The organism is Halomonas sp. SSL-5 (genome assembly GCF_030708455.1).
Classification (GTDB): domain Bacteria; phylum Pseudomonadota; class Gammaproteobacteria; order Pseudomonadales; family Halomonadaceae; genus Halomonas.
On sequence record NZ_JAUYWF010000005.1, the window covers coordinates 224697 to 266268 of the forward strand.

At 67.9% G+C, this 41572-nt stretch carries 39 protein-coding genes and 2 tRNA genes (1 of these 41 running past the window's edge); 22 read left to right on the top strand and 19 right to left on the bottom strand.

The genetic code is table 11. The features are described from left to right. Nucleotides 1-189, top strand: partial view of a carbamoyl-phosphate synthase large subunit gene (gene carB, locus RAN53_RS07950; RefSeq protein ID WP_305796280.1) — the 3' end only. 3042 nt of this gene lie to the left of the window's left edge; only the last 189 of its 3231 coding nucleotides appear in the window; its start codon lies beyond the left edge, outside the window; the stop codon is at nucleotides 187-189. After that, nucleotides 186-662 carry a transcription elongation factor GreA gene (gene greA, locus RAN53_RS07955; protein ID WP_305796281.1) on the top strand — a complete coding sequence of 159 codons (477 nt, stop codon included), beginning with the start codon at nucleotides 186-188 and terminating at the stop codon, nucleotides 660-662. Before carB ends, greA begins: the two co-directional genes overlap by 4 nt. 193 nt (nucleotides 663-855) lie before the next feature. On the opposite strand, the gene RAN53_RS07960 is transcribed toward greA, so the two are convergent. Further along, nucleotides 856-1182: a YhbY family RNA-binding protein gene (locus tag RAN53_RS07960; protein ID WP_305796282.1), complete on the bottom strand. Its 327-nt coding sequence runs from the start codon at nucleotides 1180-1182 to the stop codon at nucleotides 856-858. A 167-nt stretch (nucleotides 1183-1349) separates the two neighbouring features. Between RAN53_RS07960 and rlmE the strand changes: the two genes are divergently transcribed. The 15 genes from rlmE (at nucleotide 1350) to pnp (ending at nucleotide 17083) form a co-directional block, all read left to right on the top strand. Next, nucleotides 1350-2009, top strand: a complete 660-nt coding sequence (gene rlmE, locus RAN53_RS07965; protein WP_305796283.1) for a 23S rRNA (uridine(2552)-2'-O)-methyltransferase RlmE — start codon at nucleotides 1350-1352, stop codon at nucleotides 2007-2009. Nucleotides 2010-2221: 212 nt separating this feature from the next. Beyond that, nucleotides 2222-4207, top strand: a complete 1986-nt coding sequence (ftsH, locus tag RAN53_RS07970; protein WP_305796284.1) for an ATP-dependent zinc metalloprotease FtsH — start codon at nucleotides 2222-2224, stop codon at nucleotides 4205-4207. Nucleotides 4208-4308: 101 nt separating this feature from the next. Beyond that, a complete protein-coding gene (gene folP, locus RAN53_RS07975; RefSeq protein WP_414842966.1) occupies nucleotides 4309-5157 on the top strand; it encodes a dihydropteroate synthase in 849 nt (282 codons plus the stop codon). Next, entirely contained in the window at nucleotides 5157-6515 is a 1359-nt protein-coding gene (gene glmM, locus RAN53_RS07980; protein ID WP_305796285.1) for a phosphoglucosamine mutase, read from the top strand. The genes folP and glmM overlap by 1 nt, the downstream gene beginning before the upstream one ends. Nucleotides 6516-6589: 74 nt before the next feature. Further along, the gene (tpiA, locus tag RAN53_RS07985) at nucleotides 6590-7339 is read left to right on the top strand and encodes a triose-phosphate isomerase (protein WP_305796286.1); all 750 of its coding nucleotides are present in this window, start codon (nucleotides 6590-6592) and stop codon (nucleotides 7337-7339) included. Between the two features lie 4 nt (nucleotides 7340-7343). Beyond that, nucleotides 7344-7703 carry a preprotein translocase subunit SecG gene (gene secG, locus RAN53_RS07990; RefSeq protein WP_305796287.1) on the top strand — a complete coding sequence of 120 codons (360 nt, stop codon included), beginning with the start codon at nucleotides 7344-7346 and terminating at the stop codon, nucleotides 7701-7703. Nucleotides 7704-7733: 30 nt separating this feature from the next. Further along, nucleotides 7734-7820: transfer RNA gene (locus tag RAN53_RS07995), tRNA-Leu, on the top strand. Nucleotides 7821-7949: 129 nt separating this feature from the next. Further along, nucleotides 7950-8026 (top strand) — tRNA-Met (locus RAN53_RS08000). 241 nt (nucleotides 8027-8267) lie between these two features. Further along, nucleotides 8268-8729, top strand: coding sequence for a ribosome maturation factor RimP (gene rimP, locus RAN53_RS08005; protein WP_305796288.1), 462 nt, complete (start codon nucleotides 8268-8270; stop codon nucleotides 8727-8729). 82 nt (nucleotides 8730-8811) lie between these two features. Continuing rightward, entirely contained in the window at nucleotides 8812-10302 is a 1491-nt protein-coding gene (gene nusA, locus RAN53_RS08010) for a transcription termination factor NusA (RefSeq protein ID WP_305796289.1), read from the top strand. Nucleotides 10303-10419: 117 nt separating this feature from the next. After that, complete coding sequence (infB, locus tag RAN53_RS08015; RefSeq protein ID WP_305796290.1) at nucleotides 10420-12942, top strand: translation initiation factor IF-2; 2523 nt, start codon at nucleotides 10420-10422, stop codon at nucleotides 12940-12942. 18 nt (nucleotides 12943-12960) lie between these two features. Next, nucleotides 12961-13386 (top strand): 30S ribosome-binding factor RbfA, encoded by a 426-nt coding sequence (rbfA, locus tag RAN53_RS08020; RefSeq protein WP_305796291.1) that lies wholly within the window; start codon nucleotides 12961-12963, stop codon nucleotides 13384-13386. Then, on the top strand, nucleotides 13386-14303 hold the full coding sequence (gene truB / locus RAN53_RS08025; protein WP_305796292.1) for a tRNA pseudouridine(55) synthase TruB: 918 nt from the start codon (nucleotides 13386-13388) through the stop codon (nucleotides 14301-14303). Before rbfA ends, truB begins: the two co-directional genes overlap by 1 nt. Before the next feature lie 76 nt (nucleotides 14304-14379). After that, the gene (gene rpsO, locus RAN53_RS08030) at nucleotides 14380-14649 is read left to right on the top strand and encodes a 30S ribosomal protein S15 (protein WP_290905755.1); all 270 of its coding nucleotides are present in this window, start codon (nucleotides 14380-14382) and stop codon (nucleotides 14647-14649) included. 283 nt (nucleotides 14650-14932) lie between these two features. Continuing rightward, on the top strand, nucleotides 14933-17083 hold the full coding sequence (pnp, locus tag RAN53_RS08035) for a polyribonucleotide nucleotidyltransferase (RefSeq protein WP_414842967.1): 2151 nt from the start codon (nucleotides 14933-14935) through the stop codon (nucleotides 17081-17083). A 267-nt stretch (nucleotides 17084-17350) separates the two neighbouring features. Here pnp and RAN53_RS08040 read toward each other — a convergent pair whose 3' ends face one another. The 11 genes from RAN53_RS08040 to dksA form a co-directional block, all read right to left on the bottom strand. Beyond that, nucleotides 17351-18526: an acetyl-CoA C-acetyltransferase gene (locus RAN53_RS08040; protein WP_305796293.1), complete on the bottom strand. Its 1176-nt coding sequence runs from the start codon at nucleotides 18524-18526 to the stop codon at nucleotides 17351-17353. Nucleotides 18527-18684: 158 nt separating this feature from the next. After that, nucleotides 18685-19065: an aspartate 1-decarboxylase gene (gene panD / locus RAN53_RS08045; protein WP_305796294.1), complete on the bottom strand. Its 381-nt coding sequence runs from the start codon at nucleotides 19063-19065 to the stop codon at nucleotides 18685-18687. A gap of 27 nt (nucleotides 19066-19092) precedes the next feature. Next, a complete protein-coding gene (gene panC / locus RAN53_RS08050; protein ID WP_305796295.1) occupies nucleotides 19093-19941 on the bottom strand; it encodes a pantoate--beta-alanine ligase in 849 nt (282 codons plus the stop codon). Nucleotides 19942-20005: 64 nt separating this feature from the next. Then, complete coding sequence (gene panB / locus RAN53_RS08055; RefSeq protein ID WP_305796296.1) at nucleotides 20006-20797, bottom strand: 3-methyl-2-oxobutanoate hydroxymethyltransferase; 792 nt, start codon at nucleotides 20795-20797, stop codon at nucleotides 20006-20008. A 66-nt stretch (nucleotides 20798-20863) separates the two neighbouring features. Then, nucleotides 20864-21406 (bottom strand): 2-amino-4-hydroxy-6-hydroxymethyldihydropteridine diphosphokinase, encoded by a 543-nt coding sequence (folK, locus tag RAN53_RS08060; protein ID WP_305796297.1) that lies wholly within the window; start codon nucleotides 21404-21406, stop codon nucleotides 20864-20866. Next, nucleotides 21403-22812, bottom strand: a complete 1410-nt coding sequence (gene pcnB, locus RAN53_RS08065; RefSeq protein WP_305796298.1) for a polynucleotide adenylyltransferase PcnB — start codon at nucleotides 22810-22812, stop codon at nucleotides 21403-21405. Before pcnB ends, folK begins: the two co-directional genes overlap by 4 nt. 922 nt (nucleotides 22813-23734) lie before the next feature. After that, a complete protein-coding gene (locus RAN53_RS08070) occupies nucleotides 23735-25129 on the bottom strand; it encodes a sigma-54-dependent transcriptional regulator (RefSeq protein WP_305796299.1) in 1395 nt (464 codons plus the stop codon). Beyond that, nucleotides 25126-28059: an ATP-binding protein gene (locus tag RAN53_RS08075; protein ID WP_305796300.1), complete on the bottom strand. Its 2934-nt coding sequence runs from the start codon at nucleotides 28057-28059 to the stop codon at nucleotides 25126-25128. The genes RAN53_RS08070 and RAN53_RS08075 overlap by 4 nt, the downstream gene beginning before the upstream one ends. Then, nucleotides 28049-28225: a hypothetical protein gene (locus RAN53_RS08080; protein WP_305796301.1), complete on the bottom strand. Its 177-nt coding sequence runs from the start codon at nucleotides 28223-28225 to the stop codon at nucleotides 28049-28051. The genes RAN53_RS08075 and RAN53_RS08080 overlap by 11 nt, the downstream gene beginning before the upstream one ends. Nucleotides 28226-28249: 24 nt before the next feature. Further along, nucleotides 28250-29143 (bottom strand): tRNA glutamyl-Q(34) synthetase GluQRS, encoded by an 894-nt coding sequence (gluQRS, locus tag RAN53_RS08085; RefSeq protein WP_305796302.1) that lies wholly within the window; start codon nucleotides 29141-29143, stop codon nucleotides 28250-28252. Nucleotides 29144-29233: 90 nt separating this feature from the next. Beyond that, the gene (dksA, locus tag RAN53_RS08090) at nucleotides 29234-29671 is read right to left on the bottom strand and encodes an RNA polymerase-binding protein DksA (RefSeq protein ID WP_305796303.1); all 438 of its coding nucleotides are present in this window, start codon (nucleotides 29669-29671) and stop codon (nucleotides 29234-29236) included. 237 nt (nucleotides 29672-29908) lie between these two features. On the opposite strand from dksA, the gene RAN53_RS08095 reads away from it, so the two are divergent. Together RAN53_RS08095 and sfsA are read left to right on the top strand one after the other, a co-directional pair. Continuing rightward, nucleotides 29909-31069, top strand: coding sequence for a pyridoxal phosphate-dependent aminotransferase (locus RAN53_RS08095; protein WP_305796304.1), 1161 nt, complete (start codon nucleotides 29909-29911; stop codon nucleotides 31067-31069). A gap of 12 nt (nucleotides 31070-31081) precedes the next feature. After that, on the top strand, nucleotides 31082-31840 hold the full coding sequence (gene sfsA, locus RAN53_RS08100) for a DNA/RNA nuclease SfsA (RefSeq protein ID WP_305796305.1): 759 nt from the start codon (nucleotides 31082-31084) through the stop codon (nucleotides 31838-31840). A 24-nt stretch (nucleotides 31841-31864) separates the two neighbouring features. On the opposite strand, the gene RAN53_RS08105 is transcribed toward sfsA, so the two are convergent. The 6 genes from RAN53_RS08105 to RAN53_RS08130 are packed head-to-tail and all read right to left on the bottom strand — an operon-like array spanning nucleotide 31865 to nucleotide 36370. Continuing rightward, entirely contained in the window at nucleotides 31865-32320 is a 456-nt protein-coding gene (locus RAN53_RS08105) for a DUF4426 domain-containing protein (protein WP_305796306.1), read from the bottom strand. A gap of 15 nt (nucleotides 32321-32335) precedes the next feature. Beyond that, nucleotides 32336-32932, bottom strand: a complete 597-nt coding sequence (gene metW / locus RAN53_RS08110; protein WP_305796307.1) for a methionine biosynthesis protein MetW — start codon at nucleotides 32930-32932, stop codon at nucleotides 32336-32338. Beyond that, nucleotides 32929-34086, bottom strand: coding sequence for a homoserine O-succinyltransferase MetX (gene metX / locus RAN53_RS08115; RefSeq protein ID WP_305796308.1), 1158 nt, complete (start codon nucleotides 34084-34086; stop codon nucleotides 32929-32931). The genes metW and metX overlap by 4 nt, the downstream gene beginning before the upstream one ends. 45 nt (nucleotides 34087-34131) lie before the next feature. Continuing rightward, nucleotides 34132-34725 carry a YggT family protein gene (locus RAN53_RS08120; RefSeq protein ID WP_305796309.1) on the bottom strand — a complete coding sequence of 198 codons (594 nt, stop codon included), beginning with the start codon at nucleotides 34723-34725 and terminating at the stop codon, nucleotides 34132-34134. Between the two features lie 55 nt (nucleotides 34726-34780). Further along, the gene (gene proC / locus RAN53_RS08125; RefSeq protein WP_305796310.1) at nucleotides 34781-35605 is read right to left on the bottom strand and encodes a pyrroline-5-carboxylate reductase; all 825 of its coding nucleotides are present in this window, start codon (nucleotides 35603-35605) and stop codon (nucleotides 34781-34783) included. Between the two features lie 57 nt (nucleotides 35606-35662). After that, nucleotides 35663-36370: a YggS family pyridoxal phosphate-dependent enzyme gene (locus tag RAN53_RS08130; protein WP_305796311.1), complete on the bottom strand. Its 708-nt coding sequence runs from the start codon at nucleotides 36368-36370 to the stop codon at nucleotides 35663-35665. Nucleotides 36371-36432: 62 nt separating this feature from the next. Here RAN53_RS08130 and RAN53_RS08135 point away from each other — a divergent pair, with 62 nt between their 5' ends. Then, nucleotides 36433-37461 carry a type IV pilus twitching motility protein PilT gene (locus RAN53_RS08135; RefSeq protein ID WP_305796312.1) on the top strand — a complete coding sequence of 343 codons (1029 nt, stop codon included), beginning with the start codon at nucleotides 36433-36435 and terminating at the stop codon, nucleotides 37459-37461. Nucleotides 37462-37510: 49 nt separating this feature from the next. Next, nucleotides 37511-38656, top strand: coding sequence for a PilT/PilU family type 4a pilus ATPase (locus RAN53_RS08140; protein WP_305796313.1), 1146 nt, complete (start codon nucleotides 37511-37513; stop codon nucleotides 38654-38656). A 12-nt stretch (nucleotides 38657-38668) separates the two neighbouring features. Here RAN53_RS08140 and RAN53_RS08145 read toward each other — a convergent pair whose 3' ends face one another. Continuing rightward, on the bottom strand, nucleotides 38669-39823 hold the full coding sequence (locus tag RAN53_RS08145; protein ID WP_305796314.1) for an anhydro-N-acetylmuramic acid kinase: 1155 nt from the start codon (nucleotides 39821-39823) through the stop codon (nucleotides 38669-38671). A gap of 114 nt (nucleotides 39824-39937) precedes the next feature. Between RAN53_RS08145 and tyrS the strand changes: the two genes are divergently transcribed. After that, nucleotides 39938-41137, top strand: a complete 1200-nt coding sequence (gene tyrS, locus RAN53_RS08150) for a tyrosine--tRNA ligase (protein ID WP_305796315.1) — start codon at nucleotides 39938-39940, stop codon at nucleotides 41135-41137. The last annotated feature ends 435 nt before the right edge of the window (nucleotides 41138-41572 follow it).

Genomic DNA, 41572 nt, shown 5'->3' on the forward strand with positions numbered 1-41572 from the left:
ATCGTCAATACCACCGAGGGTCGCCAGGCGATCAACGACTCCTCGGTGATCCGTCGCACCGCGCTGGCTCGCAAGGTTCCCTACGCCACCACCCTGGCGGGGGCCAATGCCGTTTGTCTGGCGCTCGAGTACGGCAACGAGATCACGGTGCGGCGGCTACAGGAACTGCATGCAGGAGCTGCACAATGAACAAGGTCCCGATGACCGTCGCCGGAGAGTCGCGCCTGCGCAAGGAGCTCGAGCAGCTCAAGAGCGAGGCGCGTCCGAGGGTGATAGCCGCCATCGCCGAGGCCCGTGAGCACGGCGACCTCAAGGAGAACGCCGAGTACCATGCGGCCCGCGAGCAGCAGGGCTTCATCGAGGGGCGCATCCAGGAGATCGAGGGCAAGCTGGGTAGCGCCCAGGTAATCGACGTCACCCGACTGCCCCAGACCGGCAAGGTGATCTTCGGTGTCACCGTGGGGCTGCTCAACCTCGATACCGACGAGGAGGTGAGCTACCGCATCGTCGGCGAGGACGAGGCCGACATCAAGCAGGGCCTGATCTCCGTGACCTCGCCCATCGCTCGCGCCCTGATCGGCAAGGAGGAGGGCGACGTGGTGGTGGTCAAGACCCCCGGTGGCGACGTGGAATACGAGATCTCGAGCGTGGAGCACCTCTAAGCGCCAAGCGCCAAGCGCCTAGCCGCAAGCGCCAAGCCGCTCGATGACGGGCGGCGGGTGCAGAGGCAGACGCCAGGCAAGAAGAAACCCCGCAGACTCCGGTCGGCGGGGTTTCTCTTTGTCACTGTGCTCTATTATCGGCCGCTTGGCCGCTTGGCCGCTTGGCCGCTTGGCCGCTTGGCCGCTTGGCCGCTCAGTGCCGCCCGTGATGCCCCTCGTAACGCTGGACGTTGGAGAGCTTGGGGTTGGCCTGGGGATTGCGCCGATAGAGCAGCGCCATCTTGCCGATCTTCTGGATCAGTTCGGCGCCGCTTGCCGCGACAAGCTCGTCGAGCATGGCGCCGCGTTCGTCGCGTTCCGGCAGGGCGAACTTCACCTTGATCAGCTCGTGATCGTTGAGGGCCCGGTCGAGCTCCGCCAGCACTCCTTCGGAGATGCCGTTCTCGGAGATCATTACCACCGGGTTCAGGTGGTGACCGATGCTGCGAAATGCTTTCTTTTGTGCCTGTGACAAGCTCATGGTATCTTGCGTCTTCTCGGTTGCGCGCAGCCAGCCATGGTACGCGCAATTCGTCACGCCGAAAACGTCTTCGGCAAAAGTGCCGGGCTGACCGGCCATTCCTCGGCGCTACAGTACCGTATTCCGCCCCGCGCCAGTCACACCCCCGCAACGTTCCAGGTGATGCCGTGGCTCGTTCTCGCACCCCATCTCCCGCCTCCGGCAAGCACTCCGCCAGCAAGACCAGCAAGGGCTGGTTGAAGGAGCACTTCGACGACCAGTATGTGCAGCGTTCCTGGCAGGAGGGCTATCGCTCGCGGGCCAGCTACAAGCTGTTCGAGCTCGATGAGAAGGATCGGCTCCTCGCGCCGGGCATGACGGTGATCGACCTGGGGGCGGCACCCGGCGGCTGGAGCCAGGTGGCGGCCGAGAAGGTGGGCCCCGAGGGAGTGGTGATCGCCTCCGATATCCTCGAGATGGATGCCCTGGCCGGGGTCGACTTCATCCAGGGCGACTTCACCGAGGATGCCGTGCTCGAGGCGATCCTCGCCACCCTCGGCAGCCGCCCGGTGGACCTGGTGATGTCCGACATGGCCCCCAACATGAGTGGCATGGCCGCCATCGACCAGCCCCAGGCGATGTACCTGGTGGAGCTGGCGCTGGACCTGGCCGGCCAGACCCTGCGCCCCGGCGGCACCTTCCTGGCCAAGGTGTTCCAGGGCGAGGGCTTCGACGAATTCCTGAAGAGCCTGCGTGAGCGCTTCACCCGGGTGGTGACGCGCAAGCCGGGCGCCTCGCGGGCGCGCTCCCGTGAGGTCTACCTGCTGGCGCAGGGCTTTCGCGGGTAGGAGCCCGATTCATCGGGCGATGCGATGGGATCAAACGGTCTCGATAGCCCTGGTCTACCGGGGCGATTGCCGGACAGCCCAGAACAAAGTGTGTCACAGTGCCTGCTGCGGTGGACCGCCGGGCGAGCGGTGGCCGAACGCGGCCGGCTCCTGTAGTGTCCAAGGTGCCAGGCCCCTGCGGCCGACAGATTTCAGATATTGAGGGTAGTCCCTTGAACGATATGGCGAAGAACCTGATCCTGTGGTTGGTCATCGCGGCGGTGTTGCTGACGGTGTTCAACAACTTCAGTGTCGATAGTGCACCCCAGGCGATGAACTACTCACAGTTCGTCCAGCAGGTGCAGAACGAGCAGGTACGCAGCGTCACCATCGATGGCTATACCATCACCGGTGAGCGTACCGACGGCTCGCAGTTCCGGACCATCCGCCCGGCGGCGGAAGATCCCAAGCTGATGGACGACCTGCTCTCCAGCAATGTCACCGTGGTGGGCAAGGAGCCCGAGCAGCAGAGCCTGTGGATGCGGCTGCTGATCGCCAGTTTCCCGATCCTGCTGATCCTGGCCATCTTCATGTTCTTCATGCGCCAGATGCAGGGTGGTGGCGCTGGCAAGGGCGGGCCCATGAGCTTCGGCAAGTCCAAGGCCAAGCTGCTCTCCCAGGATCAGATCAAGACCACCTTCGCCGACGTCGCCGGCTGCGACGAGGCCAAGGAGGAGGTCGAGGAACTGGTCGACTTCCTGCGCGACCCCACCAAGTTCCAGCGCCTGGGTGGCACCATCCCCCGCGGGGTGCTGATGGTGGGCCCGCCGGGTACCGGCAAGACGCTGCTCGCCAAGTCCATCGCCGGCGAGGCCAAGGTACCGTTCTTCTCGATCTCCGGCTCCGACTTCGTCGAGATGTTCGTCGGCGTGGGCGCCTCCCGCGTGCGTGACATGTTCGAGCAGGCCAAGAAGCAGGCGCCTTGCATCATCTTCATCGACGAGATCGATGCCGTGGGTCGCTCCCGCGGGGTCGGCATGGGCGGCGGCAACGACGAGCGCGAGCAGACCCTCAACCAATTGCTGGTGGAGATGGATGGCTTCGAGGCCAACGAGGGCATCATCGTCATCGCCGCCACCAACCGTCCCGATGTGCTCGACCCCGCGCTGATGCGTCCGGGCCGCTTCGACCGCCAGGTGGTGGTGCCGCTGCCCGATATCCGCGGTCGCGAGCATATCCTCAACGTGCACCTGCGCAAGGTCCCGCTGGCCGACGACGTCAAGCCGTCGCTGATCGCCCGCGGCACACCGGGCTTCTCCGGCGCCGACCTGGCCAACCTGGTCAACGAGGGGGCGCTGTTCGCCGCGCGCCGCAACAAGCGCCTGGTGGGCATGGAAGAGCTGGAGATGGCCAAGGACAAGATCATGATGGGCGCCGAGCGTCGCTCCATGGTCATGACCGAGAAGGAGAAGCTCAACACCGCCTATCACGAGTCGGGCCACGCCATCATCGGCCTGGTGGTGCCGGAGCACGACCCGGTCTACAAGGTGACCATCATCCCGCGGGGCCGCGCCCTGGGCGTGACCATGTTCCTGCCCGAGCAGGACCGCTACAGCCTGTCGCGCCAGCAGATCATCAGTCAGATCTGCTCGCTGTTCGGCGGCCGCATCGCCGAGGAGATGACCCTGGGGCCCAACGGGGTGACCACGGGTGCCTCCAACGACATCAAGCGTGCCACCGAGCTGGCCCACAACATGGTCGCCAAGTGGGGTCTCTCCGAGGAGATGGGCCCGATCATGTACGACGAGGACGAGTCCCACCAGTTCATGGGCGGTCCCGGCCAGGGCGGCAAGCTCAAGTCCGGCGAGACCATCTCCAAGCTCGACAAGGAGGTGCGCAAGGTCATCGATGGCTGCTATGCCGAGGCCCAGCGCATCCTCGAGGAGAATCGCGACAAGCTCGACGCCATGGCCGACGCGCTGATGAAGTACGAGACCATCGATGCCGACCAGCTCAAGGACATCATGGCCGGGCGCACGCCGCGACCGCCCAAGGACTGGGAGGACGGCGACTCCTCCGGCCCCGGCGCCCCGGTGACCGAGACCCCCGAGGCCGAGGCCACCCCCGACGAGCCGGAACAGGTCGACGGCGACGAGGATGATGACGAAGAGCCGCGGCGGCGGCCCTCCGACCCGCTGGGCGGGCCCGCCGGCTCCTGAGCCCGCCGCGCCACTCTCAATCAGGCGCCCCCGCGGGGGCGCCTTTGCCTTTCTGGCCCATCCCCTTTCTCTACCCCCTTTCCCATACCAGCCGAGCGAAGATGAACCCTACAGCTTCCCTGATGTGCGGCCGACACCGGCTCGACCTCTCCTATCCCCGCGTCATGGGGATCCTCAATGTCACCCCCGACTCCTTCTCCGACGGCGGCCGCCATGTGGCCCTGGACGACGCCCTGCGCCATGCCGAGCGGATGCTGGCGGAAGGCGCGGCGCTGATCGATGTCGGCGGCGAGTCGACCCGCCCGGGGGCCGACTCGGTCTCGCCCCAGGAGGAGCTCGATCGCGTGGCGCCGGTGGTGGAGGCGCTGGTGCGCGAGCTCGACGCCCTGGTCTCGGTAGACACCAGCTGCCCCGAGGTGATGCGCGAGAGCGCCGCCCTGGGCGCGGGGTTGATCAACGATGTGCGCTCCCTGGAGCGCGAGGGTGCCCTGGCCGCGGCCATCGGCAGCGGGCTGCCGGTGTGTCTGATGCACCGCCAGGGCGAGCCCCAAGACATGCAGCAGGCGCCCCGCTATGATGTGCCCATCGAGGAGGCGGTGGCCGATTATCTCGCCGCCCGCGTCGCCGAGTGCGAGGCCGCCGGCCTGCGCCGCGAGCGCCTGCTGCTCGACCCGGGCTTCGGCTTCGGCAAGACGGTGGAGCACAACCTGCGTCTGCTCAATCGCATGGCGTGCCTCGACGAGCTCGAGCTGCCGCTGCTGGTGGGGATGTCGCGCAAGAGCATGATCGGCAAGGTGCTGGAGCGTCCGGTGGAGGAGCGCCTGCCCGGCGGCCTGGCGCTGACGTCGCTGGCGGTGGAGCGCGGCGCCCGCATCCTGCGCGTCCATGACGTGGCCCCCAGCGTGGATGCGGTGAACATGACCTGGGCCGTACTCAAGGAGGGTTGCTGATGGCTCGACGTTACTTCGGAACCGATGGCATTCGCGGCACGGTGGGCGAGCCGCCGATCACCGCCGATTTCATGCTCAAGCTGGGCTGGGCCACCGGTCGCGTGCTCGCCTCGCGCAATGCCAAGCGCCGCTGCCGGGTGCTGATCGGCAAGGACACCCGCATCTCCGGCTACATGTTCGAGTCGGCGCTGGAGTCCGGGCTCTCCGCCGCCGGCGTGGATGTGATGCTGCTGGGTCCGATGCCCACCCCCGCCATCGCCTACCTGACGCGCACCTTCCGCGCCGATGCGGGTATCGTCATCTCGGCCTCGCACAACCCCTTCCAGGATAACGGCATCAAGTTCTTCTCCGCCGCCGGTACCAAGCTGGCCGACGAGGTCGAGGCGCGCATCGAGGCCATGCTCGAGGAGCCGCTGACCACCGTGGCGCCGGACCGCCTGGGCAAGGCGATGCGGGTCGACGACGCCCCCGGCCGCTACATCGAGTTCTGCAAGTCCACCATTCCCGACCGGGTCAGCCTCGCCGGCCTCAAGGTGGTGCTGGACTGCGCCCACGGCGCCACCTACCACATCGCCCCCAGCGTGTTCCGCGAGCTGGGCGCCGAGGTCAGCCTGATCGGGGCCACCCCCGACGGCCTCAACATCAACCAGGAGGTGGGGTCGACTCACCCCGCCGCGCTGCGCGAGGCGGTTCTGGAGAAGGGCGCCGACCTCGGTGTGGCCTTCGACGGCGACGGCGATCGCGTGCTGCTGGTGGACAGCGACGGCCGCGAGATCGACGGCGACGACATCCTCTACCTGATTGCCCGGGACCGCCAGGTCCGCGGCGAGCTCGGCGGCGGCGTGGTCGGCACCCTGATGTCCAACTTCGGCCTCGCCGCGGCACTCGAGGCGATGGACGTGCCCTTCGAGCGCGCCAAGGTAGGCGACCGCTACGTGATGGAGCGGCTGGCCGCCAACGGCTGGCAGCTGGGCGGCGAGTCCTCCGGGCATATCGTCTGCGGCCATGTGCAGACCACCGGCGACGGCATCGTCTCGGCGCTGCAGGTACTGGCGATCATGGTCCGCGAGCAGCAGTCGCTGAGCCGCCTGCTGGCGGGGCTGGAGAAGGCGCCCCAGGCGCTGGTCAATGTGCGCCTCACCCCGGGCAGCGACGCCCGGGCGGTGATGGCGATGCCGGCGCTCCAGGAGACGGTGAGCGAGGTCGAGGCCGAGCTCGGCGAGGAGGGGCGGGTGCTGCTGCGACCCTCCGGTACCGAGCCGCTGATCCGGGTGATGGTCGAGGGGCGCCCGCACCTGGACGTGGATGGCCTGGCACGGCGTCTCGCCGCGCGGGTCGAGGCGCTGCTCGAGGCCTGAGCGCGCACGACCACCGGTTGTCTTGACAGGGCCTCTCCTATACCATTTCGCTCCACCTTGAAAGAGGACAGTCGATGCGCACGCCGCTGATCGCCGGCAACTGGAAGATGAACGGCTCCACCGAGCTGGTCGAGGCCTTCGGACGAGCCTTCTCCAGTGTCGCGCTGCCGAGTTCGCTGGAAGCGGCGATCTTTCCGCCCTATCCCTATCTGGAGGCGGCGCGGCGTGCCTTCGCCGAGACGCCGCTGCGGCTCGGCGCCCAGACGCTCAATCCGCTCCACTCCGGCGCCCATACCGGCGAGGTGAGCGGGCGTATGCTGCGCGAGTTCGATGTCCAGTATGCGCTGGTGGGCCACTCCGAGCGTCGCCAGCTCTACCGCGAGAGTGACGAGCAGGTGCACGACCGCCTGCTGGCCGCCCTCGGCGTCGAGATCACGCCGGTGCTGTGTGTCGGCGAGACCCTCGAGGAACGCGATGCCGGCCATACCATGCAAGTGGTGCTGCGCCAGGTCGGCTACGTGATGGCGCGGCTGGAGCCGGAACAGCGCGAGCGCGTGATCATCGCCTATGAGCCGGTATGGGCCATCGGTACCGGCCGTACCGCGACGCCGGAGCAGGCCCAGGAGGTCATGGCCGGCATTCGCGACTACCAGGCCGGCTTCGATCGCGACCTGGCGGCGAAACTGAGGCTGCTCTACGGCGGCAGCATGAATGCGGGCAATGCGGCCGAGCTGCTTGCCCAGCCCGATATCGACGGCGGCCTGGTGGGCGGTGCCTCGCTCAAGGTCGACGATTTCCTAGCCATCTGTCAGTCAGCAGGTTGATTCCATGCAAGTTGCCATTCTCATGATCCACGTGGCGATCGCCATCGCCCTGGTCGTCCTGATCCTGCTGCAGCAGGGCAAGGGCGCCGAGGCCGGTGCCGCCTTCGGTGGCGGTGCCTCCCAGACCGTGTTCGGCTCCCGCGGCAGCGGCGGCTTCCTGGCGAAGTTCACCGCCTTGCTGGCGGCGGCCTTCTTCGCCACCTCCCTGACCCTGGCCTGGTTCGCCACCCAGGCCGGCGACGCCCCCGAGGCGGGAATTCCCGACTCGCGGCTGATCGAGCAGCAGAACAGCGTGCCGACCCTTGACGACGAGGGCTCGAGCATGGATAATGCTGCGCCAGTGCTGGAGGGTAGCGACGAGTAGTTCGCTGCGCAGTTTCCAGCCTCCCCTGATGCCGAAGTGGTGGAATTGGTAGACACGCTATCTTGAGGGGGTAGTGACCTTACGGTCGTGCGGGTTCAAGTCCCGCCTTCGGCACCATCTGATTCATCGCGGCGCTCATGGCAAGTTTGGCGAGTGTCGACGATCCTTCAGAAGCAGGATTGGCAACGCGGTGTACGCCTCTTGACGGATTCGTCAGTCGCGTGTAACATCACCGACCTAGATTGATGCGGGGTGGAGCAGTCTGGTAGCTCGTCGGGCTCATAACCCGAAGGTCATCGGTTCAAATCCGGTCCCCGCTACCATCTTCCGGCAGGTGCCTGTCGAACAGTGACTCGGTCATGTTCGTATGAAGGGGTAGCCAGATAGCCGGAGTGGTCTACAGGTTTCTTGTGAAAGCCCCTTCCTGTGAAGGGGCTTTTTGTTAGCAGCTTGCCCAGGGCGCCAGGCGCCAGGGCACTGTTCCGGGCAATGCCAATCAGCCACCTGACTTCCCAGTTCACTCCCGGCCAGGTGCCTGATGCAACGGCTGTAGGAGTCTATTCCGTGGCTACCAAGGATGCAGCGCTACACGCATTGATCGACCCCGTGGTCACCGCCATGGGCTTCGAGCTGTGGGGCATCGACCTTCTCTCCCAGGGTAAGCACTCGCGCCTGGTGATCTACATCGATCACGATGACGGCATCAACGTCGACGACTGTGCGGACATCAGCCGCCAGGTCAGTGCCCTGCTCGATGTGGAGGATCCGATCCACGGCGAGTACCGCCTCGAAGTCTCCTCTCCAGGGATGGATCGCCCGCTGTTCACCCTCGATCAGTTCTCGCGCTATCGCGGTCACGAGGTGGCCCTGAAGCTGCGCGCGCCCTTCGAGGGACGCCGCAAGTTCCAGGGCCTGCTGGCCGGGGTGGAGGGCGACGAGGTGCTGCTGCAGGTCGATGGGGAGGAGTACTGCTTCCCCGTCGATGGCATCGATCAGGCCCGCGTGGTGCCCCGTTTCGAGGACTAGCCCGCGGTTCAAGGATTCGGCCTCCCCCGGGGAGGCATGTTGAGCAACAGCTCGAGAACAGGTTTTCTGGCGAGGCAAAGGCATGAGTAAAGAGATTCTGGCGGTCGTCGATGCGATCTCCAACGAGAAGGGAGTTCCCCGCGAGGTGATCTTCGAGGCCGTCGAGGCGGCCCTGGCCAGCGCGTCGCGCAAGCGCTTCGAGGACGAGGAAGCCAGCGTGCGGGTGCATATCGATCGCAGCACCGGCGACTACGAGACCTTCCGCCGCTGGGAAGTGATCGAGGACGATGACTTCGACGGCCCCGACCACCAGATCAAGCTCACCTTCGCCGAGCGTCGTGACCCGCCCCTGGGCCTGGGCGACGTGGTCGAGGAGAAGATCGAGAACGCCGACTTCGGCCGCATCGCCGCCCAGACCGCCAAGCAGGTGATCGTGCAGAAGGTCCGCGAGGCCGAGCGGGCCGAGGTGGTCCGCCTCTACGCCGACCGCGAGGGCGAGCTGGTCTCGGGCATCGTCAAGAAGACCACACGCGACGGCCTGATCATCGACCTGGGCGACAACGCCGAGGCGTTCCTGCCGCGCAGCGAGATGATCCCCGGTGAGCGCTATCGCATGAACGAGCGGGTGCGCGCCCTGCTGACCAAGGTCGACCCGGAGGCGCGCGGTGCGCAGCTGATCCTGTCGCGCACCTGTCCCGAGCTGATCATCGAACTGTTCAGCATCGAGGTCCCGGAGATCGCCGAGCAGCTCATCGAGATCAAGGGCGCCGCCCGCGATCCGGGCTCGCGGGCCAAGATCGCCGTGAAGACCAACGATCGCCGCATCGACCCGGTGGGCGCCTGTGTCGGCATGCGCGGCTCGCGGGTCCAGGCGGTCTCCTCGGAGCTGCAGAACGAGCGCGTGGATATCGTGCTGTGGGACGACAACCCGGCCCAGCTGGTGATCAACGCCATGGCGCCGGCGGACGTCGCCTCCATCCTGGTCGACGAGGATGCCCACGCCATGGACGTGGCCGTCGCCGAGGACAACCTGGCCCAGGCCATCGGCCGCAGCGGCCAGAACGTGCGCCTGGCCTCCGAGCTCACCGGCTGGCGGATCAACGTCATGACCGAGGCCGAGGCGGAGGACAAGCGCGACCAGGAGATCGACAGCCTGGTAGAGCACTTCGTGCAGCATCTCGACATCGACGACGACGTAGCGCGCCTGCTGGTGGAGGAGGGCTTCACCACCCTGGAGGAGATCGCCTACGTGCCGGTCGAGGAGATGCTCGAGATCGAGGAGTTCGACGAGGAGACCATCGAGGAGCTGCGCGCTCGCGCCAAGGATGAGCTGCTCAACCTCGCCATCGCCTCCGAGGAGGAGCTGGACGGTGCCCAGCCGGCCGACGACCTGCTGGAGATGGAAGGCATGGAGCGCCACCTGGCCTTCATCCTGGCCAGCCGCGGGATCGTCAGCATGGAGGATCTGGCCGAGCAGTCCGTCGATGACTTGCTGGATATCGAGGGCATTGACGAGGAGCGTGCCGCGTCACTGATCATGACTGCCCGTGCGCCCTGGTTTGAGAACGAGTAGTTCGCATACGAACCGCTCGAAGGCGAATAGCGTGCAGACAAGGGTCCGATGCCCCGCGCTCGGACCGGCAGTATTCGAAGCGAACAGAATTGGGGTCACGGGCTCAGGAGGGTCTACATGTCAGACATGACCGTTAAGGATTTTGCAGTCAAGGTGGGACGCGACGTTCCCCGCCTGCTGGAACAGATGAAAGAAGCCGGGCTCAAGCACCAGTCCGAGGGCGATGCCGTGTCCGAGGAGGACAAGCGTCAGCTGCTCGACTATCTGACCAAGAGCCATGGCGGCGACGCCGAGAAGGCCGCGCCGAAGAACCGCATCACCCTGACGCGCAAGACGCGCAGTCGCATCAACACCGGTGAGCGTGGCAAGACCATCGAGGTGCAGGTGCGCAAGAAGCGCACCTACGTCAAGCGCGCCGAGGAAGAGAGCAAGCCGGAGCCGGTGCAGGACACCGGGCCGCGTCAGCTGGTCGGCGACATGGCCGATTCCCAGCAGGCCCAGGCCGCCAAGGAGGCACGCGAGGCCGAGGAGGCCAAGGCACAAGCCGCGGAGCAGGCAGCCCAGGAGGCCGCCGCCAAGCTCGAGGCTCAGAAGGCTGCCGAGGTGCCCGACATTCCGGTGCCCGAGCTCGAGACCCCGGCACCCTCCGACGAGCCGCCGGCCCCCCCCAAGGAGGGTCGTTCGGATCGGCGTACCGCGCCGCCCAAGAAGGCCGCGGCCAAGAAGGGTCGCCATGAGCGTGACGACGACGATCGCGAGGAGCGGCGTCGTGGCGGCGGCAAGAAGGTCAAGCGCGCCGAGCGCCGTGGCGGTCGCCGCGGTGGCAGCACCCAGGGCGGCGGCAAGCACGGCTTCCAGAAGCCGACCCAGCCGATCGTCCGCGAGGTCTCGATCCCCGAGTCGATCAGCGTGGCCGACCTGGCCGACAAGATGTCGATCAAGGCCAACGAAGTCATCAAGACCATGTTCACCATGGGCGCCGCGGTGACCATCAACCAGACCATCGATCAGGACACCGCGGCCATCGTGGTCGAGGAGATGGGCCACAAGCCCAAGCTGGTCAAGGACGATGCGCTGGAAGAGGAGGTGCTGGAGAGCATCTCCTACGAGGGTGAGGAGCTTACCCGTGACCCGGTGGTCACCGTCATGGGTCACGTCGACCACGGCAAGACCTCGCTGCTCGACCATATTCGCCAGGCCAAGGTGGCCACCGGCGAGGCCGGCGGCATCACCCAGCACATCGGCGCCTATCATGTCGCCGCCGAGAAGGTGAACGGTTCCCACGGTGTGACCTTCCTGGACACCCCCGGGCACGCGGCCTTCACCGCCATGCGTGCCCGTGGTGCCAAGGCCACCGACGTGGTCATCCTGGTGGTGGCCGCCGACGACGGCGTGATGCCCCAGACCATCGAGGCCGTGGAGCACTCCAAGGCCGCCGGCGTGCCCATGGTGGTCGCCGTCAACAAGATCGACAAGCAGTCCGCCGACCCGGATCGCGTCAAGAATGAGCTCTCGCAGCACGGCGTCATCTCCGAGGAGTGGGGTGGCGACACCCAGTTCGTGCACGTCTCCGCCAAGACCGGCGAGGGCATCGACGCGCTGCTGGAGGCGGTGCTGCTGGTCTCCGAGGTGCTCGAGCTCAAGGCCGTGCCCGAGGCGCCCGGCAAGGGCGTGGTGGTCGAGTCGCGCCTGGACAAGGGCCGCGGCCCAGTGGCCACGGTGCTGGTCCAGAACGGCACCCTGAAGAAGGGCGATATCGTGCTCGCCGGCCTGCACTACGGCCGCGTGCGCGCCCTGACCAACGAGCTCGGCAAGCAGGTCGACGAGGTCGGGCCGGCGATGCCGGTGGAGATCCAGGGTCTCGACGGTACCCCCGAGGCGGGTGACGACTTCATGGTGCTGGCCGACGAGAAGAAGGCCCGCGAGGTCGCCAACTTCCGTCAGGGCAAGTACCGCGAGGTGCGCCTGGCGCGCCAGCAGAAGGCCAAGCTGGAGAACATGTTCAGCCAGATGGGCCAGGACGTCGCCGCCAAGCTCACCATCGTGCTCAAGGCCGATGTCCAGGGCTCGCTGGAGGCGATCAAGGGCGCACTGGAAGAGCTCTCCACCGACGAAGTGGAAGTGGCCGTGGTCTCCTCCGGGGTGGGTGGCATCACCGGCACCGACGCCAACCTGGCGCTGGCCTCCGAGGCCATCGTGATCGGCTTCAACGTGCGTGCCGACGCCGCCGCCCGCGAGATCATCGAGCGCGAAGGCCTCGACCTGCGCTACTACAGCGTCATCTACCAGCTGATCGATGAGGTCAAGCAGGCGATGACCGGCATGCTGGCGCCGGAGTGGAAGGAAGAGATCGTCGGCGTGGCCGAGGTCCGCGACGTCTTCCGTGCACCCAAGATCGGCGCCATCGCCGGCTGTATGGTCATCGAGGGCAGCGTGCACCGCAACAAGAAGATCCGTGTGCTGCGCGACGACGTGGTGATCTACGAGGGCGAGCTCGAGTCGCTGCGCCGCTTCAAGGACGATGTCCAGGAAGTGCGCAACGGCATGGAGTGCGGCATCGGCGTGAAGAACTACAACGATGTCCAGGTCGGCGACAAGATCGAGGTCTTCGATCAGGTCAAGGTCGAGCGGACCCTCTAAGGGCTCGAGGAGTCGTACATGCGCGAGTTCAAGCGTACCGACCGGGTGGCCGACCAGCTCCAGAAGGAGCTGGCGGTCCTCATCCAGCGCGAGGTCAAGGACCCGCGCCTGGGCATGGTCACCGTCAGCGGCGTCGAGGTCAGCCGTGACCTCGGCTATGCCGATGTCCATGTGACCCTGCTGGGTGAGGATACCCCGGAGCGGATCAAGGAGAACCTCAAGGTTCTCAAGCAGGCCGCCGGCTTCCTGCGCGGGCAGGTCGCCCGGCGCATCAAGCTGCGCCACGTGCCGGAGCTGCGCTTTCACTACGACGAGAGCGTGGTCCGCGGCCAGCGCCTCTCCTCGCTGATCGAGGAGGCGGTGGAGAGCGACCGCGCCCGCACCTCCGATACAGGCGGCGACGAGAGCGACGATACGGGCGGCGACGAGGGCGAGAGCCGCTGATGGCGCGTCGTCGTCGCGGCCTGCCGGTGAACGGGGTGCTGCTGCTGGACAAGCCCGCGGGCATGTCCAGCAACCATGCGCTGCAGCGGGCCCGGCGCCTGTTCCAGGCCCAGAAGGCGGGGCACACCGGCACCCTCGATCCCATGGCCACCGGGCTGCTGCCGGTGTGCTTCGGCGAGGCGACCAAGTTCTCCGCCCACCTGCTGGCGTCCAACAAGGTCTACCGCACCCGGGTGGAACTGGGCGTGGTGACCGATACCGGCGATGCCGAGGGTGAGGTGGTCGAGCGGCTGGCGGTGCCGGCGCTGACCGCCGCCGAGGTGGAGGCGGTGCTCGCGGACTTCCATGGCGAGATCGAGCAGGTGCCGCCGATGTACTCGGCGCTCAAGCATCAGGGCCGCAAGCTCTACGAGCTGGCCCGCGAGGGCAAGTCGGTCGAGCGTGCAGCGCGCCGCGTGACGGTGTATGATGCGCGGCTCGTTGCCTTCGAGGGCAGCGCCTTCGAGCTGGAAGTGACGGTCAGCAAGGGCACCTATGTGCGTACCCTGGCCGAGGATATCGGTCGCGCCCTGGGCAGCGGCGCGCATATCAGTGCGCTGCGTCGCCTGGCCACGGGTCCCTTCGGCGCCGAGGGCATGCTGACTCTCGAGGCGCTGACGGCACTGCCCGACCAGGACGCCCGGGAAGCGACGCTGCTGCCGGTGGACATCCTGGCCGCGCACCTGCCGCGACTCGAGGTCGACGCCGAGGCGGCCCAGCGGCTGGTCCACGGTCAGTCGGCCCGGGCGGACGCCGGCGGCATCGCCGTCGGCGAGACGGCAAGACTCTACTGCGACGAGGCCTTCCTGGGCCTCGGCGCGGTAACGGCGCCACAGGAGGTGGCGCCGAAACGGCTGCTGAGCAGCGCAGCCGACTAGGGAGCAACGCCGAGACTGCAAATATGCGTGGTCTCACTCATTCATCATTCAGGCATATTGCTTACTGGAGAGACAGATGGCACTCACAGCCGAACAGAAGGCCACAATCGTCAACGAATTCGGTCGTGGCGACAACGATACCGGTTCCCCCGAAGTGCAGGTTGCCCTGCTGAGCGCCAACATCGATGGCCTGCAGGACCACTTCAAGACCAACAAGCAGGATCACCACTCCCGTCGTGGCCTGATCCGCATGGTCAACCAGCGCCGCAAGCTGCTGGACTACCTGAAGCGCAAGGACTTCGAGCGCTATCAGGCTCTGATCCAGCGCCTGGGCCTGCGCCGCTAAGCGACGTACCCCACGCGGCAGAGAAACGGGCAGCCTTCGGGCTGCCCGTTTTGCTTTTTGGTGCCTAGCCAGGGGCGCCGGGGACAGGTCGTAGGGGAGGTCCGAGGACCAGGGATGGCTGAGGTAGCGTACATGGACGTATTCACAGCGCCTCCCCGAAGGCCTGTCGCCGGATCAGCCCCGGTGATGTCTGGGCGGAAATGTCGCTATCCGGTGGCCGCGGGGCGCGTCAACCCCTAAAATGGTCGGCGAGTCGAAACGACCCAAACACAGAAAAGTAGATATGAAGGAAGTCGCCGTGAATCCGGTCAAGAAGACATTTCAGTACGGTCGCAGCACCGTCACCCTGGAAACCGGGCGCATCGCCCGCCAGGCCACCGGTGCCGTGATGGTCACCATGGACGATACCGTGGTGCTGTGCACCGTGGTCGCCAAGAAGGAGGCCAATCCTGCCCAGCCCTTCTTCCCGCTGGGGGTGTTCTACCAGGAGAAGACCTACGCGGTCGGCAAGATCCCCGGCGGCTTCTTCAAGCGCGAGGGGCGTCCCACCGAGAAGGAGACCCTCACCTCGCGGCTGATCGACCGTCCGATCCGGCCGCTCTTCCCCAAGGGCTTCATGAACGAGGTGCAGGTCGTCTGTACCGTGCTCTCCACCGATCGCAACCATGATCCGGATATCGCGGCGCTGCTGGGCACCTCCGCGGCCCTGGCCATCTCCGGCGTGCCCTTCAACGGCCCCATCGGGGCGGCCCGCGTCGGCTTCGACGAGGAGAAGGGCTACTTCCTCAACCCCACCGTCGAGGAGCTCGCCAGCTCCGAGCTGGACATGGTCGTCGCCGGTACCGAGAAGGCGGTACTGATGGTGGAGTCCGAGGCCGATGAGCTGCTCGAGGACGAGATGCTCGGCGCCGTGCTCTACGGCCATATGGAGATGCAGGTCGCCATCCAGGCCATCAACGAGCTGGTCGCCGAGGCCGGCAAGCCGAAGTGGGACTGGCAGGCACCGGCGGAGAACACCGCGCTCAAGGCCACCCTCGCCGAGGCCTTCGAGGCCCGCGTGGGCGAGGCCTATCGCATCACCGACAAGATGCAGCGCCAGGACGCCCTCTCCGCCCTCAAGGCCGAGGCGGTCGAGCAGCTGGCCGGAGAGGAAGACGGCAAGTTCGACAGCGACGAGGTCAAGGGCGCCTTCTCGGGCCTGGAGAAGCGCGTGGTGCGCCATCGCGTGGTCAAGGGCGAGCCGCGCATCGATGGCCGCGATCACAAGACCGTGCGCCCGCTGGATATCGAGGTCGGCGGCCTGCCCAAGACCCACGGTTCGGCGATCTTCACCCGCGGCGAGACCCAGGCCATCGTGGTGGCGACCCTGGGCACCCTGCGCGACTCCCAGCTGATCGAGTCGCTGGAGGGTGAGCGCAAGGATCGCTTCCTGCTGCACTACAACTTCCCTCCCTACAGCGTGGGCGAGGCCGGCTTCATGGGCGGCCCCAAGCGTCGCGAGATCGGCCATGGTCGCCTGGCCCGTCGCGGCGTGCAGGCGATGCTGCCCGACGAGGCGGACTTCCCCTACACCATCCGCGTGGTCTCGGAGATCACCGAGTCCAACGGCTCCAGCTCCATGGCGTCCGTGTGTGGCTCCTCGCTGGCCCTGATGGACGCCGGCGTGCCGATGAAGGCCCCGGTGGCGGGCATCGCCATGGGCCTGGTCAAGGACGCCGATGGCTTCGCGGTGCTGACCGATATCCTGGGTGACGAGGACCACCTCGGCGACATGGACTTCAAGGTGGCCGGCTCCGCCGAGGGCGTCACCGCCCTGCAGATGGACATCAAGATCGAGGGCATCAACGAGGAGATCATGGAGCAGGCGCTGCAGCAGGCGCTGGAAGCGCGTCTCGGCATCCTCGAGCAGATGAATGCGGTGATCGCCCAGAGCCGTGCCGAGGTCTCCGAGAACGCCCCCTCCATGGCCACCATCAAGATCGCCCCGGACAAGATCCGCGACGTCATCGGCAAGGGCGGCGCCACCATCCGCAAGATCTGCGAGGACACCGGCGCCTCCATCGACCTCGACGACGACGGCACCGTGCGTATCTACGCCGAGGACAAGTCGGCGGCCAAGGCGGCCATCGATACCGTGCTGGCGATCACCGCCGAGCCCGAGATCGGCAAGCTCTACCGCGGCAAGGTGGTGCGCATCGCCGACTTCGGCGCCTTCGTTAACATCATGCCCGGCACCGACGGCCTGGTGCACATCTCCCAGATCGTGCCGGAGCGGGTCAACGACGTGCGTGACTTCCTCAACGAGGGCGACGAGCCCATCGTCAAGGTGCTCGATATCGACAACCGCAACCGGGTGAAGCTCACCATCAAGGAGATCACCCCGGAAGAGAAGGCGGCGTTCGAGGCCGAAGCGGCCGCCGAGCCCGAGCTGTAAGAACCGCCTTCGGCGAGCTGAAAGCTGTAAGCCTGAAGCTGGAAGAAAAACCGCCCCCGCAGCCTGGCTGCGGGGGCGGTTCTTTATTTCTGGCTTATAGGAAGCGATGATTCATGTCGCGAGCGATGAGAGGCTGATCGCCGCCGGAGCGCAGGAACCGGAGTGTAGCTCGCTACATGAGGATTCCGATCGGACCGGCGCCCCGGCACCGCCGGCGGTCAGGGCTTTTCACAAAGAGCCGGAGCGCAGCAATGAATCAGTGTTTCCTCAGCGCTCGATGGCGAGCGCCACGCCCTGCCCACCGCCGATGCACAGGGTGGCCAGGCCCTTCTTGGCGTCCCGGGCGATCATCTCATGGACCAGGGTCACCAGGATGCGGCAGCCGGAGGCACCGATGGGGTGGCCGATGGCGATGGCGCCGCCGTTGACGTTGATCTTGCTGGCATCCCAGCCCAGCTCCTTGTTGACGGAGAGGGCCTGGGCGGCGAAGGCCTCGTTGGCCTCGACCAGGTCGAGGTCATCGAGGCTCCAGCCGGCCTTCTCGAGGCAGCGGCGGGTGGCCGGGGCCGGGCCGATGCCCATGATGCTCGGGTCGACGCCGGCATTGCTGTAGGCCTTGATGCGCGCCAGCGGCTCGAGGCCCAGGGCCTTGGCCTTCTCGGCGCTGCACAGCATCACCACGGCGGCACCATCGTTGATGGAAGAGGCGTTGCCGGCGGTGACGGAACCGTCCTTCTTGAACGCCGGGCGCATGCCGCCGAGCTTCTCGGCAGTCACGTCGCGCGGGCCCTCGTCGGTGTCGAAGACCACCGGGTCGCCCTTGCGCTGGGGGATCTCCACCGGGACGATCTGCCCCTTGAACTTGCCCTCGCGGATGGCGGCGGCGGCCTTCTGCTGGGAGCCGGCGGCAAACTCGTCCATCTCCTCGCGGGTGATGCCGTACTTCTCGGCCAGGTTCTCGGCGGTGATGCCCATGTGGTAGTTGTTGAAGGCATCCCACAGGCCGTCGTGTACCATGCTGTCCACCGCCTTCCAGTCGCCCATGCGCTGGCCGTTGCGCGAGTTGGGCAGCACGTGGGGCGAGGCGGACATGTTCTCCTGACCGCCGGCGATGACCAGCTCGGCGTCACCGCAGCGGATCGCCTGGGTGGCCAGGTGCAGCGCCTTGAGACCGGAGCCGCAGACCTTGTTGATGGTCATGGCCGGCACGGCATCGGGCAGGCCGGCCTTGATGGCCGCCTGGCGGGCGGGGTTCTGGCCGACCCCGGCGGTGAGCACCTGACCCAGCAGCACCTCGTCCACCTGGTCGCCGGCGACGCCGGTGGAGGCCAGGATATCCTTGATGACCAGGGCACCCAGGTCACTGGCGGGGATGCCGGCCAGGGAGCCTCCGAAGGAACCGACGGCGGTACGGCGGGCGGCAACGATAACCACTTCTTGCATGTGAGCACTCTCCTCGCTGGAAAGACGGACTTGCGGTCTTGTCGCGACAGCCGGACACGACCTGGCCTTTCAGCATAGGGGAGTCTTGTGCGGCGCCGCAATGTTTGCGTGGCGGCAATTGGTTGTAGGCAGGCGCTGCCCACTCGCCGCCCTCGGGCTCAGGCCATCTGGACGGGGATCGCGTGGCTGGTATGGCTGACATGGTTGCCTTCCTGGAGGTAGACCAGGGCGGGCTGATGCTGCTCCAGCTCGGTATCGCTGTAGTGGGCGTAGCTGCAGATGATCACGCGCTCACCTTCGCTGGCCAGGTGGGCGGCGGCGCCGTTGACCGAGATCACCTTCGAGCCCTCCTCGGCACGGATGGCGTAGGTGGTGAAGCGCTGGCCATTCTCGACATTGTAGATCTGGATCTGCTCGTTCTCGCGAATGCCGGCCATGTCGAGCAGCTCGCCGTCGATGGCGCAGGAGCCCTCGTAGTTGAGCACGGCGTGGGTGACGCGGGCCATGTGCAGCTTGGCCTTGAGCATGATGGTGTACATGGAAACAGGGTCCTCCAGTGGGCTGCCTCAGTGGGGCAGGGTCAGGGTCAGGTTGTCGATCAGCCGGGTGGTGCCCAGCCGGGCGGCGGCGAGCAGTACCGCCTCGCGGGTGGTGGCGGTGACCGGCCCCAGGTCGGCGGCACGCAGCTCGAGGTAGTCGGGAGCGAAGCCGGCCTCCGCGAGGCGTGTGTGGCCGTGCGCGAGGAGCGCAGGCGCCTCGCCACCGGACTCCAGGCCATCGCGCAGCTCGCACAGGGTGGCGTAGAGGCACGGGGCGATGGCGCGCTGCTCGGGGCTCAGGTAGCCGTTGCGCGAGGAGAGCGCCAGGCCATCCTCGGCGCGCACGATGGGCACGCCGACGATCTCGATGGGGAAGTGCAGGTCGGCGACCAGGCGCCGGATCACCGCCAGCTGCTGGTAGTCCTTCTCGCCGAAGCAGGCGAGGTCGGGCTGCACCAGGTTGAAGAGCATGCCGACCACCGTGGAGACGCCGTCGAAGTGGCCAGGGCGCGAGGCGCCGCACAGACCCTCGCTGACCTCGGGCACCACGATGCGGGTCTGGGCCGCGAGGCCGCGGGGATAGACGGTGGCGGTGTCGGGGGCGAACAGCAGGTCGCAGCCGGCCGCCTCGAGGCGTGCCTGGTCAGACTCCAGGGTGCGCGGGTAGGCGTCGAGGTCCTCGCCTGCGCCGAACTGCAGCGGGTTGACGAAGATGGTGGCGATCACCACCTCGGCCCGCTCGCGGGCGGCGGCGACCAGCCTCAGGTGGCCGTCGTGGAGGTTGCCCATGGTAGGCACCAGGGCGATGCGATCGCCGCGACGACGGGCGTCGCCCAGCGCCTCGCGCAGGGCGGATATCTCTCTCAGGGTTCGCATGGCAACGTTCCGGCTGGAAGCGGTAGTTAACACCGTGTTTGAAAACCGTGTTTGAAAACCGTAGTCAAAAACAGTGCTCCTCGGCGGGGAAGCGCCGCGCCTTGACGTCCTCGTGGTAGCGTCGGAAGGCACCATGGATGTCATCGGCCTCGGCCATGAAGTTCTTGACGAAGCGCGGCTTGCGCCCCGGGGTGACGTCGAGCATGTCGTGCATGACCAGTATCTGGCCGTCGGTGTCGGGTCCGGCGCCGATGCCGATCACCGGCACGTCGAGGGCCTCGCTGACGGCGCGCCCCAGGCTCGCCGGCACGCACTCGAGCAGGATCACCGAGGCGCCGGCCTCGACCAGGGTGCGGGCGTCCTCGAGGATCTGGCTGGCGCGCTCGGCATCCCGCCCCTGCACCTTGTAGCCGCCCAGCTGGTAGACGGTCTGAGGCGTCAGGCCCAGGTGGGCGCACACCGGCACGCCGCGACGGGTCAGCTCACGGATGCCGTCGGCCATCCACGCCTCGCCCTCCACCTTGACCAGCTCGGCCCCGGCACGCATCAGCTCGCCGGCGTTCTCCAGCAGGCGCTCGGTGCTGGCATTGCCCATGAAGGGCAGGTCGACCATCAGCAGGCTGGCGCCCTTGCCACGGGCCACGCAGCGGGTGTGATAGCAGATATCCTCCAGGGTGACCGGCAGGGTGCTGGCATGGCCCTGCAGGACCATGCCCAGGGAGTCGCCCACCAGCAGCACCTCGATGCCGGCATCGCTGGCGGCCCTGGCGAAGGAGGCGTCGTAGGCGGTCAGGGAGCTGAAGGTGTCACCGGCGCGCTTGTAGGCCTGCAGCGTGCTCAGGGTGATGGGTTTCATGGCGTGCTCTCTCGTTTGTGACGTCGGGTCGCGGCGCGGCGTGCCGGCCCGTGTAACCCGCGATTGTTACCCGAATGGCCGCGTTGTGTCGATGGGTAACACTTGTCGGCCGTTGCCGACGCTGGGTAACACCCGCAGTGTCGCTTCGTCGGCGTGCGCGGCGTCCAGGTCGGCCAGCCGCCGGCCATCGGGCAGCCGCGTCCGCGGAGCCACCGCCAGCAGCGGCACCAGCACGAAGGCGCGCCGGGTCATCTCCGGGTGCGGCACCGTCAGCCGCGGCAGGCACAGGCGGCTGTCATCGAACAGTAGCAGATCCAGGTCGAGGGTGCGGGGCCCCCAGCGGCGCGCTCGCACGCGGCGGTGACGCTGCTCCAGGGCCTGTAGCTGGTCGAGCAGGGCCAGCGGCGAGAGACGGGTCTCCAGGCAGGCCACGGCATTGATGAAGTCGGGTTGATCCCGGGGGCCGACGGGGCGGCTGGCATACAGCCTTGATGCGGCGATGCGCCGCGTCAGCGGCAGCCGGTCGAGCGCCTCGAGGGCCGTCTCGACCTGTCGCCGGGGGTCGGCGAGGTTGCTGCCCAGGCCGACCCAGGCGCGGTGCGCGCTCATGCCTCGGGGCTGCCGCCACCGTTGTCGCGGCGGGGCTTGCGCCGGCGGCGCCGTTTCTTGCGGCCGGGCTTGCCGCTGCCGGCGGGATTGGCGCCGGCCTTGTCGAGCAGGCGGGCCTGTTCGTGCTCGTCGGCCTTCTGGAAGGCGGTCCACCAGTCGCCGAGCCCGGGGGTGAGCTCGCCGGCCGCTTCGCGCAGCAGCAGCAGGTCATAGGCGGCGCGGAAGCGCGGATGCTCGCGGGTCTGGAACACCCGGCGACCGCGGCGCAGCGGCAGGCGCTGCTGGAGGTCCCAGATGTCGCGCATGGGCAGGCTGAAGCGCTTGGGGATCGACACGTGCTGGAGCTGGCGCGAGATCACCAGCTGGGAGGCGGCCTGCAGGGCGGGGATCGGCGGCAGGCCATTGGCCTCCTGCTCGGCCTGGCGCTGCACCACCGGCCCCCACAGCATGGCGGCGAACAGGAAGGCCGGGGTCACCGGGCGCTCCTCCTGGATGCGGCGGTCGGTGCTGGCCAGCGCCTCCTCGACCAGGCGCTCGGCCCAGGGCAGCTCGTCCATGGCCTCGGATGCCTCGGGGAAGAGCATCTCGAACAGGCCGTAGTGGCGCAGCAGGCGGAACGTCTCGACGCCGTGACCGGCCATGAACAGCTTGAGCACCTCGTCGAAGAGCCGCGCCGGGGGGATCTGCAGCATCAAGGGGGCGAGCTCGCGGATCGGGGCCTCGCTGGACGGGGCCAGCTGGAAGTCGAGCTTGCCCGCAAAGCGCACGGCGCGCAGCATGCGCACCGGATCCTCGCGGTAGCGGGTCGCCGGGTCACCGATCAGTCGCAGGGTGCGGGCCTCGATGTCGCGAACGCCGTTGGCGAAGTCGTGGATCGAGAAGTCGGCGATGCTGTAATAGAGGGCGTTGATGGTGAAGTCGCGGCGCAGGGCGTCTTCCTGGATGTTGCCCCAGACGTTGTCGCGCAGCAGCAGGCCGTCGTCGGACTGCTGGGAGATATGGTCGGCGTGGTCATCGTTGGGCTTGCCACGGAAGGTGGTGACCTCGATCACCTCGCGGCCGAAGCGCACGTGGACGATGCGGAAGCGGCGGCCGATGATCCGCGAGTTGCGGAACAGCCCCTTCACCTCCTCCGGCGTGGCGTCGGTGGCCACATCGAAGTCCTTGGGCATGCGCCCCAGCAGGGAGTCACGGATGCAGCCGCCGACCAGGTACGCCTCGAAGCCGGCGTTGTGCAGCCGATAGAGGACCTTGAGGGCGGCATCGCTGAAGTGCTGGCGCGATACCGGATGCTCCTGGCGGGGAATGACGCGAACTTCGGGCACGCCGGCGGCGGCCTCGGTGCCGAACAGCGACTTCAGGCTCTCGCCGGGGCTCTGCAGAAAACGGGTAAATCCTTTGAACATGCGGCGATTTCGACTCGCAAGGCGGAGAAAGCTCGTGGAAAGCGTGTAAAAGCGTGAGTGTAGCGGACCCCCGTAAGCTTGCATAGCGCCGGTGACGGGGCCAGGTGGCCACACGTAGAAGGGGGAGGCCGATGGCCTCCCCCTCAAAGCAACGATGCAGCGTCCCTGCTGCTTGATTCTTCTTCGTGATGGCACATCGCCTTGAATACGCACCGCAGTCACCAAGGAGTTCAGGCAAGCAGTGTTGTTATCCTTGTTGGCGCTCCCGGGGGTAACCGCCTCGTATTCAAAACAATAATCCAACCACGACGGCAGTGAATCTGCCTTCCCCCGGCGTCTTGGTGTTGTTTCCGGGGGTGCGCCTCGCGTGCCCGTTGTTCTTGTTGTGGGCGTGGCTGGCGCGTCGCGTCCTGAGTCTTCCGGTGCCTCGGGCTGCTGTTGTTGTTCGGGCCGAGGGGCCGGGCACGTCAATCCATTGTTCTTGTTGGTTTCGTGCCGCTAGCGGCACTGGCCCACATCGCCTGGAATTGTTCTTGGCAAGGCGGTCGTGGGCCAGTGTCATCCGGGCTGCGCTGTTGTTGTTGTGGCGGGCAGCGGATGACGACGGAAGTTGTTTTTCTTGTCCTGTTATATAGCAGGCGACATGCCAGGCTTTGTTTTTTCTATTTTATTCAGCTAGTTGCATTGGTGGGTGGGCAGGGCATCGCCGGGTGGAGGGGTGAGTGTTACCCGGATGGCACCGTATTGGGGCCCTGTCTGTGTGGGACGGTAACAAATGGTGCGTGGCCGGCCCGACACGTGGGGCGAGGGCCCGGCGGGCGGCCGAGGGAGGGGGCTTGCACCTTGGTCTAAGGCGCCCCGCTTCGAGTACGCCCTGGCCGGGCGAAGGGTGGTCTCGGCCTGGTCAGCAGGGGGGCAGGAATCAGTCGGCCTTGCGGCGAGGGCTCTTCTTGCGGGGGATGCCGAGGCGCTGGCGCCGCTCCCAGAGCGACTTGCGGCTGATGCCGAGCTTCTGGGCCAGCTCGGTCTCGCTCATATGGTCCTGATGCTCCAGCACGAAGTGCTGGAAGTAGTCCTCCAGGGAGAGGTCATCCTCGGGCGCGCTCCCCTCCTTGTCGTCGGCGGGCGCCTCCGGGGAGGGGGGCGGGCGCCGCGCCACCGCCGGGGCCCCGCCGGCCGCGGTGAGACCCAGGTCGTCGGGGTGGATCAGGTGGCCCTCGGCGAGGATCACGCCGCGCTCAAGGGCGTTCTCCAGCTCGCGCACATTGCCCGGCCAGGGATAGTGGCGGATCTCCTCGCGGGCCGCCCGGGAGAGGCGCAGCCCCTCGCGCTCATGGCGCCGACAGGCCTTCTCCAGCAGGGTGTCGGCGATCAGCAGCACGTCGTCCTCGCGCTCGCGCAGGGGCGGCAGGTCGATCTGCATGACGTTGAGACGATAGTAGAGGTCGAGGCGGAACTCGCCGGTCTTCGACAGCGCCTGGAGGTCGCGGTGGGTGGCGGCGATCAGGCGCACGTCGACGTGGCGTGTCTCCACCGAGCCGATCTTGCGGATCTCGCCCTCCTGGAGCACGCGCAGCAGCCGTGCCTGGGCGTCCAGGGGCAGTTCGCCGATCTCATCGAGGAACAGGGTGCCGCCGTCGGCGGCCTCCACCAGGCCGGTGCGTGCCGCACTGGCCCCAGTGAAGGCGCCCTTCTCGTGGCCGAACAGCTCCGACTCGATCAGCGTCTCGGGAATTGCCGCGCAGTTGACGCAGATTAGCGGCGCCTGGTCGCGCTTGCTCTGCTGGTGCAGGGCGCGGGCCACCAGCTCCTTGCCGGTGCCGGACTCGCCCTGGATCAGCACGGTGACATCGGCCGGGGCGGTCTTGCGGATCCGCGCGTAGACCCGCTGCATCGCCTCGCAGTGGCCGATCATCGGCCGTGCCTGGCCATCGGGCGCCGCGACGTCGGGGGGCTCGGCGCCCAGGCTGCCCTGCTGGTGGAGCACCCGGGCCACGGTCTCGAGCAGCTCGTCGTGGTCGAAGGGCTTGGCCACGTAATCCACGGCGCCCAGCTTGAGGGCGTCCACGGCGGAGCGCATGCTGGCATAGCTGGTCATGATCAACACCGGCACCGGGGCGGCGCGGGCGATCAGTTCGGTGCCGGGCTCGCCCGGCAGGCGCAGATCGCTGATCACCAGGTCGAAGCGCTGCGGATCCAGGGCCATGGCATCGGCGACCGATCCGGCCTCGTCGACCCGATAGTCGTGGCGCTCGAGCAGCCGGCGCAGTGCGCTGCGGATGATGGCTTCATCTTCTACGATCAGGATCCGGCTCATCGGGGTGTCTCACCCTCCTTCTGGTGGCGCGGCAGCCACAGACTGATGCGGGTGCCACGCTCGCTTCCCGGTGGTGGCGACTCGACTTCCAGGCTGCCGTGGTGCTCGGCGACGATGCTGTAGACCAGCGGCAGGCCGAGACCGGTGCCTTCGCCGGGGGGCTTGGTGGTGGTGAAGGGCTCGAAGAGGTGGTCGCGCATGCTCGGGTCGATGCCGGCCCCCTCATCGGTGACGCTGATCCTCAACCCCGAGCCCTCGGGGACGGCCTCGATGGTCACGCCATCCCCGGGGCCGCTGGCGTCGCGGGCGTTGCCCAGCAGGTTGACCATCACCTGCAGCAGGCGCTGGGCGTCGCCCTCGACGCGCTCCGCCGCCGGGCAGCGATTGTCGAAGCGGACATCCTCCCTCGAGCGGGCGAGATGGATCAAGTGAATGGCCTCGTCGACCACCTCGGCGATGCCCACCGGGGCGAGCTCGCGGCCGGCCAGGTGACGCCCGCCATGGGCGAAGCCCACCAGCGAGGAGACGATGCGCGAGACGCGATCGGTGAGCTGCTGGATCTGCTCGGTGGTCTCCAGCACCTCGGGGTCGTCGGTCTCGTAGCGCAGGTTCTGGGCCAGCGACGAGATGCCGGTGATGGGGTTGCCGATCTCGTGGGCCACGCCGGCGGCCAGTTGACCGATGGAGGCCAGGCGGGCGGCGTGGACCAGCTCGTCCTCCAGCCACTTCATCTCGCTGTGATCCTCGACCAGGATCACCATGCCGCCGGGGTCGCTGTCGCTGCCCTCCAGGGCGGCCTTGTGCAGGCTCAGGTAGCGGGTGGTACCGCCCAGGGTGACCGGCTGCTTGTAGAGGTGACTGTCGGGCGCGGCGATGCTGCGCCCCAGCAGCTCGCCCCAGGGGGCGGGCAGGCTCTCGCGCCGCGAGCCGATCACGCTGGCGCCCTCGATGCCCGAGAGCCGGGCCAGGGCATCGTTCCACATCAGCAGCTCTCCATCCTCGCCGAAGGCGCACAGCCCTACCGGCAGCCGGGTCAGGGTGCGGCGGTGGTAGCGGCGCAGGCCGTCGAGCTCACGGGCCAGCCCGGTGAGCCGCGAGCGGTAGGCCTCCAGGCGGCTCTCCACGAAGTGGATGTCCTCGGTGGCGCCGGGGCCGTCCTGGCGGTAGGGCAGGTAGCGGTCGACGATATCCTGGGCCACCGAGGGGCCCATCAGCCCCGAGAGGTTGGCCTGCAGGCGGTCGCGCAGCCGACGCAGAACATAGGGGCGGCCATCCTGCGGCGACAGCCCCAGGTCGTCCAGGGCGTGATCCACCTCGCGTGCCGCCACCGATTCGCCCAGGGCATGGGCCAGGGACGCCTTGAACGCCTCGCCGTTGGCGGCCTCCAGCGGCAGGCGCTTGGGGCGGATCACCGCGTCCACCGAGCAGGCCTCGGCGGCGGCGCGCTCTCCCTCGGAGGTCCGAGTCGCCAGGGAGACCACGATCAGGACCAGGGCGTTGCTCGCCAGTGAGACCAGGGTCACCGTGTACCAGGTGGGCTCGCCGGCCAGCGCCTCGCCCCCGGGAGGGATCAGCACCAGGGCGGGTAGCCCGGTGAGCAGCGGCAGCCACAGCCCCACGAGCCACACCAGGATGCCGCTGGCCAGCCCGGCCAGCATGCCTCGCCGGTTGGCACCCGGCCAGTAGAGCAGGGCCAGCAGGCCGGGCAGGCACTGCGCCATGCCGACGAAGGCGGCCAGCCCCAGGCTGGTCAGGTCATGGTGCACGCCGACGATGCGGTAGAACAGCCAGCCGCCGAGTACCACGGCGGTGACCAGGCCGCGGCGCAGCCAGCGCAGCCAGCGGTAGAGGTCGTGGTGGGCCTCGGGAGGATGCGCCACCAGGAAGACGTGATTGACCAGCATGCCCGACAGCGCCAGGGCGATCAGCAGCGTGGTGGCGCTGGTGGCGGCCAGGCCGGCGAGGAAGGCCAGGGCCTGGAGCCCCACCGATTCGGAGAGGCCGAACGCCAGGTAGGCGGTACCCAGGGGAGCATCGGCGCCCAGGCGCTGACCCGCCCACAGGATCAGCGGGACCGGCAGCGCCATCAGCAGCAGGAACAGCGGCAGCGCCCAGCTGGCCTGCAGCAGGGTGTGGCGCGAGCGGGTCTCGGCGAACACCAGATGGAAGATGTGGGGCATCAGCAGGCCGGCGAAGAACAGCAGCAGCAGCGAGCGCCAGTGGGCCGGGTCGGTCTGCACCACGCTGGCCTGGAAGGCCTGGCCCGGACCCTCGAGCCAGGCCTGGACATCGGCGGGGCCATCGAACACCGCGAACAGGGCGAAGCCCCCGAGGCCGAGCATGGCGGACAGCTTGATCAGCGAGGAGAGCGCCATCACCGCCAGCAGGCTATCGTGTCGGCCATCAATGCGCCGCCGGCCCACGAAGGTCATGTCGAACAGCGCCAGCAGCACGCAGAAGACCAGTGCCAGCGTGGCCGGCGAGGCGGCGCCGGTCATCAGGTAGATGGCGTTGCCCATGGTCTGCACCTGCAGCGCCAGCAGCGGCAGCACCGCCAGCAGGCTGACCAGGGTGATCAGGGTGCCGACCCAGCGCGAGCGGTAGCGAAAGGCGAAGAGGTCGGCCAGGGAGGCCAGCTGATGGGTGCGCACCAGGCGCTGGATCGGTACCAGCAGCACCGGCGCCAGCAGGAAGGCACCGGCCACGCCCAGGTAGTAGGTCAGGTAGCCGTAGCCGGAGGTGGCGGCCAGCTCCAGGCTGCCATAGATCGCCCAGGCACTGGCATAGACCCCCAGCGCCAGGGCGTAGACCAGCGGGTGGCGGGTGATCCGCGTGGAGATCCAACCGCGATCCACGGCCAGGGCGCAGAGCCAGAGCAGCAACAGGAAGCCGCCCCCCACGCCGAGCATGCCGGCCAGGCTAGCGTTCATCGAGCTTCCTCTTCTGCTCCAGCCACAGGGTCAGGGCGATCAGTACCCCCCAGATGACGAAGGGCCGGTACCAGGCGACGCCGGGCGTGGCCCAGCCGCTCATGATCAGCGGCGAGAGCAGGTAGCCGCCGAGTACCAGGAACAGCATCAGCCGATAGACGTACATGGTGCCTCCCTCTCTTTCACCGCGTTACCCCGGCGAGTCGGTGAGCGGACGTTCGGCCAGCGGGCGGATGCGTGCCACCGACCAGGCCTCCACGGCCCAGGCGAGCTGCTCGGCCACCGGGGCGGTGGCCAGGGCTTCCGGCGGGGCCTGGTCCAGCGCCGCCAGGGCGGCGTGGAGCAGCGGGCGCACCGCGGCATCGTCGGTGGGCAGGGGCGGTGCCAGGTTCTGCTTGGAGAGCTTCTGACCGCCGTCGCCGGTGATCAGCGGCAGGTGCAGGTAGCGCGGCTCGGGAAGGCCCAGGGCGTGCTGCAGCTGGCGCTGCCAAGGAGTGTTGTCGAGCAGGTCGAAGCCGCGCACCACGTCGCCGATGCCCTGGTCGGCGTCGTCCACCACCACGGCGAGCTGATAGGCCCACAGGCCATCCTTGCGCTTGAGCACCACGTCGCCGAGCTCGGCCGGGTCGAAGCGCTGTTCGCCGAACAGGCGATCCTGCCATATCACTGGGCGCAACCCCAGGTCGCTGCGCAGCCGCCAGGCCACCGGCTTGTCGGGCTCGCACACGCCGTCGCGGCACCAGCCGGGGTAGACCGGATGGTCGCGCCACTGCCTGCGTGAGCAGCTGCAGGGGTAGGCGAGGCCCAGCCCGGCCAGCCGCTCGAGGGCGGCCTGGTAGGCGTCGCCGCGATTGTGCTGCCAGAGCACCGGGCCGTCCCAGTGCAGGCCGAAGGCCGTGAGCTGGCGCAGGATCGCGTCGGCGGCGCCGGCCGGGCAGCGCGGCGGATCGATGTCCTCGATGCGCAGCAGCCACTCGCCGCCGGCGCGGCGGGCATCCAGGAAGCTGGCCAGGGCCGCCACCAGCGAGCCGAAGTGCAGCGGCCCGGAGGGGGTGGGGGCGAAGCGTCCGCGGTAGTGGCTCATGGATGACCCAGGCGTCGGGTGTCCGACATGCCAACGGGCACCCTGAGGTGCCCGTTGCGGGGGGAGAGTCGGGGCATCGACATGCCTGGCTCAGCCGCCCAGCTGCTTTTCCTTGAGCTCGGCCAGCGTCTTGCAGTCGACGCACAGGGTGGCCGTGGGCCGGGCCTCCAGCCGGCGAATGCCGATCTCGACGCCGCAGGCCTCGCAGAAGCCGTAATCGTCCTCGTCGATCTTGTCGAGGGTCTCGTTGATCTTCTTGAGCAGCTTGCGCTCGCGATCTCGGGTACGCAGCTCCAGGCTGAAGCCCTCCTCCTGGGTGGCGCGGTCGGCCGGGTCGGCGTAGTTGTTCGCCTCTTCCTGCAGGTGGCGCACGGTGCGGTCGACCTCTTCCATGAGTTCCTGCTTCCAGCCCAGCAGGATCTGACGGAAGTGCTCCAGCTGCGTCTCGTTCATGTACTCCTCACCCGCCGCCGGCTCGTAGGGGGTGAACTTCTTGGGCGCTTCCATTTTCTTGTCGGCTACTGGCATGGGACTGCCTCGTTACTTGAGTGACTGCTGATCAATACCCGCCGCGATGCAAGGTATCTCACGCCAAAGGCCTGCTTGTTTAGCCGATAATCCCGGGCTTTGCAAGCTTACCCCCGCCTGTGGCTGCGTTCTTGCCACCAAAGTCGCTACACTGGCAGCTTGTTGACCTTAACGCTTTGACCGCGCTGAGGAGTTCAGGCTCCCGGTGCCCTAAATCCGTTTCCGAGGAGTTCGACCATGGCGTGGAGCCCGCGTATCGATCGTATCGCCCCCTTCCGGGTGATGAGCCTGCTGGAAACCGCCCAGGCCCGCGAGGCGGCCGGCCATGACGTGATCCATCTGGAGGTGGGCGAGCCGGACTTCGCGACTCCCGAGCCGGTGGTCGCCGCCGGCCAGGCGGCGCTGGCCGCGGGGCATACCCGCTACACGCCAGCGGCGGGGCTGCCGGCGCTGCGTGAGGCGATCGCCGGCCACTACGCCGAGCATTTCGGCGCCGAGGTCGATCCGCGTCGCATCCTGGTCACCCCCGGCGCCTCCGGGGCGCTGCTGCTGGCCAGCCAGCTGCTGGCGGGCCCCGGTGACCGGGTGCTGATGGCCGACCCCAACTACCCCTGCAACCGCCACTTCATGGCCCTGGCCGGGGCCGAGGTGGATGCCGTGCCGGTGGGGCCGGCGAGCGGCTGGCAGCTGGATGCCGAGCTGGTCGCAGCGCACTGGCACGACGCCACCCGCCTGGCGATGCTCGCCACGCCCTCCAACCCCACCGGCCATATGCTGGATGCGAGTCGGCTGTCGGCGGTGGCCGAGACGGTGGCGGCGCGGGGCGGCCACCTGCTGGTGGACGAGATCTACCAGGGGCTCTGCTATGACCTCGAGCCACTCTCGGTGGCGTCGATCACGCCGGACGCCTTCGTGGTCAACAGCTTCTCCAAGTATTTCGGCATGACCGGCTGGCGCCTGGGCTGGCTGCTGGCGCCGGAAGCGGCGGTGGAGCCGCTGACGCGGCTGGCCCAGAACGTCTTCCTGGCCGCCCCCACCCCGGCCCAGCACGCCGCCCTGGCCGCCTTCACCCCGCAGGCCCGGGAGATCCTCGAGGGGCGTCGGGCCGAGCTGGGCCGGCGCCGCGATGCCCTGCTGACCGGGCTGGCGCGACTCGGCCTGGCGCCCTCGCTGCCGCCCCAGGGCGCCTTCTACCTGTGGCTCGACATCTCGCGCTACAGCGATGACAGCCAGGCCTTCTGCCGGCGCCTGCTGGAGGAGGAGAACGTCGCCATCACCCCGGGGATCGACTTCGCCCTGCAGGGCGGTGAGCGGCACGTGCGCATCGCCTTCACCACCGGGGTCGCGCGCCTGGAGGAGGCGGTGAGCCGCCTCGAGCGCTTCCTGGCGCGCCAATAGGAGGGAGCGGGCATGAACTATCCCGAGCTGATCCCCGGCACGTTGCTGCGGCGCTACAAGCGCTTCCTGGCCGATGTGCGCCTCGACGATGGCCGCGAGGTGGTGGCCCACTGCCCCAATACCGGCTCCATGCGGGCGGTGAACGTGCCGGGCTGCCGGGTGTGGCTGTCGCCCAGCGACGACCCGAAACGCAAGCTGGCCTGGACCTGGGAGCTGATCGAGCTGCCTCAGCCCGACGGCCGCCTGGCCATGGCCTCGGTACAGACCGGTCGCGCCAACCGCATCGTCGAGGAGGCGCTGCGCGCCGGCCGGGTGCCGTCGTTGACCGGCTATGCCGAGCTGCGGCGCGAGGCGCCGGTGGCCCGTGCGGGCGAGAAGGCCTCCCGACTCGACTTTCGCCTCGACGACCCCGCGCGCGGCACGGCCTTCGTGGAGGTCAAGCAGGTGACGCTCAGGGAGCCCGATGGGCACGGCTACTTCCCCGACGCGGTGAGCGAGCGCGGCAGGAAGCATCTGGAGGTGCTGATGGCACTGGCAGCGGCAGGGCAGCGTGCGGTGTTGCTGTTCTGCGTGGCCCACGAGGGCATCGCCGACGTGGCGCCGGCCGAGCACCTGGATCCCGCCTATGCCCGGGCGCTGCGCGAGGCAGCAACACGCGGTGTGGAGGTGCTGGCGCAGCGCTGCGAGGTCCTGCGCGTGGGGGCGCGGCCGGTGGCGATCCGCCTGGGCGAGGTGCTGCCGGTGGCGCTGGAGCGGCGCTTCACCGCGTGAGGCGTGCCCGCCTGACGGGCAAGCCTAGCGGTCGATATAGAAGCGCTGGATGAAGTTCACCCGGGCCGGCGCGGCGTTGCGGTCGTAGTAGACCTCCAGCGCGAAGCGCATCGGCTCGTCGGCGTCGATGCGGAACACCGCCACCTGGGAGGGGGTGTCGCCGATGCGCAGGGTGCGAAAGCTCAGCGGGCTGCCGTCGTCATCCTCGGCCACACCGCCGACCCGGCCATCGACTCTGGCGGGCACGCTGCGGGTGGTGCCGTCTTCGCGCTCCTCGAGCACGCTGACGTTGAGCAGTGCCATCGCCGGGCTGCGCTGGATCTGGTGTTCGCGAGCCACCGCCTCGGGCAGGAAGCTGGTGCTCACCGCGCTGTAGTGGATCTGGACGTCGCCCACCTGCTCGAACTGCTGGGCGGCGGCCTGGCCTGCCAGCAGCGTCAATGCGCCCGTCAGCAGGGCGCTCAGGATGCCTCGCTTCATCGTCTTCTCCTTCGTTCAGCCGCGGGTGACCCGGAAGATCGCGATCTCGCCGAACAGGTTGGGCCACAGCCGCGAGGTCCAGTGCCCCTCGTGATCGCCGATGCCCACCGCCCGGTCGACGATGATCAGACCCTTGTCGCGGCAGAGTTGTTCAAAGTCGTTGAAGGTCGACAGATGGATGTTGGGGGTGTCGTACCAGGCGTGGGGCAGCGACTTGGAGACCGGCATGTAACCGCGGATGCCCAGGTGGACCCGATGCCGCCAGTAGGCGAAGTTGGGAAAGGTGATGATCGCCTCGCCGGCGACGCGCAACATCTCGTCGAGGGCGCGGTCGGGGCGGCGCAGGGCCTGCAGGGCCTGGGTCATCACCACCAGGTCACAGGCGCCATCCTCGAAGTTGGCCAGCCCGTCGTCGAGGTTCTGCTCGATGACATTGACGCCGCGGGCGATGCAGGCGGTGATGCCGTCGGGGTCGATCTCCAGGCCGTAGCCGGTGACCCCCTTGTCGCGGGCCAGGGCGGCGAGCAGGGTGCCGTCGCCGCAGGCCAGGTCGAGGATATGGGCGCCGGCCGGCACCCACTCGTGGATCCGCTTGAAGTCCGGGCGGTTCATGGGCGTTCCTCCAGGCCCAGGTCCCGGGCGACCCGCGACATGAAGGCGGCAAACACCGCCTGGTAGCGAGGCTCGGGCATCAGGAAGGCGTCGTGGCCGTGGCTCGAGTCGATGTTGACATAGCTGACCGACTTGCCGGCGCGGATGAGGGCGTCGACCAGTTCCCGGGAGCGCGAGGGCGGGAAGCGCCAGTCGGTGGTGAAGCTGGCCACAAGGAAGGGGCACTGCGCCGGCGCCAGGGCGCGGGCCAGGTCGCCGCCATGGATGGAGGCCGGGTCGAAGTAGTCCAGCGCCTTGGTCATCAGCAGGTAGGTGTTGGCGTCGAAGGAGGTGGAGAAGGTGTCGCCCTGGTAGCGCAGGTAGGACTCCACCTGGAACTCCACGTCGAAGCCGAAGTTGAGGTCGTTGCTGCGCAGGTCGCGGCCGAACTTGTGGCCCATGGCGTCCTCGGAGAGGTAGGTGATATGCCCCACCATGCGCGCCAGCTTGAGCCCCCGCCGGGGGATGGCGTCGTGTTCGGCGTACCAGCCGTCGTGGAACTCGGAGTCGGAGCGGATGGCCTGGCGCGCCACCTCGTTGAAGGCGATGTTCTGGGCCGAGAGCTTGGGGGTGGCGGCGATCACCGCGGCGCTGGCGACCCGCTCCGGGTAGCTCAGGGTCCACTGCAGCGCCTGCATGCCGCCCAGGCTGCCGCCGATCACCGCGGCGAAGCGCTCGATCCCCAGGCGGTCGGCCAGGCGCGCCTGGCTGTGGACCCAGTCGCCCACGGTCATCATCGGGAACTCCGGGCCCCACAGGCGCCCGGTCTGCGGGTTGACGCTGGCCGGGCCGGTGCTGCCATGGCAGCCGCCGAGGTTGTTGAGCGAGACCACGAAGAAGCGCTCGGTGTCGATGGACTTGCCGGGGCCGATATGGGCGTCCCACCAGCCCGGCTTGCGCTCCTCGGCGGTGTGGTAGCCGGCGGCATGGTGGTGGCCCGAGAGGGCATGGCAGATCAGCACGGCGTTGGAGCGCTCGGCGTTGAGGGTGCCGTAGGTCTCGTAGACGAGGTCGTAGGCCGGCAGCGTCATGCCGCAGGCCAGGTCCAGGGGGTCGTCGAAGTGCGCCGTCTGGGGCGTCACCAGGCCGACCGAGTCGCGTGCGATCTCGGGCATCAGTCCTTCCGTGTCCAGTCGTTGCGGGGGGCTTCGCCGCTGTCGTCAGAGCCCCACCAGGGCCCCGGCGATCCCGGCGGCGCGGGTCAGCGAGGCCACCACGATACCATCGATCAGGCTGATGGCGATGAAGACGACGATCGGCGAGAGGTCGATCATGCCCAGCGGCGGGATCACCTTGCGCACCGGTGCCATGATCGGCTCCAGCAGCTGCATGACCAGCAGCGCCCCCGGATGGCTGGCGTTGGGCGCCACCCAGCTGAGGATGATCATCACGATCAGGGCGAAGAAGTAGATCTTGAGGATGGCGTTGGCCAGCGCCGCCACGGCGCCGATGGCGACTCCCGCGATGGATGGCATGCCGAAACCGGCGATCTGCAGGATGATCACGATGCTGACCGCCTTGATCACCAGGCCGGTGGCCAGGGTGGCCAGGTCGAAGCGGCCCATCACCGGCCCCAGGAAGCCCTGGAAGGGGCGCACCGCCGGCTGGGTGACCTTGACCACCGACTGGCTGATGGGATTGAAGTAGTCGGCCCGTGATGCCTGCAGCAGGAAGCGCAGCATCAGCAGGAAGAGATAGATATTGATCAGGGTGTTGACCAGCATCAGGCCGGCGCTGCCCAGTTGGCTGCCCATAAGGGCCCTCCTCAGGATTCGCTTGAAGTTGCGGAGCGCGGGGTTGCGCTATCGCTCAGTTCTTGCCGAGTTCGTCGGCCATCTCGCGGGCACGCGCCGCACAGGCCTCCATGGCCTCGGCCAGGGCGGTGCGCAGCCCGGCCTGCTCGAGGTGCTCGATGGCCCGCTCGGTGGTGCCACCGGGGGACATCACGTTGCGCTTGAGCTCGGCCGGTGACCTGTCGCTGGCCATGGCCATCTTCGCCGCCCCGAAGGCGGTCTGCATGGCCAGGCGGCGCGCGGTGTCGGCGGGCAGCCCCAGGTTGGCGCCGGCCTCCTCCATGGCCTCGAACATCAGGAAGAAGTAGGCGGGCGCGCTGCCGGAGACGGCGGTGACGGCCTCCAGCAGGCCCTCGTCGTCGACCCACTCCACCAGCCCCACGGCCTCCATCAGCTCGCTGGCCAGGCGCCGTTGTGCCTCGTCGACGTTGGCATTGGCGTAGAGCCCGGCGGCGCCGGCGCCGACCAGCGAGGGAGTGTTGGGCATGCAGCGCACCAGCGGCAGGTCGCCGCCCAGCCAGCGCTCCAGGGTCTCGGCGGGCAGGCCGGCGGCCACCGAGACGATCAGCGGCCGGCGGGCCTGGACGGCGTCGCGCATGTCCTCGCACACCTGACGCATGATCTGCGGCTTGACCGCCAGTACCACCACGTCGGCCTCGGCCACCGCCGCCGCGTTGTCGGTACTGGTATGGATGCCTAGCCGCTCGCGCAGCGGGGCCAGCATGCTGTCATCGGGGGAGGTGGCGGTGATGGCATCGGCGGCGAAGCCGCTATCGATCATGCCGCCGATGATGGCGCCGGCCATGTTGCCGGCGCCGATGAAGGTGACTCGGTTTGCCATGGGGATGTCCTGTGTCACTCGCTTGAGGCGGCCGCCGCTGGCGGCCGCGGCGTTGGGTCACTCGTGTCGCTGTCTTGCTCCGAAGATGGCGGTGCCCAGGCGTACCAGGGTGGCACCCTCCAGCACGGCGGCCTCCAGGTCGTCGCTCATGCCCATGGAGAGGGTGTCCAGCGGTGCCTCGGGGAAGCGCTCGCGAAGCCCCTCGAGGGCCTGGCGCAGCCGGCCGAGGGGCACGCGCTGGGCGTTCAGCTCCCTGGCCGGGGCGGGGATCGCCATCAGCCCGCGCAGGCGCAGCCGCGGCATGGCCAGCACCGCCTCGGCCAGCGCCGGCAGCGCGTCGAGGCTCGCCCCGGACTTCGACGCCTCCTCGCTGATATTGACCTGCAGGCAGACCTCCAGGGGCGGCAGCGCCTCGGGGCGTTGATCGTTGAGACGCCGGGCGATCTTCTCGCGGTCTACGCTATGTACCCAGGCGAAGTGCTCGGCCACGTCGCGGGTCTTGTTGGATTGCAGCGGGCCGATGAAATGCCACACGATGCCCTCCAGGTCGGCCAGCGCCTCCTGCTTGTCCAGCGCCTCCTGGAGGTAGTTCTCGCCGAAGTCGCGCTGGCCCAGGTGCCACGCCTCGCGAATCATCTCGGCGGGCTTGGTCTTGCTCACCGCCAGCAGGCGCGCATCGGCCGCCGGGCGGCCGGCACGGCTCAGGGCATCGGCCAGGCGCTGTCGGGCGGCGGCGAGGGATTCGGAGAGCACCGGCTCCGTCATGTCTCAAGCTCTGTCATACTGGATCTCACAAGACGCACCACCATCGGGAACAGGGAAAACGCATGGATATTACCGAACTGCTGGCGTTCTCGGCAAAGCAGAAGGCCTCCGACCTCCATCTCTCGGCGGGCCTGCCGCCGATGATTCGCGTGGATGGCGACATCCGCCGGCTCAACGTGCCGGCCATGGAGGATCGTGAGGTTCGCAAGCTGATCTACGACATCATGGCGGATCGCCAGCGCCGCGACTACGAGGAGTTCTTCGAGACCGACTTCTCCTTCGAGGTGCCGGGTATCTCGCGCTTCCGTGTCAACGCCTTCAACCAGGCCCGCGGTGCGGGGGCGGTGTTCCGTACCATCCCCACCGAGGTGCTGACCCTCGAGGACCTGGGGATGGGGCAGACCTTCCGCCAGCTCTCCATGCTGCCGCGTGGGCTGGTGCTGGTCACCGGCCCCACCGGCTCGGGCAAGAGCACCACCCTGGCGGCGATGATCGATTACATCAACGACAACCGCTACGAGCATATCCTGACCATCGAGGATCCGGTGGAGTTCGTCCACCGCAGCAAGCGCTGCCTGGTCAACCAGCGCGAGGTACACCGCGATACCCATGGTTTCGCCCCGGCGCTGCGCAGCGCCTTGCGTGAGGACCCGGACATCATCCTGGTCGGCGAGCTGCGTGACCTGGAGACCATCCGCCTGGCGCTCACCGCGGCCGAGACCGGCCACCTGGTGTTCGGCACCCTGCACACCACCTCCGCGGCCAAGACCATCGACCGGATCATCGACGTCTTCCCCGGCGACGAGAAGTCGATGGTGCGCTCGATGCTCTCGGAGTCGCTGCAGGCGGTGGTCTCCCAGACCCTGCTCAAGCGCATGGGCGGCGGTCGGGTGGCGGCCCATGAGATCCTGGTCGCCACGGCGGCGGTGCGTAACCTGATTCGCGAGGACAAGGTGGCGCAGATCTACTCGGCCATCCAGACCGGTGGCAACCTGGGCATGCAGACTCTGGATGCCGCCCTTGCCAAGCTGGTAACGGACAATGTGGTGGCTCGTGACGAGGCCCAGGCCAAGGCCAAGGGCATGATCTGAGCGAGTCAGGGCGAGACAGAACAACACTACAGGCAGAGGGAGCAGGGAGATGACGGCTCAAGAGTGGCTCAACCAGCTGCTGGATATCATGGTGCAGAAGGACGCCTCGGATCTGTTGATCTCGGTGGGGGCGCCGCCGACCATCAAGATGGCGGGCAGGCTCACCCCCATGGGCGAGCAGGGGCTCAGCATTCAACAGGTCAACGAACTGGTCAACGCCACCATTCCGGAGGTGGCGATGGCGCGCTTCGAGGCCGAGCACGAGGCCAACTTCGCGCTCAGCCTCAAGGGCAAGGGGCGCTTCCGTGTCAGCGCCTTCCAGCAGCGCAACCAGAAGGCCATGGTGATCCGGCGTATCGGCTTCGAGATTCCCCACCTGGAGGAGCTGTCGCTGCCCTCCACGCTCGGTGACCTGGCCAACAACAAGCGCGGCCTGGTGTTCGTGGTAGGCGGTACCGGCACCGGCAAGTCGACCACCCTGGCGTCGATGATCCAGCAGCGCAACGAGACACTAGGCGGCCATATCATCAGCGTCGAGGATCCCATCGAGTACGTGCATCCGCACAAGAAGGCGATCATCAACCAGCGCGAGGTGGGCATCGATACCGAGTCCTTCGAGGTGGCGCTGAAGAACACCCTGCGCCAGGCGCCGGACGTGATCCTGATCGGCGAGGTGCGTACCCGCGAGACCATGGAGCACGCCCTGACCTTCGCCGAGACCGGTCACCTCTGCCTGGCCACGCTGCACGCCAACAACGCCAACCAGGCCCTGGATCGCATCATCAACTTCTTCCCCATCGAGCGGCACGCCCAGGTGTGGCTCGACCTGTCCCTCAACCTGCGTGCCATCGTCGCCCAGCAGCTGCTGCCCACGCTGGATGGCGGGCGCTGCCCGGCCATCGAGATCATGCTCAAGTCGCCGCTGATCGGGGACCTGGTGCGCAAGGGGGAGGTCTCCGAGATCAAGAACGTCATGTCGCGCTCGCGGGATCTCGGCATGCAGACCTTCGACCAGGCCCTCTATGACCTGTTCAAGGCGGGCAAGATCTCCGAGGAGGTGGCGCTGGTGCACGCCGACTCGGCCAACGACCTGCGCATGATGATCAAGTATGGCGGCGGGGAAGGTAGCGAGGGGATCGGCCAGGCCAAGGAGGCCGCCAGTCAGCTTTCACTGAAGCGTGACGACGACTTCTGAACCGTTGGGCGATCAGGCGGCGTAGACCCCGCCCAGTACCCGGGGGCCGGCGGCACCGGTGACGCTGGGCAGGTTGCCCGGGAGTCCGGCCAGTCGTCGCCAGGCCAGCCAGGCGAAGGCGCCGGCCTCCAGCCAGTCGGCCGGCCAGTCCCACTCGGCGCTGTCGCCTAGTGTCGCCTCGGGCAGGCGGCGAGCCAGTCGCCCCAGCAGGTCGCGATTGTGGGCGCCGCCGCCACAGGGAATCAGCCGCGCCGGTGGCGGGGCATCGAACCGCTCCCGGGCCATCTCCACCGCCAGGGCGACGCTCGCCGCGGTCAGCTCGGCGAGGGTCGCCTGCACGTCCTCGGGACGCTCCTGCCCGCTCAGCCGCGCCGCCAGCCAGTCGAGATGGAAGAGCTCGCGTCCGGTGCTGCGCGGTGGTGGAAGATGGAAGAAGGGCTCCTCCAGCAGGCGGGCCAGCAGCGTCTCATCGACCCGGCCCGAGGCGGCCCAGGCGCCATCGGCATCGAAGGCACCGCCGCGGTGGCGTGCGTGCCAGGCGTCCAGCAGGGCGTTGGCCGGTCCCGAGTCGAAACCCAGCGGCGCGCGTTCGTCTCCGTCGGGAGGCAGCAGCGTCAGGTTGGCGAAGCCGCCCAGGTTGAGCACCAGCCGCCACTCGTGGGGGGCCCGGAACAGCGCCTCATGGAAGGCCGGCGCCAGCGGGGCCGCCTGGCCACCCGCCGCCAGGTCGCGACGCCGGAAGTCGGCCACGACGGCGATCCCGGTGAGTTCGGCCAGTCGGCTGGGGTTGTCGAGCTGCAGGGTATAGGCGGGCCCGCTGGCATGGCCCCCATCCGCATGGCCATAGGGCGCGTGCTCGATGGTCTGGCCATGGCTGCCGATGGCCGCCACCGCCTCGCGCGGCGTTCCGCTGGCGGTCAGCAGTGCGGCCACGGCCTCTGCCTGGAGCCGGCAGAAGGCCTCCTCGGCCGCCGCCAGTTCGGCGAAGCTGGCGCGATGGGCGTGGCAGAGCTCCCAGAGCAGCGTGCGCAGCGTTGCCGGCATCGGCTCGGCGTGGCTGGCGAGCAGGCGGGGGTGGTCCCCGGCTGGCCCGTCATCGATCTCCACCAGGGCGGCATCGATGCCGTCCAGGCTGGTGCCGGACATCAGGCCGATATAAAGAGGCATGGCGGTCTCCCGGGGCAGTGTGGCGTCAGCGCGAAGCGTCGACTCATGCTACCATCCTGCCCCATTCGATGGCCCCGACGGGGCCGGGCAACCTGATACGTGGAGTAGGAGACGATGAGCGATGTGGCGAGCGCGCTGGCGCTGCTGAAGCGGGGAACCCAGGAGATCCTGCTGGAAGAGGAGCTGGTCAAGAAGCTGGAGTCCGGGCGCAAGCTGCGCATCAAGGCAGGCTTCGACCCTACCGCCCCCGACCTGCACCTGGGCCACAGCGTGTTGCTGACCAAGATGCGCCAGTTCCAGGATCTGGGGCATGAGATCGTCTTCCTGATCGGCGACTTCACCGGCCGCATCGGCGACCCCACCGGCAAGAACGTCACCCGCAAGCCCCTCACCGAGGAGGAGGTCAAGGCCAACGCCCAGACCTACAAGGAGCAGGTGTTCAAGATCCTCGACCCCAAGAAGACCGAGGTGCGCTTCAACTCCGAGTGGTTCACCGCCATGAGCGCCGCCGACATGATCGAGCTGGCCGGTCAGAGCACCGTGGCTCGCATGCTCGAGCGTGACGACTTCGAGAAGCGCTACAAGGGCGGTCAGTCGATATCCATCCACGAGTTCCTCTATCCGCTGGTCCAGGGCTACGACTCCGTGGCCCTGGAGGCGGATATCGAGCTGGGCGGCACCGACCAGAAGTTCAACCTGCTGATGGGGCGCGAGATCCAGAAGCACTTCGGCATGGAGCCCCAGGTGGTGATCACCATGCCGTTGCTCGAGGGGCTCGACGGCGTGCAGAAGATGTCCAAGTCGCTGGACAACTACGTGGGCGTCGACGAGGCGCCGGGGGCGATGTTCAACAAGCTGGTCTCGATGCCCGACAGCCTGATGTGGCGCTACTTCGAGTTGCTCTCCCTCAAGCCCAACGAGGAGATCGAGGCGCTCAAGCGCGATGTGGAGGCAGGTGCCAACCCGCGCGACATCAAGATGGTGCTGGCCCGTGAGCTGATCGGTCGCTACCACGGCGAGGAAGCGGCGGCCAATGCCCACCGCTCCGCCGGCAACCAGCTGGCCGAGGGCGAGCTCCCCGAGGACCTCCCGGAGATCGAGGTGGACTTCGAGGGCGGCGCCCAGGCGCCCATCGCCGCCGTGCTCAACCGCGCCGGGCTGACGAAGAACAGTGCCCAGGCCAAGGACATGCTCGGCAATGGCCGGGTCAAGGTGGATGGCGACGTCGTCCAGCGCGACCATATGCTGAATACCGGCCACAGCTATGTGATCCAGGCGGGCAAGAAGCGCTACGCTCGGGTCGTGCTCAAGTAGGGAGTGTCATGCTCCCGAAACTTTTTATCCGAAGGTATTGCGCGCCGCCGGGGAAAGCCGTAAAGTACGCATCCGCTGCCGGCGACGGGCAAACGTTGCAGGCGGTGGAAATGGCAGAAGTGATTGTTCTGCATGGAATATTTTTGAAACGGGTCGAATCGCTTCGAAACATTCCGATTGACAATCACGGCATGTTCGGTAGAATATGCGCCACGCTTTCGCAGCCACCTCGGTGAGGTGGGGCGGTCAGCAGTCACGGCAAGCACGCTTCGCCAGACACCGCTTGACACCGCCGAGCGAAACGGTAGAATACGCCTTCCTCGCAGGGCGCTGACGACACGGAGTTCGCTCCGGCCGGCAGCAAGCGAGACGCTTCACTCGACAGAGTTCGAAGCCGCTCTTTAACAATCGATCAGGTAATTCATGTGGGCGCTT

What these genes read in the sequence shown, in the direction of transcription:
- secG (WP_305796287.1), top strand. Translation starts at nt 7,344, where the DNA reads ATGCAAGTTGCCATTCTCATGATCCACGTGGCGATCGCCATCGCCCTG.
- infB (WP_305796290.1), top strand. Translation starts at nt 10,420, where the DNA reads ATGTCAGACATGACCGTTAAGGATTTTGCAGTCAAGGTGGGACGCGAC.
- RAN53_RS08145 (WP_305796314.1), bottom strand. Translation starts at nt 39,823, where the DNA reads ATGCCTCTTTATATCGGCCTGATGTCCGGCACCAGCCTGGACGGCATC.
- RAN53_RS08135 (WP_305796312.1), top strand. Translation starts at nt 36,433, where the DNA reads ATGGATATTACCGAACTGCTGGCGTTCTCGGCAAAGCAGAAGGCCTCC.
- metW (WP_305796307.1), bottom strand. Translation starts at nt 32,932, where the DNA reads ATGAACCGCCCGGACTTCAAGCGGATCCACGAGTGGGTGCCGGCCGGC.
- RAN53_RS08075 (WP_305796300.1), bottom strand. Translation starts at nt 28,059, where the DNA reads ATGAACGCTAGCCTGGCCGGCATGCTCGGCGTGGGGGGCGGCTTCCTG.
- tpiA (WP_305796286.1), top strand. Translation starts at nt 6,590, where the DNA reads ATGCGCACGCCGCTGATCGCCGGCAACTGGAAGATGAACGGCTCCACC.
- RAN53_RS08140 (WP_305796313.1), top strand. Translation starts at nt 37,511, where the DNA reads ATGACGGCTCAAGAGTGGCTCAACCAGCTGCTGGATATCATGGTGCAG.
- sfsA (WP_305796305.1), top strand. Translation starts at nt 31,082, where the DNA reads ATGAACTATCCCGAGCTGATCCCCGGCACGTTGCTGCGGCGCTACAAG.
- panB (WP_305796296.1), bottom strand. Translation starts at nt 20,797, where the DNA reads ATGAAACCCATCACCCTGAGCACGCTGCAGGCCTACAAGCGCGCCGGT.
- metX (WP_305796308.1), bottom strand. Translation starts at nt 34,086, where the DNA reads ATGCCCGAGATCGCACGCGACTCGGTCGGCCTGGTGACGCCCCAGACG.
- pnp (WP_414842967.1), top strand. Translation starts at nt 14,933, where the DNA reads ATGAAGGAAGTCGCCGTGAATCCGGTCAAGAAGACATTTCAGTACGGT.
- RAN53_RS08105 (WP_305796306.1), bottom strand. Translation starts at nt 32,320, where the DNA reads ATGAAGCGAGGCATCCTGAGCGCCCTGCTGACGGGCGCATTGACGCTG.
- RAN53_RS08080 (WP_305796301.1), bottom strand. Translation starts at nt 28,225, where the DNA reads ATGTACGTCTATCGGCTGATGCTGTTCCTGGTACTCGGCGGCTACCTG.
- RAN53_RS08040 (WP_305796293.1), bottom strand. Translation starts at nt 18,526, where the DNA reads ATGCAAGAAGTGGTTATCGTTGCCGCCCGCCGTACCGCCGTCGGTTCC.
- nusA (WP_305796289.1), top strand. Translation starts at nt 8,812, where the DNA reads ATGAGTAAAGAGATTCTGGCGGTCGTCGATGCGATCTCCAACGAGAAG.
- panC (WP_305796295.1), bottom strand. Translation starts at nt 19,941, where the DNA reads ATGCGAACCCTGAGAGAGATATCCGCCCTGCGCGAGGCGCTGGGCGAC.
- glmM (WP_305796285.1), top strand. Translation starts at nt 5,157, where the DNA reads ATGGCTCGACGTTACTTCGGAACCGATGGCATTCGCGGCACGGTGGGC.
- proC (WP_305796310.1), bottom strand. Translation starts at nt 35,605, where the DNA reads ATGGCAAACCGAGTCACCTTCATCGGCGCCGGCAACATGGCCGGCGCC.
- RAN53_RS08070 (WP_305796299.1), bottom strand. Translation starts at nt 25,129, where the DNA reads ATGAGCCGGATCCTGATCGTAGAAGATGAAGCCATCATCCGCAGCGCA.
- panD (WP_305796294.1), bottom strand. Translation starts at nt 19,065, where the DNA reads ATGTACACCATCATGCTCAAGGCCAAGCTGCACATGGCCCGCGTCACC.
- RAN53_RS08095 (WP_305796304.1), top strand. Translation starts at nt 29,909, where the DNA reads ATGGCGTGGAGCCCGCGTATCGATCGTATCGCCCCCTTCCGGGTGATG.
- RAN53_RS07960 (WP_305796282.1), bottom strand. Translation starts at nt 1,182, where the DNA reads ATGAGCTTGTCACAGGCACAAAAGAAAGCATTTCGCAGCATCGGTCAC.
- RAN53_RS08130 (WP_305796311.1), bottom strand. Translation starts at nt 36,370, where the DNA reads ATGACGGAGCCGGTGCTCTCCGAATCCCTCGCCGCCGCCCGACAGCGC.
- rbfA (WP_305796291.1), top strand. Translation starts at nt 12,961, where the DNA reads ATGCGCGAGTTCAAGCGTACCGACCGGGTGGCCGACCAGCTCCAGAAG.
- pcnB (WP_305796298.1), bottom strand. Translation starts at nt 22,812, where the DNA reads ATGTTCAAAGGATTTACCCGTTTTCTGCAGAGCCCCGGCGAGAGCCTG.
- truB (WP_305796292.1), top strand. Translation starts at nt 13,386, where the DNA reads ATGGCGCGTCGTCGTCGCGGCCTGCCGGTGAACGGGGTGCTGCTGCTG.
- dksA (WP_305796303.1), bottom strand. Translation starts at nt 29,671, where the DNA reads ATGCCAGTAGCCGACAAGAAAATGGAAGCGCCCAAGAAGTTCACCCCC.
- folP (WP_414842966.1), top strand. Translation starts at nt 4,309, where the DNA reads ATGAACCCTACAGCTTCCCTGATGTGCGGCCGACACCGGCTCGACCTC.
- tyrS (WP_305796315.1), top strand. Translation starts at nt 39,938, where the DNA reads ATGAGCGATGTGGCGAGCGCGCTGGCGCTGCTGAAGCGGGGAACCCAG.
- rpsO (WP_290905755.1), top strand. Translation starts at nt 14,380, where the DNA reads ATGGCACTCACAGCCGAACAGAAGGCCACAATCGTCAACGAATTCGGT.
- folK (WP_305796297.1), bottom strand. Translation starts at nt 21,406, where the DNA reads ATGAGCGCGCACCGCGCCTGGGTCGGCCTGGGCAGCAACCTCGCCGAC.
- gluQRS (WP_305796302.1), bottom strand. Translation starts at nt 29,143, where the DNA reads ATGAGCCACTACCGCGGACGCTTCGCCCCCACCCCCTCCGGGCCGCTG.
- RAN53_RS08120 (WP_305796309.1), bottom strand. Translation starts at nt 34,725, where the DNA reads ATGGGCAGCCAACTGGGCAGCGCCGGCCTGATGCTGGTCAACACCCTG.
- greA (WP_305796281.1), top strand. Translation starts at nt 186, where the DNA reads ATGAACAAGGTCCCGATGACCGTCGCCGGAGAGTCGCGCCTGCGCAAG.